We start from the raw sequence: 57671 nt of genomic DNA on the forward strand, positions 1-57671 counted from the left end.
GTTTTTTGTTTTGGCCCCCCCCCCGGATTGGCTGGTTGACCTTGCCCCCGGGGGGCCGCGGCCGGGGGGGGGGGGGGGGGGCCGGGGGGCGGGGGGGGGGGGGGGGGGGGGGGGGGGGGGGGGGGCGGGGGGGGGGCCCGGGGGCCCCCCCCCCCCCCGGGCGGGGCGCACCGGGCATGTGTCGCGTGCACCGGGCACGCGTCACCGGGCCACGCCGGCGCACGGGCGCCGGGGATTCACGCCGCCGGATCGCTGCCGGGTCCACAGCGGCGCACGCCTCCGGCCCGCCCCCTGCGGGCCCAAGGCCGGCGGGCACACGGCCGGCGGGCGCACGGCCGGCGGGCGCGTCGTACCTCCGCGCCTGCGGACCCTCACCGCCCGGGTGCCTCCGCGACCGTACGCCGCGGCCCCTGCGCCCGCGCCGCGGCACACGGCCGGCGCACCTCAGCTGACCGGCGTCGACCAGCCGTACGGCGCGTCCTCCTCGACCTCGCCGGACAGGCCCGCACCCGCCTCGCCGATGTCCTTGTAGGCCAGGCGCATCAACTGCCGGGACAGATCGCTCATCGCGCGGCTGGCGGCCAGTTCGTCACCGATCAGCGGAACGTCGGCGTCCTCGGGGTTGCGGCGGGCGGAGCCGCGGCCGGTGACGGTGGCCTTGCCGGTGTCCAGCACCGCGCGCGCCTCGGTGGTGTCCCCGTCCTCCACCAGCTCCATGTTGATCTTCCACTCGAGCGTCCGGGCCATGATGTCCTCCTCGACACGTCGATCGGGTGCGGGCCGGTGCGCTGCCGGCCCCGACCTCAGGATCCACCCGTATGCCCCGGATGGACGAGCCGGAACGTCGGCCGCCCCCGTCCAGGGGCGTTCGGGTGGCCCCCGGTTTGTCGCCCCGGGGCCGGGGAACCGGGGCCCTCCGACCCTTCGGGGGCGGCCCGCGGCCGCCCCCGCCCGTCAGGCGACGGGGCACCCGGACCGGACGTGACGTGACGAGGAGGAACCCATGGCGCAGGCCCCGGCGCACCGCGCGGTCGTGGTGGGAGTGGACGGCTCGCCCGAGAGCCTCGCGGCGGCCGAGTGGGCGGCCTGGGAGGCCGCGCTGCGCGGGCTGCCGCTGCGTCTGGTGCAGGCCTGGCTGCGGCAGCCCGTCGACGGCGCGCCGGAGCGGGACGGCGCCGCCGAGGAGCTGCGGGCGCGCCGCCTGCTGGACGAGGTGGCGGCGGAGGCCCGCACCCGGCACCCCGGGCTGGAGGTGACCTCCGCGCTCCTGCCCGCGCCCCCCGTGCCCGCGCTGCTGACCGCCGGGAACGCGGCCGAGATGCTGGTCATCGGGTCGCGCGGGCACGGAGCGCTGCTCGGCTTCCTGCTCGGCTCGTCCGGGCAGCAGGTCATCGCGGAGGCGGACCGCCCGGTCGTGGCCGTGCGCTCGCCGCGCGAGGACGCTCCGGGGCCCGGCGCGGACGGCGGCGAGGTCGTCGTGGGGCAGCAGGGCGACGCGCGGGAGAGCGCGGCGGTACTGGGCTTCGCCTTCGCGGCCGCGGCGGCCCGGGGCGTCGGGGTGCGCGCGGTACGGGCCTGGAGCCTGCCGTCGGTGTACGCCTACACCCCCGGGGCGCTGCGCCCGGTCGACGAGGCCGGGGGTCTGGTGCCGTACGAGGAGAAGGCGTTGGCGGAGGCGCTGGCCCCGTGGCGGGAGCGGTACCCGGGCGTGCCGGTGACGGAGCACGTCGAGCTGGGCAGCGCGGGCCAGGTCCTGCTGTCGGTGGTCACCGGCGCGAGCCTGGTCGTCGTGGGCCGCCGGGTGCGACGGGCGCCGGTGGGGACGAGGATCGGTTCGGTGGCGCACGCGGTGCTGCACCACGCGCCCGGCCCGGTCGCGGTCGTGCCGCACGCCTGACCGGCTCCCGCCGCACGGTGCCGCGATCGCTCCGGTCCGGGTGCGGGCGGTCCGGGCGCCCGCGGTGGCACGCTGGTCCTGGGAGGGAACCCGCCCGTTCGCACCGACCGACCCACTTCAGCCTGAGGACGTGCCGCGATGGTCCGTTACGTGTACGACGTCGCCGAGGAGCCGGGAGACGGCCGCGACGGGTCCGGTCCGCCGGGCGGTCCGGGCGTCGACCCCCTCGGCCTGCTGGGCGAGAAGGGCGCCGACCTGACCGGGCTGGTGCGCCTGGGTCTGCCGGTACCGGCCGGCTTCACCGTGACCAGCGAGGCGTGCCGGGTGTTCCTCGCGACCGGGGCGCCGCCCCCGGGGCTCGACGCGGAGCTGGCGGAGCACCTGGCCCGCTTGGAGCGTGCCGCCGGGCGGCGGCTGGGACGCGTGGACGACCCGCTGCTGCTCTCGGTGCGGCCCGGGGCGCGGGTCGCCGTGCCGGGGCTGATGCCGACGGTGCTCGACGTGGGGCTGAACGACCACGCCGTGCTGGGGCTGGCCGGGACCCCGGCGCGGGAGCGGTTCGCGTGGGACTCCTACCGGCGCCTGGTGCGGGCCTTCGGCACCGCGGTGATGGGGGTGGACCCGGCGCTCTTCGACGGCGTGCTGCACCGGATCGAGGACCAGCACCATGTCGCCGACGACTCGCGGCTGGACGCCTGTGACCTGATCCGGATCGTCGAGACGTACAAGGACGTGGTCCGCGAGCGGACCGGGGAGGACTTCCCGCAGGACCCGGTCGAGCAGCTGCACCGGGCGGTGCGGGCGGCGTTCGCTTCGTGGGCCGGCGAGCCCGCCCGGCTCCACCGGCGCCGGGCGGGGCTGCCGGACGAGCCGGGCGCGGCCGTGACCGTGCAGACGATGGTCTTCGGCAACCGGGACGCCGCGTCGGGCAGCGGCGTGGCCCTCACCCGCGACCCGGACACCGGCGGACCCGGGGTGTGCGGGGGCTACCTTCCCGGCGCGCAGGGCGAGGACGTCGCCTCCTCCACGCGCGCCCAGCTGCCGCTGGCGGAGTTCGCGCGGCTCGCCCCGGACGCGTACGCCGCGCTGTGCGGGCACCTGCGGCGGCTGGAGGAGCACCACCGGGACGTGTGCGGCGTGGCGTTCACCGTGGAAGGCGGCAGGCTGTGGACGTTGCGGAGCTTCGTCGGCGAGCCGGCCGTTCGGGCGGCGACGGGCGCGGCGGCACGGCCCGCCGCCCACGGCGCGGCACCCGGGCGGGCGGAGGACGAGCGGCCGGACTGAACCCGGGGCCGCCGGACCGAGCCCGGGGCGGTCGGGCTGTGGTGCCGGCCGGCCGCCCCGCGGGCGGGCTGTCATCCCTCGGCGGCGGGGCCCTCCTCGTCCAGCACGTGCCGGACCGCCTGGGCCGCCGTCGTCAGGCCCAGCCGGTCCAGCGTCTCGACGCACTCCAGCAGGATCAGGTCGGTCACCACGGCCATCTCCGTGCCGGAGCGGTCCCGCTCCGCCAGGTCCTCGGGCGTCACGGCGCGGCGCAGCTCCCCCACCCGCTCGGCCAGGGCCCCGCGCCGCTCCTCCAGTTCGGCGATCGCGCGCACCGCGCGGACGATCTCCTCGTCGCTCACACCACTCATCGGGCTCCGTCTCCTTCGCTCACACCAGGGAGGAGGAGGCGGCGCGCCACGGGGTCACGTCCGCGGGCGCGGGTGTGACGAGGTCCGCACCCGACAGCGCAGCGGCACCGTCGAGTGGAGCGTCAGTCCCGTGTCGACCGGCACGTCGTGCTCCTCGGCCTCCAGTTCGTACTCCTGGAGGACCACCGCCAGGGCGAGGGTCGACATCAGCATCGAGAAGTGCTGCCCGATGCAGGCCCGCGGGCCGCCGCCGAAGGGGTACCAGGCGTAGCGGTGACGTTTCTTCTCCTGTTCGGGCGTGAACCGTCCCGGGTCGAAGCGCTCCGGGTCGGGCCAGTAGCGGGTGTGGCGGTGGGTGACCCACGGGGCCACGAAGACATCGGCGCCGGCCGGGACGACGTGGTCCCCGACCGGGGTGGCGGTGACGGCGCGCCTGCTGACGATCGGACCGGCCGGGTAGAGGCGCAGGGCCTCCTTGACGACCTGGCCGAGGTACGGCAGCGCGGTCAGGTCCTCGGCGCGCGGCGCGCGGCCGCCGAGGACCCGGTGGACCTCCTCGCGGGCGAGGCGCTGCTCGCGGGGGTGGCGGGCCAGCAGGTGCAGGGCGAACGAGAGCGAGCTGGCGGTGGTCTCGTGGCCGGCGAGCAGGAAGATCAGCACCTGGTCGCGGACCTCGGACGGGTCGAGGCGGTCGCCGTCCTCGCTGCCGGCCCGGGTGAGGAGGGTGAGCAGGTCCTCCTGTTCGGGTGCCCCGTCGGCGCGCCGGCGGGCGATGATGCGGTCGCACTCGGCGTACAGTTCGGCCACCGCGGTGGCGGCCCGGCGGTTGCCGGGGGTGGGCCACTCGCGCGGGAGGGTGACGGGCGCGTAGGAGCGGCCGAGGACGTAGTCGTTGATGACGGGGAAGCAGCGCGCGATGACGTCGACGGCGGACTCGACGTCGGTGCCGAACAGGACGCGGGCGACCGAGCGCAGCGTCAGCTCGTTCGCCTCGTCGGCGACGTCGACGGTGGCGCCGGGGGCGTTTCGCCAGGCACGGGTGAGGGCGGTGGCCTCGGCGGTGAGGGCGTCGGCGTAGCGGTCGACGCGTCGGGGCGTGAACAACGGTTGCACCAGCCGCCGTTGGCGCAGGTACTCGTCGTCCTGGCTGGTGAGCAGGCCGTTGCCGAGCGACAGGCGCACCTCCTGGTAGAAGGCGTTGTCCTTGCGGAAGTTCGCGGACGAGGTGGCCAGCACCTGCTGGGCGCCCTCGGCGGAGAACACGGCGTACAACTCCGAACGCAGCCCCGGTGGTCCCGCCGTGATCCGTACGACGTCGCCGTGCGCGCGGTGGGCGGCCAGGAGGGTCCCGAGGAGGTCCCGCTTGAGGTCGAGGAGCGAGCCGACGAGGGGCAGGCCCGACGGGCCGGGGACGCGCGTGCCGGTGATGGTCGTCATCGATCTCTCCCTGCGCCGGTCGGACCTGGGGCACGACCCGGTGCGGGCGGCCGCGCACGGGGCGATTCTTCCGCAGAAGCCCCCACGGGGGAGTCATGATCGCGTCAGGGCAGGCGCCTTTCCGGCCGTTGTGACCTGCGCACCGGCGATCGCCGCACCGCCCCGGCGACCCGCCCGTCCGCCCCCGCGGGAGCGGCGGGGCGCGGTACCTTACCCCCTGGGGTATCCGGGTGGCCGGGGTGTCCGGGCGACCGGGTGTCCGGGTGTCGGTAAGGAGGGGTCGTGGAGCTCGAACTCGCGGGCGCGGAGCTGAAGTCGGTGCTGAACCGGCTGCGACGGGCGCAGGGGCAGATCTCCGGGGTGATCCGCATGCTGGAGGAGGGGCGCGACTACGAGGAGGTCGTGACCCAGCTGGCCGCGGCGGCGCGCGCCCTCGACCGGGCGGGTTTCGCGATCATCGCCACCGGCCTGCGGCAGTGCATGACGGGCGACGGCGACGGTGGCGGCACGGCCGGCGACCGCGAGGAGGCGCGCACCCGCCTGGAGAAGCTGTTCCTCTCCCTCGCCTGAGGTCCGCCCGGCGCCGCCGGGCGTCACAGGAGGCGGGCGGCCCCGTCGACGGCCATGAGCGCGGCCACCGCGAGCAGCGCGCTCCCGAAGATCCGGCGCAGGGCGGTGGCCGGGACCCGCGCGGCGAGACGCCGGCCGTCCCAGGCGGCGAGGACGGCGGCGCCCGTGAAGGGGGCCACGACGGCCCAGTCCACGGGGGCCGCCGTACCGGCGCGGGCGACGAGCGCGGTCAGCGCGTTCGCCGTGATGACGAGCAGGCTGGTGCCGACCGCCGCGCGCATGCGCAGGCCCACCATGCCGACGAGGGCCGGTACGGCGAGGAAGCCGCCCCCGACACCGAGGAAGCCGGTCAACGCGCCCACCCCGGCCCCGGCCCCGGCGGCCCGCAGCGGCCGCGGCCGCGGGGCACCGGGGGTGGGAGCGCCGCGCGCCGGGGGCTCGGCGCCCGAGGGCTCGCCGGCCGGGGGCTCGGCCGGGTCCCGGGCGTCGTCGTCCGGGTCGGTGGCGGGGCGCAGCATCCGGACGGCCGCGAGGGCGGCGACGGCGGCGAACGCCAGGGTGAGGACGGGCCGCGGCACCCCGTCCGCGAGCGACGCGGTGAGGACGGCCGGTACCGCGCCGGCGGCGGCGAACAGCGCGCCGGCCGTCCAGCGCACCCGGCCGTCGCGGGCGTGCCCGTAGAGCGCGGTCGCGGAGGTGACGGCGACGACGACGAGCCCGGCGGTCGTGGCCTCGACGGGGCCGAAGTCGAGCAGGTAGATCAACGCGGGTGCGGCGAGGACGCCGCCGCCCCCGCCGAGCGCCCCCAGCGCAAGTCCGACGACGGCGCCCGCGGTCAGGGCCAGGACGAGGACGGTCACGCTATCGAGCCGCGGTTCCCGCCCGCGTCGACCACGGGGAGGCCGGCGCCCGCCCAGGCGTGCATGCCGCCCTCGACGTCGACGGCCCGCCGCCCCCGCCGTGTGAGGAGTGCCGCCGCGTGCTGGGAGCGCTGTCCGGAGCGGCAGATCACCACGAGCGGCCGGTCGAGCGCGGCGGCGGGGACCGGGGCGCCGGCGCGGAGGGCGGAGAGCGGCGCGTGGACCGCCCCGGGCGCGTGGCCCGCCCGCCACTCCGGTTCCTCCCGTACGTCGAGGAGGACGGCCCCGCCGGCCGCGGCGGTCCGGTGGTGGGCCTGGCGGGCCGTCACGCGCTCGCAGAGTGGCCGCACCAGGGGCAGCCCCGCCTCGGCGGCGGCGTCGAAGGAGTCGTCGACGGCGACGACGTCGCGTCCCGCCGCGTGCAGCAACGACGCGGCCACGGCGGCCCGCATCCCGGCCGCGCAGTGCACCCACACCGTCCCTGCGGGGATCTCCCCCTGCCGCGTGCGGAGCAGGTGCAGGGGGATGTGCACGGAGCCGTCGACGTGGCCGGTGGCGGCGCGCTCGCGGTCGCGGCGCACGTCGAGGACGACGACGTCCCGCGGTGCGCGGGCGGTGGCCTCGGCGAGGTCGGCGAAGGTGCCGCGGGGGTAGGAGACGAGTGCCTCGCCGTCCCGTACCCAGCCGGCGGGATCGCCGGTGGCCGCCGCGGCGGGGCGGTCCACGCCGACGCGGACGAGTTCGCGCTGCGCCTCGGCGAGTTGCCGGGGGGTCGCGGCGAGCAGGGTGACGGGACGCCCCCAGGGGACCAGCCAGGCGAGGTAGGTGGCGAGCTGGCCCTCCGCCTCGAAGTTGAACGACCCGGCGACGTGCCCTTCGGCGAAGGCCACGCGGCTGCGCAGGTCCACGACCCACTCCCCCGCGGCGAGGCGCGCGGCGATCTCCTCGGCGTCGGCGACGGCGGGCGGTGTCAGGTCGACGGGGGCCGGGCCGGCGGCGTTCAGCGGGCCCATGTGCGCGTAGTAGGCGGGGACGTCGTCGAGGCCGGCGAGGAGGTCGGCGACGAAGGCGTCCACGTCCGCGGCGGCGAAGGCGGCGTTGCCGGCCCTCTCGGCGCCGATGGTCGACGTCTCGCCGCCTGCGCCGCTCCTCGCGGAGGCGCAGAAGCTGCCGAAGCCGTGCGTGGGCAGCACGGCGGTGTCGTCGGGGAGTTCGGCGGCGAGCCGGTGCGCGGAGGCGTACTGGGCACGGGCGAGCCGTTCGGTGAGTCCCGGTTCGACGAGGTCGGGGCGCCCGACCGTGCCGATCAGGAGGGAGCCGCCGGTGAAGGCGGCGACCGCGGTGCCCGAGTCCTCCAGGACGTACGCGGTGTGGTGCGGGGTGTGGCCGGGGGTGGCGAGGGCCCGCAGGACCAGTCCCGTGTCGATCGGGGTGCGGTCGCCGTCGGTCACCGGGACGTGGGCGCAGGAGACCCGCGCGTCGGCGGGGACGAGGTAGGCGGCGCCCGTGAGGCGGGCGAGGTCGGGGCCGCCGGTGACGTAGTCGTTGTGGACGTGCGTCTCGACGACGTGGGTGAGGCGCACGCCGCGCGCCGCGACGGCGGCGAGCACCCGGTCGACGTCGCGCGGCGGGTCGACGGCGATCGCGTGCTCCGCCCCTCCCGCCAGATAGCTGCGGTTGCCGAGCCCTTCGGTCCTGATGGTGTCGACGAAGAACACCAGCACACTCCTTTCGGCGCTTCCGGGTCGCGGAACGTACCTCCGGGGATGTCCGGGTGAGCGTGGCCCGGACACCCCCGGGGGTATCGTTCGCCGTGCGCCGGTGAGGCACAAGGAGAGATCGAGCCGACCCCACCGCCCGCTGGACGGCCGGGTCGGCCGGAAGGCGGCCGGAAGGCGGCGGGATCGGGCCGGTCGGCCGCGGATCCGGCGGGGCGACGGAACGGGTCGCCGCCTCCGCGCGCGACGCGTGCCCTCCTGAAGCCGAGGCCCCACCCCAGGCCCGCCCTCCCTCGCCGCGCCCCGGCCCACGGACCCCGGCCCCGGGCCCTCTGACCGCCGCGTCCGCCGTGGCGCGGCTCCACGATCACGAGCACCCGGTCGCGGAGCGCCACCGCCGAAGCGGCCTCCCGGGAGGCGCAGACCGGGGCGCGCCGGGCCCTAGGGGGTCCCGCGGGCGGCCGTGCGCGTCGACGGGCCGGCCGTGGCGTCCGCGTCCCCGCCGGGGGCCAGGAGGTTCCACCACCAGGAGACGGCGGGGATGTCGAGGGGCTCGCCGCCGCCGTCCACGGGGGTGTCCCGGAAGGTGGTGGGGGGTCCGGCCGGGTCGTTCGGGCGCGCGTACCGGCCGGAGCCGACGCCCCGGTCCTGGGCACCCCGGAGGAAGCTGCCGAGGGTGCGCAGGTACTGGCGCAGCTGTGGGCTGCCGTGTGCGGCCAGCTGCTCGGTGAGACGCAGGTACAGGCGGGTGACCCGGTCCCGGTGGGAGATCGCCACGCGCAGGGCCTGCTGTGGCGTCAGCCCCTCGTGGTGCTCCAGGACGCGGAGCACGGTGAGGGGGGAGCCGGTGGCGCCCCCGTCCTCCGTCTCCTCGTGGTACGAGCGGATGTCGTCGTCCCAGGTGATGACGAACGAGGCCATCTCCGCCGCCGCGCGCACCGCCGTGCGATCCCGCTCGTGCGGCTGGAGCTCGTAGCCGTGGCCGATCTCCAGGAGCGGCAGTACGGCCGAGGTCGCGCCGCCGTAGAGGCGTGTCAGGGTGTAGTCGTCGAGGTCCGGGACCGTGCCGGCCCGGCGGTGGGCCGCCTCCCACACCACGCAGAAGCAGTACTCGCGCAGGGCGTCCGCCCAGCGCGCCGCCTGGCCGGGGGTGCCGTACCGGTCGATGCGCAGCCGCAGGTCCCGCAGGCCGGCCGCCAGTGGGTCGTCGAGGAGCAGCGGCACCTCGGGGTTCTGGGCGACGCGCAGCAGGCGGTGCAGCTCCCCGGCGAGGTCGCCGGGGCGGCGGCCGTGCTCGCCCTCCTCGCCGTGTCCGAGGCCGGAGAGCCACAGGACGAAGTCCGCGAGGAGCGAGACGACCTCCTCGCGCCCCTCGGGGAGGACGCGGGCGGCGAAGGTGCCGAAGGACCGGGAGACGAGCCGACCGCGCAGTTCGTCGGAGCCGATGCGGAAGGTCTCGGCCCAGGCCGCCGTCCGGGCGTCGGCCCGGGCGTGGCACGGGTGGATGGCCGGCGGGATGGGAGAGAAGAGCGGCGGCACTGTCGGACCGGGCCCCACTGCGGCCTCCTCCTCGTCGCGGTGCGACGTGTCGTTCCGGGGCAACGAAGCGTCAGAACACGCCAGCTTGCGTACCGAAGTGATCAACTAGGGCGCATAGTAGCCATCCATCGCCGCCGTTCCCACCGGGACGATCCCTGCCGACCCGGACATACCCCCCGACGTCAGTCAGCGGAGCGGAAGAAAGCGCTCCGCCAGCTCCTACGGGCGGACGCCGGGGACCGCGGCCCCGCCTGGACGTCCGACCCCGGGCCGGGTACCTGTGCGGGCAGCGGTCCCGGCGCGGTCGACGCGAAGTCCTTCGGCGCGGCCCGACCGCTCGGCGCCACCGCGGAGGCGGGCGGCGTGAACTGCACGGGGAGGGCCTCCAGCCGCTTCGACAGCCACGCGGCGGACCAGCGCAGCTCGCCCTCCGGCACGGCGAGCCGCAGGTCCGGCAGGCGCGACAGCAGCGTGTCCACACCGGTGTCGGCGATGGCGCGGCCGATGTCCTGGCCGGGGCACTCGTGGGGCCCGCTGCTGAAGGCGAGGTGCGCCCGGTTGCCGAGCAGCGGCCGGTCGAGGTCGGGGCGGATCTCCGGGTCGACGTTGCCGGCGGCGAGCCCGAGCAGGAGCATGTCCCCGGCCTTGATCTGCCGGCCGCCGAGGACGGTGTCCCCGGTCGCCCAGCGCCCGGTGATCGCCGACAGCGGCGGGTCGTCCCACAGGACCTGCTCCAGCGCGTCCGGCAGCGTCATGTGGCCACCGGCCAGGTTCGCGCGGAAGCGGCGGTCGGTGAGGACCAGCCGCAGCGTGTTGGCGATGAGGTTGACGGTGGTCTCGTTGGCGGAGATCAGCACGAGCCGCAGGTGCTCCAGCACCTCGTCGTCCGTGAGGTCGGCCTCGTGGCCCAGGAGCCGGCTGGCGAAGTCGTGCCCGGGCTCGGCCTTCTTGCGCTCCATGAGCGTCCGCAGCGTCCGGACGACGAACTCGTTGCTCGCGACCGCAGTCTCGGTGCCCTTCATCAGGTCGAGGGTGGCCTCGACGAGTTGCGGCCCGTACTCCTCGGGCATGCCGAGCAGCTGGGTCATCACCAGCATCGGCAGCTTCTCCGCGAAGTCCCCGATGAGGTCGGCCCGGCCCTCCGCCGCGAACGCGTCGACGAGCTGGTCGGTGTAGCGGATGACGTAGCGGCGCACGCCCCGGCGGTCGAACTGCTCCACGCTGTCGCGGACGGCCGACCGCAGGCGCTCGTGCTCGGCCCCGTCGGCGAAGACGCACATCGGCTGCCACTCGACCATGGGGCGCAGCGGCGAGTCGGCGGGGACCCGCCCCTCCTGGAACATCCGCCACAGCCGGGAGTCGTTGGAGAACCGCGACGGCGACCGCATGACCTCCAGGTTCTCCCGGTGGCCCAGGATGATCCAGGCGGGCAGGTCGCCGTGGAGCAGGACCGGGGCGACCGGGCCGTGCCGGCGGCGCAGCTCCTCGTACAGGGCCCGCGGGTCCCGCTCGGCCTCGGGACCGTAGATGCGGCGCACGGCACCGGCCCCGAGGGCGTGGGCGGGGCAGCCGGGAGGCGGGGTGAGGTCGGTGGCCGGGTCGGTCCCGCGGGTGGTCATGACGCCTCCTGGGTCATGGCGAGGGTCTGGAGGTAGCGCATCAGCGTCATCAGGACGTCCCGGCTGGAGCCGCGCTCGCGGGCGTCGACGGGCACGATCGGCACGGACGCGGGCAGGTCGAGCGCGGCGCGCAGATCCTCGACCGGGTACGCCGGCGCGTCCGGGAAGGTGTTCACGGCGACCACGAACGGCACCCGGCGTTCCTCCAGCCGGCCGAGCACGTCGAAGCTCACCTCCAGGCGGCGGGTGTCGACGAGGACGACCGCGCCGAGCGCGCCCTCGAACAGGCCCCGCCACAGGAACCAGAAGCGCTCCTGGCCGGGCGTGCCGAACAGGTACAGGACCAGTTCCCGGTTGATGCTGATCCGGCCGAAGTCCATGGCGACGGTCGTCGAGGTCTTGCCGTCGACGCCGGAGGTGTCGTCGACGCCGACCCCGGCCTGCGTCATCGTCTCCTCGGTGGTGAGGGGACGGATCTCGCTGACGGAACCGACGAAGGTGGTCTTGCCGACGCCGAACCCGCCGACGATCACCACCTTGACGGCGGTGGTGGCCGTCTCCGGCAGCACGTCCTCGCTGCGCGGCCCCCGCACCGCGCCGTCGCCGTGCGGCTCGGAGCCGTGCTGCTCAGAGCTTCTGTAGTCCATCGATCACTGCCTCAATCAACGCGCGGTCGGGGAGTCGGGCGGGTGGGACGGGAGCGCGGGCGACGATGCGGTTGTCGGCGAGGAGGTCGCCGAGCAGCACCGTGACGACACTGACCGGGAGGCCCAGGTAGGCGGAGATCTCCGCCACCGACAGCGGCGACTGGCACAGTCGCACGATCGCCGCGTGTTCGGGCTGCATCCCGGGCTTCGCCCCGGACTTCGCCACGATGAGCGTGACGAGGTCCAGTTCGGCGGGCGCCGACCCGCCGCTGCGTCCCCCCGTGATCACGTAGAGCCGCTCGGGACTGGCTTCCTCCCAGTCACCGCCGCCCGCGTCGCTCACCTGGCGCCCTGCCCGTCCTGACGCGGCGGGCTGCTCAGGTGCTCCCCGATCCGCAGGACGAGGTCCCGCATGCGCTGGCCCATCAGCCCCGCGTCGACGCCCTCGCCGGCGAGCACGGCCAGGTACGCGCCGGCGCCCGCGGCCATCAGGTAGAAGAAGCCGCCGTCCATCTCGATCACGACGAGCCGCATGCGCCCGTCGCTGTGCGGCAGTTCCGAGGCGACGGCGCCGGCGAGCGACTGGAGCCCGGCGCACGCCGCGGCGAGCCGGTCGGCGGTGTCGTCGTCGGTGCCGTACTGGGCCATGCGCAGACCGTCGGCGGAGAGCACGACCACGTGTCGGGTTTGCGGCACGCCTTCCGCGAGGTCCTTGAGCATCCAGTCCATATTGGCCTGCTGCTTGATCATTGCTGCGAGTTCCCCTTGCTTGCGTCGTTGGGCTCCCCGGTCAGGCCGCTCTGGAAGGCGGCCAGCCACATCCCGGGCTGCACCTGAGGTGACGGCTCCTGGTCGGGAGCCGGGGTCGCGGGCGCCGGTGACGCCTGCTCCGAGGGTGCGGCCGGTGCGGCGGCCGCGGACTGCGGCGGCTCGGCGAGCGGTTGCCTGCGGCGCCGCTGCGGCAGGCCGTTCGGGGCCCGCTCGACCGCCGGGGGGACCACGCCGTCCACCATCGGGCCGGTCGCGGGACGCTCCGCGCGGGCCGGGAGGGAGGCGGGGACGGCCGGGGCGGCCGGGACGGCGGTGCGGGGCACGGAGGAGGCGCCGATGCCGTGGGCGAGGCCGGAGGCCGCGGCGACGGTGGTGATCAGTTCCTGCGGCACGACGACGACGGCGCGGACACCGCCGTAGGCGGACGAGCGCAGCGAGACCTGGAAGCCGTACGCCTGCGCCAGCCGGCCGACGACGGCGAGGCCGAGGCGGGGGGTCTCACCCAGGTCGTTGAGGTCGATGCCCTGCTGGGCCTGGCGGAGCATCCGCTCGGCGCGCTTGCGGGCCTCCTCGCTCATGGAGACGCCGCCGTCCTCGATCTCGACCGCGATGCCGGACTGCACGTCGACGGCGGTCAGGTGGACCTTCGTCTGCGGCGGCGAGTAGCGGGTGGCGTTGTCGAGGAGCTCGGCGAGCGCGTGGATGAGGGGCTCGACGGCGGGGCCGGTGACGGCCACCTCGGTGACGGAGTGCAGTTCGACGCGCTGGTAGTCGATGATCCGCGACATGGCACCGCGCAGCACGCTGTACAGCGGTACGGCACGGCTCCACTGGCGGCCCGGGCGGGCACCGCCGAGGACCGCGATCGAGTCGGCGAGGCGGCCGATCAGGGCGGTGCCGTGGTCGATGCGCAGCAGGTCGCCGAAGACCTCGGGGCGGTTGCCGTGCCGGTCCTCCATCTCCCGCAGTTCCTGGGCCTGCTGGTGCACGATCGCCTGGACGCGGCGGGCGATGTTGACGAAGGCGCGCTGCGCGGACTCGCGCAGGTCCTCCTCGGCGACGACGGCGTCGACGACGACACGGACGACGGCCTGGTGCTCCTCGGGGGCCGTGAGCGAACCGATGACGTCCTCGGGGAACTCCCCCTCGCGCAACCGCCGCACGGCGTCCGGGAGCAGCGTGCCCGCCAGGTGGGCGGTCTCGGCGTGCCGCCGGGCCAGGGCCGTGTCGCGGGCGGCGACCGTACGGCGCAGCTCCTCGATCACCCGCCCCCGGCGTGCGACCTCGGCGCCGAGCAGGGCCAGCGCGAGGGCGGACACCACCCCGCAGGCCGCGACCGGCCCCCGTGCGGCAGTCGGCACCAGGGCCACGGCGACCCCGGTGGCGACGGCGATCAGAGCGGCGGGCAGCAGCCACACGAAAGATGCCGCGGACCGCGGGCTTCCACTTCCGGGCGACGATTCCTCGCGGACCATCAGCACCCTCAAACCCATCGACGAGAAGATCAATGACGACGAGCGCCGAGCATAGCCCGTTCGGGTGACCGCTCTTGACGCAGGGTCACGTAATGGCCCGATGTTTGCCCAAGGTTCCGCTTCTTGTGAATCCGGTGCAGAGCGCGGGACTTGATCCCCTTGCGAGGTTCTCCCGCGCCCCCCTGCCGGACACCCCGTCGGCGCGGTGCCCTTCGCTCAGCGCAACGCCCACCAGCCGCCGCACGGACACGCCCCCGGTCCGCGGCGCGGCGGTGAACCCCCGCTCCGCACCCCGGCGCGACGGCCGCGCGGGCACGGTCCGCGGCGACGCGCTGGCCTTCCGGTTGCTCCCGTGAACGCCCCACCGCGTGGCAGGCTCTGCCCATGACCACGTCCGTACGGGACCCGGCGGGGGCCCCCGGGGCGGCGCGCTCGCCCCGGGCGCTCGTCGCCGCGTCGGTGGGCAACTTCATCGAGTGGTACGAGTTCGGCGTCTACGGGTACCTCGCGACGGTCGTCGCCCGGAACTTCTTCACCCCGGACGGCGGCGACGGGGCCGAGGCGCTCGTCCGCACCTACGCCGCCTTCGCGCTGGCCTTCTTCTTCCGGCCCGTCGGCGCCGTCGTCTTCGGCCGGCTGGGCGACCGGATCGGGCGGCGGCCGACCCTCGTGCTGGTGCTCTCGCTGATGACCGGCGCGACGACGCTGATGGGCCTGCTCCCCACGTACGCCGTGGCGGGGGCCGCCGCACCGTGGCTGCTGACGGCGTTGCGGGTCGTGCAGGGCCTGTCGGCGGGCGGCGAGTTCGGGGGCGCGGTCGCGGTGCTGACCGAGTCGGCACCCCCCGGGCGGCGGGGCCTGTACGGGGCCTGGCAGTCGTTCACGGTGGCGCTCGGGCTGCTCGCCGGGGCCGGCGCCGCCGCGCTCGTCGCGACGGCGCTGACCGGCGCGCAGGTCGAGGCGTGGGGGTGGCGGCTGCCGTTCCTCCTGGCGCTGCCGCTGGGGCTGGCCGCGCTGTGGCTGCGGCTGGCCCTGGAGGAGACGCCGGCGTTCCGGCGGGCCCGCGCCACCCCGCCGGCGGCCCGGCCGGCCGCGTCGGCACGGGACTCGGCGGTGGCGGTCGTCCTCGGCGCGGGGCGGTTGATGGCGTGGTCGGCGGCCGGCTACACCTTCCTCGTGGTGCTGCCCTCGTACCTCCAGGCGTCGCTCGGCGCGAGCCTGCGGGAGGCGCTGGCCGCGACCGTGGTCGCCAACCTCGGCTTCGCCGCCGCGATCCTGCCGGCCGGCGCGCTGAGCGACCGCGTCGGCCGGCGGGCCGTCATGGTGAGCGGCGCGCTCCTGGCGGCGGTGGCGGCGCTGCCCCTGCTGCGCCTGCTCCAGGACCCGGACGCACCGCCGTGGGCGAAGGGCGTCGCGGTCGCGGTCGCCGGGGCCGTGGTGGGCCTCCTGGCCGGGCCCGGCCCGGCCATGCTCGCGGAGATGTTCCCCACCCGCGTCCGCCACACCGGGCTCGGCGTGACGTACGCCCTGGCCAACGCGGTCTTCTCGGGCTGCGCCGGACTGCTCCTCACCGAGCTGGCCCGGCGGACCGGCAGCCCCGACGTCCCCGCGTACTACGTCATCGTCTGCTGCGCCGTCGGCACCCTCGCCCTCGCGACCCTGCGGGGCGACGACCACCGGCGCGCGCTGCGGGAGTGACCGCGCCCCGGCAGACCGGGCCCCGGCAGCCGCCGGTGAGGCCCGGCAGACGGGAGGAGGGAGGCGCACCGGCCGGGTGCGGCCGGGGTGGACGCGAGGGACGGACGGGAGAGATCCACGGAGAGGTGGAGGCGTGCGGGTCATCGGGATGATGTCGGGCACCTCGTACGACGCGGTCGACGCGGCCGCCGCGGAGCTGACGCTCACCGGGGACACCCTCGCGCTGCGGCCCCTCGGCATGGTCAGCGCCGACTACCCGCCCGCCCTGCGCGCGGCGCTGGCCGCCGCGCTGCCCCCGGCCGCGACGACGCTGCGCGAGGTCTGCCGACTGGACACCGGCATCGGCCGGGCCTTCGCCGACCTCGCCGTACGGGCAGACCGGGAGCTGTGCGGCGGGCGGGCCGACCTCGTCGTCTCCCACGGCCAGACCGTGTACCACTGGGTGGAGCGGGGCCGCGTCCACGGCACGCTGCAGCTCGGGGCGCCGGCCTGGATCGCCGAGGCGACCGGCCGTACGGTCGTCTCCGACCTGCGCACCCGGGACGTCGCGGCAGGCGGTCAGGGGGCGCCGCTGGTGAGCCTCGTGGACGTGCTGTGGCTGCGCGGCCGCCCGGGGCGGCCGGTCGCCCTGAACCTCGGCGGCATCGCCAACGTCACCGTCGCGACCGGACCCGCGGGGCCGGTGGCCTTCGACACCGGGCCGGGCAACGCCCTCGTCGACGCCGCCGTCCGGCTCGTCACGGGCGGCGCGCGCGACGTCGACGAGGACGGCGTGCTCGCCGCGCGGGGCCGCGTCGACCCCGCCCTGCTGCGGCGGCTGCTCGCCGAGCCGTACTACACGGCGCCGGCGCCGAAGACCACCGGCAAGGAGCTGTTCCACGGGGAGTACCTGCGGGCGGCGCTCGCGGCGCACGGTGCCCCGGTCGCCGCCGAGGACCTCGTCGCCACGGTCACCCGGCTCACCGCCGAGACGGTCGCGGGAGCGGTGCGCGGACTCGGCGGCACCGAGGTCGTCTCGTCCGGCGGCGGCGTCCGCAACCCGACGCTGACGGCGATGCTGCGGGCCGCGCTGGGGCGCATCCCCCTGCGCGTCTCGGACGAGCTGGGGCTGCCCGCGGCGGCCAAGGAGGCGTACGCCTTCGCCGTGCTCGGCTTCCTCACCGTCCTCGGCCTGCCCGGCACCCTCCCCGGGTGCACCGGCGCCCGCCACGCGCGCGTCCTCGGCTCGGTCACCCCCGGGGCGCACGGCCTGCGGCTGCCGCGGCCGGCCCCGGCGCCCCCGGTGCGGCTCGACGTCCTGCCGCCCCGCCGGTAGGCCGTCGCGGCCGCGCTCGCCCGCGCGCCGCGCCCCGCCGGCCCCACCCCGCGGCCGTACCCGCGCGTGCCACCGCCCGTGTGGTCGTGCCCCCTCGCGCCTCGCCGGTCCGCTGCCGTACCCGCGCGACGGACGCGTCGTACGCGCGCGTCACCGGCCGCTCGTGCCGGGCGGTGCGCGCGTCACCGGCCGCCCGTGCGGGTACGGCAGCGGACCTGCCCGCGCGCCGGCCGCCGGGTCCGCGACCGGACACGCGGACGGGCCGGCCGGGGAGGTCCGGATCGGCCCGTCGCGGGGCGCGCGTCAGCGGACGGAGGCGGCGCCGTTCTCCGACAGGACGTTCTCCAGGAGGTGCGACAGGGCGCTGTCGCCCTTGACCGCCGTCGAGTTCTCCGCGCACTGCTGGTTCTGGGTGTCGTTCAGCAGGTCCTGGACGCCGATGTTGACGAGCAGGATGTTCTGCACGTCGGCCGCGACGGGGACGCCGGCGCACAGCTTGTTCAGGGAGCCCTGGACGAGACCGAGCTGCGGGCTCGCCTTACCCCCGGTGACGGTGTTGCCGTACACCTGCTGGGAGTGGTTGCCGTTCTGCGTGTCGACGGCGTGGTCGCCGACGGCGAGTGCCGACGGCGAGCAGAACCCCAGGGCGGCTGCGGCGACGCCGGCGGTGGCGACAACCTTCTTGATCATGATCCATCCTTCTCGTCGAGGGCCCGGATCCCGGGCCGCCTTGCCAACCGGGGGACCCGGGGCGCGTCACGGCCCGGGGGCGGTGACGCGGCCGCATTCACCCGTTCGCCGCCGGCCCCGCCGCGACGCGGGCCCCGGCCCGGCGGGTCGGGGCCCGGGCGGTGGGACGGACCGTCCGGAGTAGTCCAGCGGGTGGTCCGCGCGCCCGGGGCCGAAGGTGAGGAACGGGGCGTCCGGAACGCCGTCGGGCAGCGCCGTCGGCCGGCGTCGCCGTCGGGCAGCCCCGTCGGGAGAGACCGTCAGGAAACGGAGACACGCGCGTGATCGAGGACACCGTCGCACCACCGCCCCTGGAGCCGCCGCCCGTGCGGTCCTGGCCGGCGCTCGACCTCAAGGCCACCGACTTCGACCCGGTGCTCGAAGAGCTGATGCGGGAGCGGCCGGTGAGCCGGATCCAGCTGCCGCACGGCGACGGCTGGGCGTGGCTGGTGACCCGGTACGAGGACGTGAAGGCGGTCGTGAACGACCCGCGCTTCAGCCGCGCCCCGGTGCCGGGCATGACGGTCACCCGGATCACCCCGCACTTCAAGCCCAGGCCCGGGTCGCTGGCGTTCGCCGAGGCGTCGGACCACCACCGGCTGCGCCGCGCCGTAGCGCCGGCGTTCTCCGCGCGCGCCGTGGAGCGGCTGCGGGAGGGGGCCCGGGAGATGCTCGACGAGCTGGTGTCCGGCATGCTGCGGGACGGGCCCCCGGCGGACCTGGTCGACCGGGTGCTGGAGCCGTTCCCGACCACGGTGATCTGCGAGCTGATGGGCGTACCGGACGCCGACCGGGAACGGATGAGCGGTTGGGTGGCGGACATCCTCTTCACCGCGAAGGGCGCCGCGGCGACGGGCCGGGCCAAGGACGAGATGTACGGGTGGTTCGCCCGGGAGATCGCCGCGCGCGCGGCGGACCCGGGGGCCGGCGAGGACATCCTGTCGCTCCTCGGCGCGGCCGTCGCCGCCGGTGACATCACCCAGGAGGAGGCGGTGGGGCTGGTCGGCCCCGTGCAGATCGGCGGGGAGGCCGTCACCAACAACTGCGGCAACATGCTGTACCTGCTGCTGACCCGGCCGCAGCTGCGGGAGCGGCTGCGCGAGGAGCCGCAGACGCGGCCCCGGGCCCTGGACGAGCTGCTGCGGTACATCCCGCACCGCTCGTCGGTGGGGCTGGCGCGGATCGCGCTGGAGGACGTGGAGCTGCGCGGCGTGCGAATCGCGGCGGGGGACGCGGTGTACGTCTCGTACCTGGCGGCCAACCGCGACCCGGAGGTCTTCCCCGACCCGGAGCGGATCGACGTGGACCGCTCGCCCAACCCGCACGTGTCGTTCGGGCACGGGCCGCACTTCTGCACCGGGGCACTGCTCGCGCGGATGGAGATCGAGCTGCTGGTCGAGACGTTCCTGGACCGGCTGCCGGACCTGCGCCTCGCCGTGCCCGCCGAGCGGGTGCCGTGGCGGCGCAGTGCGCTGATCCGGGGTCCGGAGGCGCTGCCCGTCACGTGGTGACGGCGTGTCCGCCCGATCGGTTCCGTTCGCCGGAGGGGGAGGGTCGGAATCCGGACACCCGCCGTCCCGGGCGAACGGGCGTGATTGACGCATAAGGGAGAGGCGCGTGGGACCGTTCCCACGGAGCCCGGACCGGCCCGGTGGCCGGCCCGCCGACCGGCGCGGCGGGGCGCGCGTGGCGGCGCGGGGGTCGCCGGACCCGTGGGGCGCGGGCGGGTTAACGGGGGGTGACGAGCCGTCCGTTCAACGCTGAACAGCTCGAACGGACGGCCCGACCCGTCGCCCGGTCCGCGTGCCGGCCGTCGCCGCGCGCCGCCGCGCCGCTCCCCTCACCGGGCCGCCCGCGGCGCGGGCGCGCGCCCGGGGCCGGCGCGGCGCGGCGGCGGCGTGTCGCGGCGAAACAGGTCATTCGACCGCCCCTTCGACAGGACGCGCGTAGAGCGACCGAAAGCCGGTCTTGTGGGGAGGGTGAACCGGACGCGACGATTCCCGGGTCACCACTTGTCAGGCACATGACCGCCCCCGGAACCGCCGGGCCGGCACTGACCTGACGGGCCCGTCCACCCAACGGGCCTCCCTCATCCCCCACCGGAGGACGTAGTGAACGTCAAGCGCTTCACCCCCCGCGGCGGTTTCGCGAGAGGCGCCCGGCTGACCGCCGTCGCCGCCGCCCTGGTCACCGCCACCGCGCTCGCCGCGCCGAGCGCCGGGGCGGAGACCGCCGAGGCCACCCGGGCGACCACCGCCGAGCTCGCCCGGGTCAGCGAGGCCGTCCTGGACGCCGACGTGCCGGGCACCGCCTGGTACACGGACGCCAAGTCCGGCAAGCTCGTCGTCACCGCCGACTCCACCGTGTCGGCCGCCGAGCTGGCCGAGCTGCGCAAGGCCGCGGGCGACCGCGCCGGCGCCCTGGAGATCAAGCGCACGCCCGGCAAGTTCAACAAGCTCATCGCCGGTGGCCAGGCCATCTACGCGGCGGGCGGCGGCCGGTGTTCGCTGGGCTTCAACGTCCGCAACAGCAGCGGCACCACCTTCGCCCTGACGGCCGGCCACTGCACCGAGATCGCCGGCACCTGGTACACCAACTCCGGGCAGACCGCCCTGCTCGGCTCGCGGACCGGCTCCAGCTTCCCGGTCAACGACTACGGCATCATCCGCCACTCCAACTCCTCCGCCGCCGACGGACGGGTGTACCTGTACAACGGCAGCTACCGGGACATCACCGGCGCCGCCAACGCGACCGTCGGCCAGTCGGTCCAGCGCAGCGGTTCCACCACCGGCCTGCACAGCGGCCGCGTCACCGGCCTCAACGCCACGGTCAACTACGGCGGCGGCGACGTCGTCTACGGCATGATCCAGACCAACGTCTGCGCCGAGCCCGGTGACAGCGGCGGCGCCCTGTTCTCCGGCTCCACCGCCCTCGGCCTGACGTCCGGCGGCAGCGGCAACTGCTCCTCGGGCGGCACCACGTTCTTCCAGCCCGTCACCGAGGCCCTGAGCGCCTACGGCGTGAGCATCATCTGATCTCCCGTCCCCACCACGGCCGGTGGCCCGCTTCCCGCGGGTCACCGGCCCGGCGCGTGGGGCCGTAGGGCGGCGGTGGCCGGCAGGCCCTCGACCCGACGGTTCGTCACCACCGCGAGCTCGTAGGGGTGACGGGTGCCCGGCTGCCACTGGCCGCCGGCGAGACGGATCGTGGCGACGTTGGGCACGGGCCCGGCCGTCCAGTCGAGGGGGCCCGCGACCGTCTCCAGCCGGGTCCGGCCGACGGCCGCCGCGACGGCCGCGGGGTCACCCGGGTCGTCGGCGGTGGCGAGCGCGTGGCGGGCCACCTCGAACAGCGCGTACGCCAGCCCCAGGGGCTGCAGCCACTGGCCCCCGGTCGCCTGCTCGTACGCCTCGGCCAGCTCCGCCGCCGTCATGCCGTCGAGCGACGAGCGGTACGGGTGGGCGGGCGTCCAGTACACCAGGGTCGCCACCCGGTCCTGGGCCGGCCGGTCGCCGCCGCCCGTGGTCGTGGGCGGGTAGGCCAGCCATCGCGAGCAGGTGATCATCCGCGGCTGCGGGCCACCCCGCGCGGCCACTGCGGCCCGGAAGACCGCCAGGTCGCGGGCGGTGGCGGCACTGGTCACGATGTCGGCGTCCGCCGCACGGAAGGCGTCGACCAACGCGTCGAGGCCGTCCGCCGGCTCACGGTAGCCGCCGGGGTCGACCAACCGGTGGCCGCGTGCCCGGGCCACCGGGGCGAAGCCCCGCTCGGCGTCGCGCGACCAGCTCCCCTGCGGGCCGTCGTTCCACAGGCACCCGACCGTGCGGCCCGGCCCCGCGGCGTGCTCCCACAGGTCGGCGAAGGTCTCGGCGATGTCGTCCAGGCCCCAGCAGAAGTGGTACGTCCACCGGAAGGGCCGTCGCCCGTGGGCGTCGCGCCCGTAGTAGTACACCTGCCAGGGGAAGGTCGAGGACAGGCACGGCACGCCGGCGCGTTCGCAGGCGTCGGCGACGGCCGGCAGGACCTCCGTGCCCGCGAGGGTCAGGACGATCCGCGCGTCCTCCTCGGCGAGCAGCTCCCGAACCGCCTGCCGTGCCCCCTCGGCCGTGGACCGGCTGTCCCGTGCGACCAGCCGCACCGGGTGCCGGCGGCCGCCGTTGCGCACCCCTTCCCGCTCCAGCAGCGGCCGCAGCAGGTCCAGGGCGAACGCGAGCGGGTCCCCCAGCTTCGCGAGGCGCCCCGAGCGCGCCACCACCACTCCCACCGTCAGTTCCCGACCCTGCTGCTCCGCCATGCCCGCTCCCGTTCCCTGGTGTCCGGCGCCCGGTCCGCCGGCCGTACGTCCGCGCGTCCGTGGTGTCCGTCATGTCCGTGGTGTCCGCCGGTCACAACGGTGGAGCGGGTGGGAGGTCACGCACCGCCCGCCCGCAGCTCGTGCCGGAGCGGTCGGACGGGACGGTGGGCGTGGGGCGGGGAGCGCGAGGGCCCGTGGGTCGGTGGGACGGTCGGGCGTGGGGAGCGCGGGTGGCGGGCGCCGGTGGGGCGGTCAGGTGGGGGGCGTGCCCCAGACCAGGGTGGTGCCGGTGTACGCGGGGACGGTGCGGGCGTCGGTGTGGGTGGCCGAGGGTGCGCGGCTGTGGTCGTCGCGCTCGTCGAAGGGGGACCAGTCGGTCTTGCTCATCCGCAGCTGGATGTCGCCGGTGTCCCGGCCGGCCGCCAGGGTGCCGCCCGTGAAGCCGACCTCCAGGTAGGCGTCGGCGCCGGCGACCGGCGCGGACAGCGGTACCACCCTGAGCCGGATCCGTTCGCAGCCCACGGCGGCGTGGTCGCACCAGGCGTTCACCCCGGGCGCTCCCCCGTCGCGGGTGAAGTAGTGGCGGAGGGTCAGGGCGGACAGGTCGAGCGGCGCCGTACCGGTGTTGGTGACGCGCAGCTCCGGCCGGACGGCGTTGTCGGTGGGGGCCTGGTCGGTGGTGCGGTGCAGGACCTTGACCGCGCCGGACGGGCCGTCGGCGGGCGGGGTGGCGGCGGTGGCGCCGGGCGACGGCGCGGAGACGTTGCCCGCGGCGTCCCGGGCGCGGACCGTGTAGCCGTACCGGGTGGAGGGGGCGAGTCCGGTGTCCGTGTACGTCGTCCCGGTCACGGGGGCGGCGTTGACCTTCACCCCGTCGCGGTGGACGTCGTAGCCGGTGACGCCCGTGTCGTCGTCCGCCGGGGCCCAGCCGAGGGTGACGGAGGTGGGGCCGGTCGCCGTAGCGGTGAGCCGGGAGGGAGCGGTGGGCGGCACGGTGTCGGCGGGCTCGCCCCCGCCGCCGTACACGTCGGTCAGGCTGAGGCCGGTGGCGCTGCCGGCACCGCCGAGGGGGACCTGGTGGTCCAGGCTGACGAACTTGCCGCGGTGCTGCCACAGGGCGGGCTTGAGCAGGGCGTACTTCTCCTCGTCCCAGGTCTTCCAGTCTCCCAGCAGGAGCCCGCCGGTGTCGCCGGAGTTGGGGTTGAGGCACCAGAAGGTCTGGTGGATGCGGTGCTCGACGATGAGGTCGCGCAGGGCCTTCATCCACTTCTCGTTGGGGCCGCCGTCCAGGAGGCCGCCCCACTCCCCGATGAGGAGGGGCGCGGTGTTCTCCTTGTGGAGGTAGAGCCAGTTGGGGTCCCAGACGTCCCGTTCGAGGGTGGTGCGGTTCCAGTCCCCGGTGAACCACGGCTGGGGGGCGACGAGCGGCCCGTAGTCGTGGGGTGAGTAGACGAGCCGGTCGTTGCCCGCGCCGAGGTCCACGGGGTGGGTACGGGCGCCGCGGAGGTTGCCGCCCCACCAGGTGGAGTGGTAGTCGGCGGCGTTCGTGGAGGACCAGTCGGAGCCGTTCCTCGGGTGGATCTGGACGCCTTCGCAGAGGATGAGCAGCTGGGGGTTGACGGCGAGGACGCGCCGTCCGGCCGTCTGGCAGGCGTGCTTGAAGTCGTCCTGGTCGGCGCTGCCGTCCCACTTGGCGCGCGGGTTCTCGCCGGCGCCGCCGTGGGGCTCGTTCTTGATGTCCATCGCGACGACGGTGTCGTCGCCCCGGTAGCGGGCCGTCACCCACTCCCAGGCCGTGTGGAAGTCCTCGACCGTGATGGCGCCCTTCCACCACACCGGGTGCACGTGGCCGGCGTTGTCGGCCTCCGCGCTGTGCACGTCGAGCATGACCTTGATGCCGAACCGCTTGCACAGGGAGAGCCAGTGGTCGAAGACCTCCAGGGTGGTCATCCCGGCGAGCTCGGGGTTGGCGTGCGCGTTGACGGCGCTGGACACGGCGGCCCGGCCCGCCTTCCACTCCAGGAGCAGCTGAGTCGATACCGGGACGCGGACGATGTTGATGCCGCGTTGCGCCATGGAGCGGGTGGTGTCCGTGATGTTGGCGGACCACAGGCCGTGGAAGACGCGCTCGGTGGTGTTGAAGCCGAACCAGTTCGTGCCGGTGAGCCAGACCTCGTGGCCCCGGGCGTCGACGATGCGGTTGCCGCGGGTGCGCAACCAGTCGTCGCCGGGGGCGGGCGCCGCCGCTTCCGTGCCGGACCGTGCGGCGGCCGCGGTCGGCGGGGCGAGCGTGTTCGGGCCGTCGGCGGTCAGGGTCCGGGCCGGCGAGCTCCGGGCGACCGGGGGGCGGGCGGTGGCGTCGGCGGCCGGTCCGGCGGCCCAGAGCAGCGCGCCGGCGAGGACCGCCGCGAGCGCCGCGCGCACCCGCACGCGCCGGTCATGGGGCGGGCGGATCGTGGGTGACTGTCCCACTGCGTCCTCCATATGTCGAGTACATGTCAACAGCACACATGGGAGCGCTCCCATTGCGCCATCAAGCCAGCCCGTCCGGGGACTGTCAACCGTCCTCGCGCGAACCGTTTCCCCGGGACCGCCGGCCCCGGCGGGTACGGGCGGGCCGGCGGGTACGGGCGGGGGCGTCGGCGGCGGCCGGGGCCGCCCGGCCCGGTCCGCCCTGGAGGCGTTCCAGGTCGCCGGGGCGCACCTGGACGACGAACAGCGCGATCAGGGCGCCGACCACGGCGAAGACCGCGGCCAGGACGAACGCCGCCGACACGCCCGCCGCCAGCACCTCCTGCGCCCACGGCGGCGGCAGTTCACCGGTGCGCTGGAACCGCAGCCGCTCCGGCGCGCTCGCCCGGGCGAGGAAGTCGGCGACCTGCCGCTCCCCCTCGCCGGCGCTCGCCGTGCCGAAGACCGTGACCAGGATGGACAGGCCCAGCGAACCGCCCACCTGCTGCGTGGCGTTGAGGAGCCCGGACGCCGCCCCCGTCTCGTCCTGCGCCACGTTGGAGAGCGCCATCAGCGTCAGTGACACGAACTGCATGCCCATGCCGAGGCTGAGGACCAGCATGGGTCCGAGGATGCTGCCCGCGTACGTCGATTCGACGTCGGTGAGCGTGAGCCAGCCCAGGCCGATCGCGGCCAGCAGCGCGCCGGTCACCATGAACGGCTTGGGCCCGTACCGCGGCAGCAGCTGCGAGGCGATGCCGGCGCCGACCGCGATGACCGCGCTGACCGGCAGGAACGCGAGGCCCGCCTTGAGCGGCCCGAAGCCCAGCACGTTCTGCACGAAGAGCGTCAGGAAGAAGAACATGCCGAAGATGGCCGCCGCCAGACTGAGCATCATCCCGTACGTCCCGGCCCGGTTGCGGTCCGTGAACATGTGCAGCGGGGTGATGGGCTGCCGGGACCGGCGCTCCAGCAGCACGAAGACGGTGAGGACCACCACGGCCACCCCGAACGACGCCAGGGTGAGCGCGTCGCTCCAGCCCTCCTGCGCGGCGCGGATGAATCCGTAGACCAGCACGACCATGCCGAACGTGGACGTGAGGGCACCGGCGACGTCGAAGTGGCCGGGGAGCTTGTCCGACTCCCTGATCCAGCGGGGCGCGGCCAGCAGGATGAGCAGGCCGATCGGCACGTTGACGAACAGCACCCAGCGCCAGTCGAGCCACTCGACGAGCATGCCGCCCGCGAGGAGGCCGATCGCGCCGCCCCCCGCCGAGACGGCGGCGAAGACGCCGAAGGCGCGGTTGCGCTCGGGCCCCTCCGGGAACGTCGTGCTGATGAGGGCGAGCGCGGTCGGTGAGGCGATGGCGCCGCCGACGCCCTGCAGGGCGCGCGCCGCCAGCAACTGCCAGGACTCCTGGGCGAGTCCACCGAGCAGGGACGCCAGGACGAACAGGGCGACGCCCACCATGAACACGCGTCGCCGTCCCAGGATGTCGCCCGCGCGCCCGCCGAGCAGCAGCAGGCCGCCGAAGGCGAGCGTGTAGGCGTTGACGACCCAGGACAGCCCCGTGGTGGAGAAGTCGAGGGACCGCTGTATCTGCGGCAGGGCGATGTTCACGATGGTGATGTCGAGCACCACCATGAGCTGGCAACTGGCGATGACCAGCAGGGCGATCCCGTTGCCGCGGCCCCGTTCCGGGGCGGCGGCCCGCGGGGTCGGGGCGGATTGGGGAGTCGTCATGGCGTTCATCGCCCTCGCTGAGGGGCCGTGGACGAGAGCCGTCCACCGTTCAACGCTAAGCCCGGGTCCGGGGGTCCACCACTCGGGTGACGTCAGGGTCAGCGGGCGGCGCCGCACGCGTAGGTGAAGGCCGTGCCGGCGATGTGCCTGCCCGGGGAGAGGACCTCCAGGTCGGCGCGGGCCGGGTAGGCGCCCTCACCGTCGAACGTCCACAGCAGGTGGAGCCGGACCTCGTGCCGGCCGTCGGGGACGTGCTCGGTGAGCACGCCGGACGTGGTGCCGTCGCCGCGCAGCCAGCGGTACGTGAGCGTGCCGGGGCGGCCGTCGGTGCGGACGACACCGACGACGTCGGCGGTGCCGCCGCACGCCGCGCCGCCCGCCGGGACGACCCCCTCGGTGCGGACGGCCACGCCGCGGACGGCGACGGTGGGCCCGTACCGCTGCCAGGCGAGCAGGGCGAGGACGCCCAGGAACACCAGCGCGGGCAGGGCGTACCGGCGACCGCGCACCCGGCGACCGGGCGCGCGGCCGGGCGCGGGCGGTACGTGCGGGAGCACCGCCGTCGGCGCGGAGCCCGCCGACCGCGCCGCCGCGGTGACGCCGGGTCCGAAGCGGAGCACGGTCCCCTCGACGCGGTCCGGCCGTGCCGGGGCCGGCGGGCGGGACGCGGCGACCCCCGCGGCGTCGCCGGCGGGCCACCCTGGGCGCTCCTCGGCGTCGCCGGCGGGTCCGGCGGGGTGGACGGCGGGCCCATCGGGGTGGACGGCGGGCCCGTCGGGGCGGTCGGGGTCGTCGACCCAGTGGGCGGCGAGGGCGGTGGCGCTGTACGCGGGGTCGTCCGCGGGACGCGCCGGGTCGGGGACGCGGGGAGCGGTCATCGGATCTCGCACCTCCGGGTCTGCAGCTGCCGGGACGAGGCGCCGCCGGCGGGCGCCGGGTCGGTGGTGACCGCGGCGGTCCAGTGGCAGCCGGCGGTCCGGAAGGTGTGGGTGAGCGTGAGGGTGTGGGTGTCGGCGCCGGCGCGGCGGTACGTCTCCGTCGGCCCGTCCTGCGCCCCGGGGCTGCCCCAGGAGTCCCCGGCGTACCAGGTGACGTGGAGCGTGACGGGCCCGGGGCCGTCGGCGGTGACGTCGAAGGCGGCGGTCGCGGTGGTGGGGCCGGTCTGCCGGAAGTCCCGGACCGTGACCGACCGGACGCCGGTGGCCGGTGGTGCCGTGCTCGGCGGTGGCGCGGACGTGCCCGGTCGCGGTCCGGCCGGGGCGGTCGGCGTGGCGGGGGCGGCGGTGGCGGACGCCTCCTTGGACGGCGTGGGCGCGGTGGCGGGCGGTGGCGTCGTGGACGGGGCGGGGGTCGCCGGTGCGTCCGGTGTGCCGGACGGGGTGTCCGTGGCTCCGGTCGCCGTCCCGGTCGGGGTCGGCGAGGGCGCCGGTCCGGTCGACGCCGGGACGGAAGGCGTCGGGGCGGGGGACGCGCCACCGGTGGGTGACGGGTCCGGCGTGCCACCCCGCACCCCGGTGGTGGCCACGGCCTCGACGCCCGGACCTCCGGGGCCGGAAGTGGCCTGCGACGCGCCGGCGAGGAGGGGGACGAGACCGAGGAGCAGCGCGCCCGCGACCGCGGCCCAGCCGAGCGGTCCGGGCAGCCACGCGCGCCACCAGCCGCCGCCGTCACCACCGCCGGCACCGTCGCCGAGGGAGGTGGTCGCGAGGTCGGTCGCGCTGCCCGTCCGGTCCCCGGCGGAGGGGAACAGCAACGGCAGCAGCGCCGCGAGGGAGGCAAGGCGGCCCCGGCCGCGTTCCTCCCAGCCCGGTCCGCAGGCCGCGGCGGCGGCCGCCTCCAGCTCCGCGACGAAGGCGGCGGCCTCGCCGGGCCGCTCCTGCGGCGTCTTCGCCAGACCGCGCCGCAGCAGCGCCCGCAGCGGCTCGGGCACGCCCTCGACGGGTACGGGTGCCTCGACGTGCATCAGGGCGAGTTCGGCGATGTTCTCGCCGGTGAAGGGCTTGCGGCCGGTGAGGCACTCGTGGAATACCGCCGTGGCGGCGTACACGTCGGAGGCGGGCGAGGCGGGCGCGCCGGTCCACTGTTCGGGCGCCATGTAGGCGGGTGTGCCGGCGACGGCGACGACGGCGCCGTCGCCCGTGGCGATGCCGAAGTCGACGAGCCGGGAGGCGCCGTCGGCGGTGACCAGGACGTTCTCCGGCTTGTAGTCGCGGTGGACGACACCGCGCGCGTGGGCGGCGGCGAGTCCGAGCAGCGAGCCCTTCAGGACGGTGAGCGCGGCCTCGGGACCGACCGCGCCGTACTCGCGCAGCAGGGCGCGCAGGGCGAGGCCGTCGACCAGCTCCATGACGATGGCGGCGCCCTCCGGGGCCTCCACGTACTCGTACAGGCCGACCACGTGCGGTGACGCGAGGGTGCCGAGCAGCCGGGCCTCGTCGCGGAAGCCGAGGACGAACGCCGGATCGCCGCGCAGGGCTTCGCCGAGGTACTTCACGGCCACCGGCAGCCCGGTGGCGTCGTGGACGGCGAGCACGACGCGCCCGCCGGCCCCCGATCCGAGCTCGCGGACGTCGGTGTAGCCGGGTACCGACCAGCCGTCCATGCGGCCTCCCCCAGGTCCTCGCGCGGTGGTCCTCACGCGGTCTTCACGACCGCTCCCCCACAGGGACACCTTTCGGCTACGGCTGGTTCCCGACCTTCCCGGACGCGCGCTCTCCCCTGGCCGACGGCCTCCGGGGCGGTGTGCGCGCGGTCGCGACGGCGATACGCGCGGTGCTAGAAATAGGGCATGAGGGGCAAGAGTGGACGTCTCGGACGGCCCGCGCGCCGGGAGAGGTTCCTCGGGGTGCGCAGCGCCGCCGGACAGGTGCTCTTCCTCCAGATCGTGGTGGCCGTGGTGCTCATCGCCGCCGCCGTCCTCGCGCTCGCCTTCCAGGCGCGCCACGACGGCGAGCGCGACGCGCGCCACCGCTCCCTCGCCTCCGCCGAGTCCTTCGCGGACGCCCCCGGGACCCTCACGGCGCTGCGCGCCCCCGATCCGGCCACCCTCCAGCGCCACGCCGAGGCCGCGCGGGAGGGGTCGGGCGTGGACTTCGTGGCGGTGATGGCGCCGGACGGCACCCGCCTGGCCGACAGCGACCCCTCACTCGTGGGGACCCGCGCCGAGGACGTGGAACGGGCGGCGTCCGGCACCCCGTTCACCGAGATCTTCCAGGGCGACCCCGACGAAGCGGCGCGGGCCGTCGTCCCCGTCGCGGACGCCGACGGGACGGTGGTGGGCCTGGTCTCCGCCGGCGTCAGCATCGACAGCGTGGGCGACGCCGTGGACCGGCAGCTGCCGGTGTTCCTGGGTGCGGGCGGGGCCGCCCTCGCGCTCGCGACGGTCAGCTCGGCGCTGGTCAGCAGGCGGTTGCGGCGGCAGACGCACGGCCTGGGCCCCGCGGAGATGACGCGGATGTACGAGCACCACGACGCCGTGCTCCACGCCGTCCGCGAGGGAGTGCTCATCGTCGGGGATGACGGGCGGCTGACCCTCGCCAACGACGAGGCGCGCCGGCTGCTCGCCCTGCCGCCGGACGCCGAGGGCCGCCGCGTCACCGACCTGGGCCTGACCGGCGACACCGCGGGGCTGCTCGCCTCCGGGCGGACGGTGACCGACGAGGTCCATCTGACCGGCGACCGGCTGCTCGCGGTCAACACCCGCCGCACCCGTCCGCACGGCGGACCGTCCGGCACCGTCGTGACGCTGCGGGACACGACGGAGCTGCGTGCCGTGACCGGCGTGGCGGAGGTCGCGCGGGAGCGGCTGACGCTGCTGTACGAGGCGGGTGTGCGGATCGGCACGACCCTGGACGTCGTCCGCACGGCCGAGGAGCTGACGGAGGTGGCGGTCCCGCGGTTCGCGGACTTCGTGACGGTGGAACTGCTGGACCCGGTGCTGCGCGGCGAGGAGCCGACCGGGGCACACTCGGTGATGCGCCGGGCCGCGGTCAGCGGCGTGCGGACGGACCACCCGCTCCAGCCGGCCGGTGACCTGATCCGCTTCGACGTGCCGACGACCCCGATGGCGGCGGCCCTGGACAGCGGCCGGGCCGTGCTGGAGGCGGATCTGACGGTGGCGCACGGCTGGCGCGCGCAGGACCCCGCCGGGGCCGACGTGGCGGTGGCGTACGGGATCCGCTCGCTGGTGACCGTGCCGCTCCAGGCCCGGGGCGTCGTCGTGGGCATGGCCAACTTCTGGCGCGTGACGCACTCGGGGCGGTTCGAGGAGGAGGACCTCGCCTTCGCGGAGGAGCTGGCGGCGCGGGCGGCGGTGGCGATCGACAACGCCCGCCGGTTCACCCGGGAGCACGCCATGGCGGTGACGCTCCAGCGCAGCCTGCTGCCGCGGGTGCTGCCGGAACAGGACGCGCTGGAGATCGCCTACCGGTACCTGCCGGCGCAGGCGGGGGTGGGCGGCGACTGGTTCGACGTGATCCCGCTGCCCGGCGCGCGGGTGGCGCTGGTCGTCGGCGACGTGGTCGGGCACGGGCTGCACGCCGCAGCGACGATGGGCCGGCTGCGCACGGCGGTGCACAACTTCTCCACGCTCGACCTGCCGCCGGACGAGCTGCTGGGCCACCTCGACGAACTGGTGTCGCGGATCGACGAGGAGGAGACGGGCGACGGCGCGGCCGGGATCTCCGGCGCGACCTGTCTGTACGCCATCTACGACCCGGTGGCGGGGCGCTGCTCGATGGCGTCCGCGGGGCACTTCGCGCCGGCGGTGGCGCTGCCCGACGGGTCGGTGGCGCTGCCCGACGTGCCGGTGTTCCCGCCGCTGGGGCTCGGGGGCGGGCCGTTCGAGACGTACGAGGTGCGGCTTCCGGAGGCGAGCAGTCTGGTGCTGTACACGGACGGGCTGATCGAGCACCGCGAACGGGACCTCGACACGGGGCTGCGGCTGCTGCGCGAGACGCTGGCCGACGGCCCGGGGCGGACGCCGGAGGAGACGTGCCGGGCGGTGTTCGGGGCGCTGCTGCCGCCCAGCCGCGACGACGACGTGGCCCTGCTGGTCGCCCGCACCCGGCTGCTGCCCGAGGACCGTGTGGCCGACTGGGACGTGCCGAGGGACCCGTCGGCCGTGGCGCCCGTGCGGGCCGCGTGCGTACGGCAGTTGGAGCGCTGGGGGCTGGAGGAGATCGGCTTCAGCACCGAGCTGATGCTGAGCGAGCTGATCACCAACGCCATCCGGTACGGCTCCGATCCGATCCACGTGCGCATGCTGCGCGACCGGAGCCTGATCTGCGAGGTGTCGGACGGCAGCAGCACCTCGCCGCACCTGCGGAGGGCCGCCACCACGGACGAGGGCGGGCGGGGCCTGTACCTGGTCTCGCGGTTCGCCGGCCGGTGGGGGACGCGGTACACGCCGAACGGCAAGGTCATGTGGACCGAGCAGTCCCTGACGGGCGGCGCGCCGCCGGCGGACGCGTCCGCCCTCTTCGACGACGCCGCGTGGTGAGGGCGGCCCGAGGCCGGCTGGGTCCCGGGGTCGGGATCCAGCCGCCTCGGGCCGCGCGGGGCGCGGCGGCGCGGTCACCGGACCGGGCCCCGCCCGGGCGGGGCGTCCCTTCCGGTCACAGGTGTCGGCGGACGCGGGACGCCTGCCGCTCGTACGCCGCGCGGGCCGTGACGGCCGCCTCCCGCGTGGCCACCTCGGCGACCGGCACGTCCCACCAGGCGGCCGCGCCCGGGGCGGCCGGCCCCGTCTCACCCGTCTCGACGTACACGCACGTGGGCCGGTCGGAGGCCCGGGCCGCGGTCAGCGCGGCCCTCAGCTCGCCGACGGTGGCCGCCCGAAGGACGTCCATGCCGAGGCTCGCGGCGTTGGCGGCGAGGTCGACGGGGAGCGGGTCGCCCGTGTACGAGCCGTCGGCGGTCCGGTAGCGGTAGGCGGTGGCGAAGCGCTCGCCGCCGGTCCGCTCGGAGAGGCCGCCGATGGAGGCGTAGCCGTGGTTCTGGACGAGGACGACGTTGATCGGCAGGCCCTCCTGCACGGCGGTCACCAGCTCGGTGGGCATCATCAGGTACGTGCCGTCGCCGACGAGCGCCCACACCGGCGTGCCGGGCGCGGCGAGCTGCACCCCGATGGCGCCCGGGATCTCGTAGCCCATGCAGGAGTAGCCGTACTCCAGGTGGTACTGGCGCGGGGAGCGGGCGCGCCACAGCTTGTGCAGGTCGCCGGGGAGGGAGCCGGCGGCGTTGACGACGACGTCCTCGTCGCCGACGACCGAGTCGAGGACGCCGAGCACCTGGCTCTGCGTCGGGACGGCCCCGTCGTCGTCCGCGCGGAACGCGGCGGTCACGGCGCCCTCCCAGCGCTCGCGGCCCGCGCGGTACTCGGCCTCGTACGCCGCGTCGACGCGGTACCCGGCCAGGGCCGCGGTGAGCGCCTCCAGCCCGGAGCGGGCGTCGGCGACGAGGGTGCGGGCCGCCATCTTGTGCGCGTCGGCGGGGTTGACGTCGAGGTTGACGAACCGGACGTCCGGGTGGGCGAAGAGGGTGCCGGAGGCGGTGGTGAAGTCGGTGTGGCGGGTGCCGACGCCGAGGACGAGGTCGGCGGTGCGGGCGATGTCGTCGGCCGCGGCCGTGCCGGTGTGGCCGACGCCGCCGAGGTCGGCGGGGTGGTCGTGGCGGAGGGACCCCTTGCCGGCCTGGGTGGAGGCGACGGGGATGCCGGTCGCGTCGACGAGCGCCCGGAGGGCGTCCTCCGCCTCGCTGTGGTGGACGCCGCCGCCCGCGACGACGAGCGGGCGCCGGGCGGCCCGCACCGCGCGGACCGCGGCGTCGAGCTCGGCCGGGTCGGGGGCGGGGCGGCGCACGGGCCAGACGCGTTCGGCGAAGAACTCCTCCGGCCAGTCGTACGCCTCGGCCTGCACGTCCTGCGGCAGGGCGAGCGTCACCGCGCCGGTCGCGGCGGGGTCGGCGAGGACGCGCATGGCGCGCAGCGCCGACGGCACCAGCGCCTCGGGCCGGGTGACGCGGTCGAAGGAGCGGGAGACGGGGCGGAGGGTGTCGTTGACGGAGACGTCGGCGTGCACCGGGTGCTCCAGCTGCTGGAGCAGCGGCTCGGCGGTGCGGGTGGCGAAGGCGTCGCCGGGCAGCAGCAGGACGGGGAGCCGGTTGATCGTGGCGAGGGCGGCGCCGGTGACGAGGTTGGTGGCGCCGGGGCCGATGGACGTGGTGACCGCCTGGGCGGAGAGCCGGTTGCACTGCCGGGCGTAGCCGACCGCCGCGTGCACCATGGCCTGCTCGTTGCGGCCCTGGTGGAACGGCATGGCCTGCCCGCCCGCCTCCAGCAGCGCCTGGCCGATCCCGGCGACGTTGCCGTGGCCGAGGATGCCCCAGGTGCCGGCGACCAACCGGCGCCGCACCCCGTCGCGTTCGGTGTACTGGACCGTCAGGAAGCGCACCAGCGCCTGGGCGACGGTCAGGCGGCGGGTCGGACGGCTCATCGGCACCTCACGGGCTCGGCGGGGCGTACAGGGGCAGGCGGGGGTCGACCGGCTGGTCCCGCCAGGTGGCGCGGACCCAGGCGTGGTCGGGGTGGTCGCTGATCAGCCAGGCCCGTTCGGCGCCCGGCCCGGCCATGACGTTGAGGTAGTACATGTCGTGCCCGGGGGCGGCGACGGACGGGCCGTGCCAGCCGTCGGGGACGAGGACGGTGTCGCCGTCGCGGACCTCCACGAGGAGGTCGGTGCCGCGCCCGTGCCCCGACGGGGAGACGCGGTGGTAGCCGAGGCCGGGGGCGCCGTGCCGGCCCGGGGCGACCTCGAAGTAGTAGATCTCCTCCAGGACGGACTCCTCGCCGGGGCGGTGCTCGTCGTGCTTGTGCGGCGGGTGCGAGGACCAGTTGCCGCCGGGGGTGAGCACCTCGACGGCGATCAGCCGGTCGCAGTCGAACACGTCGGCCGCGGCGAAGTTGTTGACCTGGCGGCTGCACGTGCCGGTGCCGCGCAGTTCGACGGGGACGCCGGACGCGGGGCCGTGACGGGCGGGCAGGCGCCGCTCGCACCGGGCGCCGGCGAGGGCGAACCGGCCGCCGCCGCGCGAGGTCAGCTCCACCCGCGCGTCCCGGGGGGCGTAGGCGAAGTCGGTGACGGCGGTGAAGACGTCGGCCCGGCCGGCGAGCGGGAGGGTGAGCCCGTCGACCTCGACGGTGCAGGCGCCGGCGAGCGGGAGCACGATCCACTCGCTGCCGCCGGTGTCGAAGGCGTGCCGCCCGCCGGGGGGCAGGGCGAGGACGCGCAGGGAGCAGTGGCCCCACCCGGCGGACTCGGGGGTGACGTCGACGGCGTACGGGCCGTGCGCCGTCGCCCCGGCGGGCAGGTGGTCGGATGCGGTCATGACTGCTCCCTGGGAGCCGGTGTCGGTGGCGGTGTCGATGGCGGCGCCGCCGGGGTGCCGGCGTGCCGGGGGTGTCGGCACGCGCCGGGCACGAGTGCGGCCGGGCGCACGGGGTGCCGGGGGGCGCGGGAGGGGCCCTTCGCGGGTGCGGGCCGCTCGGGCGGGGGTTCGGCGTACGGGCCCGGGGCGGGCGCGGTCGTACCGTCCGGTGGCGGGGCCGGGGGGCCGGTCGGTCAACACGGCGGTGCGGTCAGCCGTGGGCGGTACGCGCGGTGTGCGCCGGTCCGCCGGCGAGGAGGTCGTCCAGTTCGGCCGCCGTGGGCATCGCGTCGGAGCAGGCGAGCCGGGAGGCGACGAGGGCGCCGGCGGCGTTGGCGTACCGCAGCGTGCGCTCCAGCCCCCAGCCGGCCAGCAGTCCGTGGCACAGGGCGCCGCCGAACGCGTCGCCCGCGCCGAGGCCGTTGACCACGTCGACCGGTACGGGCGGGACCTCGGCGGCCGTGCCGTCGCGGTGCAGGGCGAGGACGCCCCCGGGGCCCCGTTTGACGACGGCGAGGTCGACCCCCGCGTCCAGCAGGGCGCGGGCGCACGCGAGGGGGTCGCGCAGACCCGTGGCGAGCTCGCACTCGTCGACGTTCCCGACGGCGACGGTCGCGTGGCGCAGGGCGCGGGCGTAGTGGCGGCGGGCCTCGGTCGCGTCGTCCCACAACACCGGGCGCCAGTCGAGGTCGAAGACGGTGGTGCCGGCCCGGTCGCGGGCCTCCAGCGCCGTGAACGTCGCGGTGCGGCTCGGTTCGGCGCTCAGTCCCGTGCCGGTCGTCCACAGGACCCGGGCGGCGCGGAGCGCGTCGAGGTCGAGCTCGTCGGGGCGGATCTCCAGGTCGGGGGCCTTGGGTCGGCGGTAGAAGTAGAGCGGGAAGTCGTCGGGCGGGAAGAGCTCGCAGAAGGTGATCGGGGTGGGGAGTCCGGCGACCGGGGCGACCCAGCGGTCGTCGACGCCGAAGTCCCGCAGCGCCCGGTGCGCGTAGGTGCCGAAGGGGTCGTCCCCGGTGCGGGTGACGACGGCGGCGGAGCGCCCCAGTCGGGCGGCGGCGACGGCGACGTTGGTGGGCGAACCGCCGAGGAACTTCCCGAACGTCTCGACCTCGGACAGCGGCACGCCGGTCCGGAGCGGATAGAGGTCGACGCCGATGCGGCCCATGGTGATCAGGTCGAAGGTCTCGGCGGAGTGGGGCATGCGCGTCGCTCCTGGTGCCGGCGGGCGGTGGGCAGGGGGCGGTGACCGCTGTCCCCAGGTCTACGGGGTGCCCGGGGCGGTGTCAACGCCGTGTACGGACATCCTGACCTCGTCCTGAGAGGATGTCCTGACAAGGTGTTGACAGGGCGCCGCCCACCCACTTGTATCCGAACCGTGCGACCGGGGCGGCCGGCCCGGGACCGGGGCGCGCCCGCGGGCGGCTCCCCTCACCCCCGTGGCCCCGTCGTCGTCCCTCGCCCGCCCCGCCGACCGCCCGCCGGGTGAAAGGACCGCCGTATGGACGCCGCCGGCCCCGTGTCGGGCCCCGCCGGTCCCCCGCTCCTGGACCGCATCAGGGTGGGCTCCGCCCCCGACTCGTGGGGGGTGTGGTTCGCGGACGACCCGCGGCAGGTGCCCTGGGAGCGGTTCCTCGACGAGGTCGCCGGGGCGGGGTACGAGTGGATCGAGCTGGGCCCGTACGGCTATCTGCCCACCGACCCGGCCCGGCTCGCCGACGAGACGGCCCGGCGCGGCCTGCGGGTCTCGGCCGGCACGGTCTTCACCTCGCTGCACCACGGGCCGGCCGTCTGGGACGCCACCTGGGCGCACGTCCGTCAGGTGGCGGCGCTCGCGCGAGAGGTGGGGGCCGGGCACCTGGTGGTCATCCCGTCGTTCTGGCGGGACGACCGCACGGCGGCGCTCGTCGAGCCGCCGGAGCTGACCGCCGAGCAGTGGACGCACCTCGCGCGCGGCACCGAGCGGCTCGCCCGCGAGGTGCGGGACCGGTACGGCCTGCGGATCGTCGTCCACCCGCACGCCGACACGCACCTCGACACCGAGGAGCACGTCGAGCGGTTCCTCGACGCCACGGACCCGGGGCTCGTGGACCTGTGCCTGGACACCGGGCACTACGCCTACTGCGGCGGTGACAGCGTCAAGCTGATCGAGACGTACGGCGAGCGCATCGGCTACCTGCACCTCAAGCAGGTCGATCCGGCCGTCCTCGCCGACGTCGTGGCGAACGGCGTCGCCTTCGGGCCTGCCGTGCGGCGCGGCGTGATGTGCGAACCGCCGTCCGGGGTGCCCGCCCTCCCCCCGGTCCTGGCGGCGGCGCAGCGCCTGGGCGTGGACCTGTTCGCCATCGTGGAGCAGGACATGTACCCGTGCCCGCCGGAAAAGCCGCTGCCCGTCGCCGTGCGGACACGGCGGTTCCTGCGCTCCTGCGGCGCCTGACGGCGTCCCCGCTCACCCGGAAGGGACCCTGGACCATGACCCAGCACGGGACGCTCGGCGTCGCCGTCGTCGGCACCGGCCGGATGGGCGCCGACCACGTCCGCCGCATCGACCGGGTGATCGCCGGGGCGCGGGTGGTCGCCGTCGCGGACGTGGACGCCGGGCGGGCCGCGGCGGTCACCGCGGCCGTGGACGGCTGCACGGTGCACACCGACCCGGCCGCCGCGATGGCGGCGCCGGGCGTCGACGCCGTCGTCGTCGCCTCCCCCGGCCCGGCGCACGAGGCGGCGCTGCTCACGGCGCTCGAGTACGGACTTCCCGTGCTCTGCGAGAAGCCCCTCACCCCGGACGCGGCGGCGGCACTGCGGGTGGTGCGCGCCGAGGAGCGGCTCGGGCGGCGGCTGGTCCAGGTGGGCTTCATGCGGCGGTACGACGCGGAGTACCTCGGGCTGAAGGCCCTGCTGGACGAGGGCGGGCTGGGACGTCCGCTGATGTTGCACCACCGGCACCGCAACGCCGCCTCGCCGCCCGGGTTCACCGACGCGATGCTCGTCGAGGACTCGGTGGTGCACGAGGTGGACGTGACCCGCTGGCTGCTGGGTCAGGAGGTCGCGGCGGTCACGGTGCTGCGCCCGAGGGCGTCGGGCAACGCCCCGGAGGGGCTCGCCGACCCGCAGTTCGTGGTGCTCGAGACGGACGGCGGCGCCCTGGCCGACGTGGAGGTCTACCTCAACTGCCGCTTCGGCTACCAGGTGCAGGCCGAGGCGGTGTGCGAGAGCGGCACGGCGCGGATCGGCGACGCGCACGGCATGCTCCTCACCACGGCGGGCCGCTGGGGCGGCCGGGTCGCGGCGGGGTTCGAGGAGCGGTTCGAGGACGCGTACGACCGCCAGGTGCGGGCCTGGGTGGACGCCACGCGGCGCGGTGAGGTCACCGGGCCGAGCTGCTGGGACGGGGGTACGCGGCGGCGGCCGTGTGCGAGGCGGGGGTGCGCGCGCAGGCCGGCGGGGGACGCGTGGAGGTGGCGCTCGCCGAACGCCCGGCCCTCTACGCCTGACGGGCAGCGGCGCCGGTGCGCTCCCGCCGGCGCGGCTGCCGGGGCGGGCACCGCGCCGCCGGACGGAGCAATGGGCGTGCGGCCGGGGCGGTGGCGCGCACAGTGGCCGGGACACCGTCTCCTCGAAGGGGGTCCCCATGCCTGGACGCATCCTGCTCGCCGCGCCGGCCCTGGCGTGCGCGCTCGCGGTGACCGCGGGTGCCGCCACGGCCGCCGTCGCGGCCGTCACCGACGCGGACGGCCGCGGCACGGGCGGGCGCGGCACGATCAGCGCCCACCCGGGCCCCCGCGGTACGGAGGTTCTCGGTACGAACCTCCCCGGTACGAACCTCCCCGGTACGGACGTCCCCGGTACGGACCTCCCGGGTACGGGTCTCCCCGGCCCGGACGGCACGGGTGCGGACGCCCCGGGCGCGGGCGGTCTCCTGTTCGGCGTGGGCAACGTCGTGCAGCGGCCGGAGCACCGGCCGGTGAACGACTGCGGCAACCAGGACGGCGGGGGCTGGTCCGCGGACGCTTCCGGCCTCACCGCGCCGCCGGATCCGGGGCAGGGCTCGGGGACCTGCCCCGGAGGGACGGTCAGTACGGCCCGTTGACGTTGTCGATGGAGCCGTACCGGTCGGCCGCGTAGTTGCACGCGGCGGTGATGTTGGCGACCGGGTGGTACGGGTCCAGCGGCGTGCCGGGCACGTGGTACGCGGTGAAGGTCGGGTCGATGACCTGGAGGAGGCCCTTGGAAGGCGTTCCGGCGGCCGCGTTGGAGTCCCAGTTGTTGATCGCGAGCGGATTTCCCGAGGATTCACGCATGATGTTCCGGTGAATTCCCTCGTAAGTGCCGGGAATTCCGTGCCGCGCCAGGACGTCCAGGGATTCCCTGATCCAGCCGTCGAGGTCGTCGGTGTACGTCTTCGCCTGCACGGGGGCCACGGCCGGGCGGGCCTGGGAGCGGTCGGCGCGGGCCGGCGCGGGGCGCTCGGCGGCCTTCGCGCCGAGCGTGAGCTTCATGCCGGGCCGGATGTGTGACGGGTCGTCACCGATGACCGGACGGTTGTCCTGGAACAGCTTCTTCCACCCGCCGGTGACCGCGTGGTCGGCGGCGATGCGGAAGAGGGTGTCGCCCGCGGCCACGGAGTACGTCGTGGGCTTGGCGGCGGTCACGGCGGCGGTCGGCGCGGCCGTGACCTGCGCCGGGGCGGCCAGCTGCGTCGTGGCGGGCGCCGCCGAAGCGGTCGTGGCGCCGACCAGGGGCAGGGCGAGAGCGGCTCCACCGGTGCTCGCGACGGCGAGGGTACGGGCGAGGCGGTTGTTCCTGGGACGGCGGTGCTTACCCTGTGCGGGCATGGGGGCGTTCCTCTCCGGCGCCTGCGAGGTGAGCTGTCGGGTTCGGACGGGAGATGTCCGGCGGTGGCCGCGGCCACCACTCCACCCCGAGCCGCTCCGGGAACCGGACCGGCGACTTACCTGGTTCCCCCGCTCCTGCCGTGCGTGAGTGGGTGCGGAGTCCGGAAGGCGGCAGGATTCGGCGTTCCCTCCGGAATGCGGTGACCGTAGACGACGGCGGTCGACGGGAACAAGGCCCGGAATTCCCACAGGTGATCAATTCCCAAGACCATTCCGCGTGAATTCCTTGACACCACAGGCCGTCCGGGAATGACGGGCGGTTCCCCGCGTGACCGACGTCACGGGACGCGCCGGCCGCGACCGGGCGACGCAATGCGCCCTCTACGGTGGCCAATTACCACTCACAACCCCAAAACACCCCAAGGGCCACTGACGGCGACGAACCGGACATGACCGCGCGTCGGAGCCGTTCGGGTGAGCGCGCCGCCCGGACGGGTCCGGGGACGCGCCGAGCGGTTGCGTCACCTCGACGAGCATTCAGGGTTAAATCGATCGGAAACGGCCAACAAAGGGATGGATAGTGCAAAAGACGGCATTTCTCATGGCTCACCGTCGGGTGTGGGCGACCTCGGCGGTGCTTCTGGGCCTCACCACGCTGGCGGCCACGACCACTCCCTCCGCGGCGGTGCCGGAATCCACCCGCGCCGCCGCGCCCGGATCGGCCCGCTCCGTCGTCGTCGACTGGGCGCGCACCACCGCGGAGACCGTCGACCAGAAGGGGAGCGCGTCCGAGGAGGTGCTCTGGCACGCCCTCGTCTCGGTCGCCGTCTACAACGCGGTCGTCGGCGTCGAGGGGCGCTACGAGCCCTACCGGTGGCGGGAGCGGGCACCCCGCCCCGCTTCGGCCGTCGCCGCGGCGGCGACCGCCGCCCACGACATCCTGCGTCACGCCTTCCCCCAGGCGGCGGGCAAGCTGGCGAAGGCCCACACCGCCTCCCTGGCGAAGGTGCCCGACGGGCCCGCGGAGGACGCGGGGGTGGCCTTCGGCCACCGGGCCGCCCGGCACGTCATCGACCTTCGCGCCGGTGACGGCTTCGGCACCAAGGTCGACTTCCCGCACGCGCCCGGCACCGGCGTCTGGCGCCCCACCCCGCCCGCGCACGAGCCCTTCGCCAGCGCGTGGCTGGGCCGGCTCCGCCCGCTGCTCATGGACCGGCCCGAGCAGTTCCGCCCGGGACCGCCTCCCGCGCTGACCTCCGCCCGCTACGCCGCCGAGCTCGAGGAGGTGAAGACCTTCGGCTCCAAGACCGGTTCACGGCGCACCCCGGCGCAGACCTCCACCGCGCTGTTCTTCACCAAGCTCGACCTCCAGGGGGCCCTGGCCGACCGGGCCGCCCGCCGGCGCCTCGACCTGGTGGACACCGCCCGCCTGTACGCCGCGGTCAACACCGTGCAGGCCGACACCGTCATCGCCGCCTGGGACGCGAAGCTCCGCTACGGCTCCTGGCGACCCGTCACCGCCCTCCACGAGGCGGCGAACGACGGCAACCCGCGCACCGAGCCCGCCCCCGGCTGGCAGCCGCTCCTCGAAACCCCCGCGCACCCCGACTACCTCAGCGGCCACGCCGCCACGGCCGGCGCTCTGACGCGGACGTTGACCCTGCTGTCCGGCAGCCCGCGGCTGGACCTGCGCATCACGTCGATCGTCGCGAAGGCCACCCGCACCTACACCCACGCCCGCGACTACGACCGGGACGCCATCGACGCCCGGGTGTGGGCGGGCATCCACACCCGCACGGCCGACGTGGTCGCCAACGCCACGGGCCGGCAGGTGGCGGCCTGGGCGCTGGGCCGGTACTTCCGGCCGGTGCGCGGCTGACGCGGCACGCCGACGCGCGGGTACGCCGGCGGAACGGGGTCCTCCCGTCCGCCGGCGTGCCCGCGCGCACAGTCGCACCGGGGACCGACCGGTACGCCGGCACGTCGAACGCGTCCCACGGGCGATCCGTGGCCCGAGGCGGGCGGAGCGGGGCGGCCTCGCTCCGGTCGTGGCACGTGGCCGCCCCGCTCCTGGCGCCCGCGATGACGCGGCCGCCGGCCCTCGTTCAGCTGCCGGTGGGGGTGACGCCGAACATCAGGGTGCGACGGGCGACGTCGTAGTGGACGGTTCCGGTGTTCGACAGCAGGTCCTGCAGGACGTCGGCGTCAGCGGCGTCCACGGTCAGCACCTCTTCCCAGGCACCCTCGTCCAGGACGAGCTGGAGGGTGAAGGTACCGGGGCCGGCGGGGTCGCCGGCGACCCAGCTGAACTGGTAGTGGCTGAGCTGGCGGACCTTGATGCTGTCGTCGGTGAGCGGTTGCTCGACCTTGGGCATGTGCTTCTCCTCGTGCGACGGGCGGTGCTCCCCGCGGGAGGGTTCGATGGGCGCCGGGGCGGCCGGTCTCGTCCTCTGCCTACGGGACGCTCGTGGTCAACGGTCGTCGCGCCGCCGGTCGGGCCCATCGGTCTCGATGTGCTCCTTGCGGACCTGGCCGCGGACTTCCTCTTCCTCGACGTGCTCTTCGGTCTCCAGGCGCACCCGCTCCACCGGGACGGCCTCGGTCTCGACGACGGGGCGCTCGGCGTGCAGCGTGACCTCGTGCTCGGCCTCGGTGATCTCCGGGCCGGACAGTGCGGCGTCGCGGTTGGCGTCGGTGATCGGCTCGCGTTCGACGCGGACCTCCTCGTGCCGCACGGGGACGGTCTTCTGGACCTCCTCCGTGACCACGTACTTGCGCAGGCGGGCACGGCCCACTTCCTGCCTCTCGGTGCCGACGTGCAGCCGCTCCTCGGAGCGGGTCATCGCGTCGTCAGCGCCGCGGTCCGTCGCGGCCGGCCTGGTCCGGCCTTCGGTGTCGGAGCGGGCCCAGCCTCCCTCACCGGACCGGTTGGCCTGCTCCCACGACTCGTCCCACGCGATGCCGTAGTGCTCGTACAGCCGGTGCTCCTCGTCCTCGGACAGGTGCCCGCCCGCGTCGACGTCCACGTTGGGCGCGTTCTTGACCTTGCTCTTGTCGTAGGGCACCTCCAGGTGGTCACCGACCACCGTGGCGTCCTTGACCGGCACGAAGGACTCACTGGTGCCGAACATTCCGGTCTTGACGCTGACCCACTCCGGGCGGCCGGTGGCGTCGTCGAGGAAGACGTGCCTGGCTTCGCCGATCTTGCTCCCGTCGGGGTCGTAGACGGGATGGTCGAGCACGCTCGGGATCTGCTCTCGGGTGATCATGTGAACCCTCCTGCTTCCTCATCGGGGCTTCCCCGTCCGGCTCACCGATCTCGACGGGACGAAACATCCCCTAGCGCACAAAAACGGCATTACCGCCGTCGGCACCGGCCTCCCTGCTCGTCGCGGCCCCGCTGGACGGCGACGGGCAGGGGGGTCGGTGCCGGCGAGGCAGGCAGGGGGCCGGTGCCGGTGGGGCCGGGGGCCGGCCCCTGGTCCCACCGGGCCGTATCCCGCTACCTGAGGTGCGCGGCGAGCGGGAGGTTCTGCCGGCGCACGTCACCGGCGACGAGCCTGGCCACCCGCTGGGCGCCGTGGGTGTCGAAGTGGGTGCGGTCGTCGCAGAAGAAGGCCCCTACGGGTCCCGATCCGTAGTCGCCGTCGTGGGGGCAGAAGCGCAGGCTGTTGTAGAGCGAGACGCTCAGCGTCTGCAGGTCGACGACCGGCGCCCGGGCGGCGGTCCCCGCGGCGTACGTCTGCTCGACGAAGCCGCGGTTCCTGGTCGCCGTGCTGCCGGAGCAGGTGAGGGCGGCGACGGGGGTGAGCAGCACCGGGTGAGCGCCCCGGGCGAGGGCGGCCTTCGCCATCATCGTCATCAGCTGCTGGTAGCGGACCGGGCCGACGTGCCGCGGGCAGGCGGAGGAGGAGTCGTTGATGCCGAACTGGATGAACAGGTAGTCACCGGCCTTCATCCCGGTGCTCGCGTTCAGCATCGCCTGCCATCGGGCGGAGTACGTCGGGGAGGTGATGACGCACTCGCCGTCGGAGCCCTTCGTGCCGCTCACGTTCGACTCGTACAGCCAGGTCTGGATGCTGCGGCCGCCCACCGCCTGGTTCCTGACGGTCACGCCGCTGTCGAACAGGGCGCCGAACTGGCTGCCCCAGCCGACGGGGCAACGGCCGTTGGGGTTGGCCATGGTGGAGTCACCGGCCAACCAGACGGTGACCGGCTGCGCCGCGGCCCGTGCGGCCGGGGCCGCCGCGCCGGAGGCGCCGGCGCAGTTCGCCGCGGTGCCGTCGGCCGCCGAGGCGGCGCGGACGCCGAGGCCGGACAGGGCGATGACCAGCACGGCGGTGAGGAGCGTCCGCACCGGTGACCTCCGCGGCGTCCACCGCTTCGGCGTTCTCCACGAGACCGGCGGGCTCGGGGGGTTCGGTTCGCTCGGCGCGTCCGGTGGGTTCCGTTCGCCGGTCGCGCTCGGTGCGGTCTCCACCGCGTTCCCTTCCCTCGGGTTGTTCTCCATCGGGGGTTCCCTTCCGGGTCGTCGGGATGTGTTCGGCGGCCGGTCAGCGCAGGTACGCGGCCAGGGGCAGGTTCTGCTCCCGGACGCCCTGGAGCACCAGCTCTCCGATGCGGGTCGCGCCGTGCTGCGAGAAGTGGGTGTTGTCGGTGACGCCGTCGGCGGAGGAGCGGAGGTAGAGCTGTGCGGAGGCGGTCGGGCCCAGGGATTCGACGAGCGCCTTGCTGCGGGCGGTCAGATCGATCACCGGCACGTTCCGCGCCGCGCCGAGCGCCCGCATCTCGCCGGGCAGGTTCACGCCGGCGCCGTTGACGTGGAGCGCCGTGGGGGTGAGCCGGTCGCCGTCGAACAGCCGCCGGACCGGTGGCGTGACCAGGACCGGAACGCCACCCTTGGCCCGGACCTGGGTGATCATGGTCGCGAGGTTGTTCCGGAAGGCGGACGCGCCGGTCTGCTTGTCGTTGTGGCCGAACTGGATGAGGACCGGGTCGTTCGCCCTGACCCTCGACAGCAGCGCCGGGAAGAGCGCCGCGTTACCCAGGAGGCTGCCCGAACTCTCGCCCGAATCCGCGTGGTTGGCGATGACGGCGCCGGGGCGCACCGCGGCCGTGACCATCTGGCCCCAACCGGTGTACGGAGCGGTCGGCTGGTCGCACACGGTGGAGTCGCCGGCCAGGTGGGCGACCAACGGCCGGGTCGCCGGTTTCACCGAGACGGCCGAGACCTGCGGGGCGGGCCCGGTGAAGCGGATGTCCAGACCGGGGTTCCCGGTACCGCCCTGACCGGTCGGCTGCCCCTCCGGCTGCCGCACGTCGACCGTGAACGCGTACGTGGCGACGGCACCGGCCGCCGTTCCCGTCGCCGGGAGCATCAGCCGTCGCGCCTCCACCCACGTCTCGGTCCGTCCGGCGGTGACGCCGCCGAGGGAGACCGTCACGTCGTAACTGCCCGGGGGGACGGCGTAGTGGCAGGTGATCGGGGCGGTGCCGGAGCAGCCGGCCGGGAGGGCCCGTGACGCGGCGGTACCGGCGTGCGCCGCTCCCGCCCCCGCGAGCGTCGCGAGGGTCAGGAGACCGGCTGCCGCCGACCGGGCCGGGTTCCCGCCCCGGCGACGTGGTGTCATGGCTATGACAAACATGGATCCTCTTTTCGGTCGGATGGATGTCAGAGGGGTGTGCGAGGGCGGGGCGGGGGGCCGACGATCCGGCGCTCAGGCCTGGGTGAAGCCGTTCATGATGACGGTGGGGCGCTTGGTGGCGGAGTCCCAGGCGCCCATGGCGTAGCCGGTGAAGGGGGACATGCACTCCGGCTCCCAGTAGAAGATGCCCTGCCCCCCGTTGGCCTTCAGTTCCTTGATGTAGGCGACGAGTGCCGCCTGCGTGGAGGAGGCCCTGTCCACCCGCCCGCCGAACTCGCTCTGCAGAAAAGGCTTGCCGTAGGCCGCGGAGATCCTCCGCATGTTCGCCACGATGCCGGGGGCGTACTCGGCACTGCCGTAGGAGGAGAACACCGACATGTCCCACTTCCCGCCGTTGGCGGCGAAACGGCTGAAGAACGTCGTCATCACGTCGTACTTCTGCGGCTGGGCCAGGTGGATGCAGACGGTCGTATGCGGAGAGACCGCCTTGACCTGGGCGTACGCCGCATTGAGCAGGCCCGTCATCTGCGCCGGCTGGGAGACGCTGCCGACGGGGCGGCAGATCCCGCTGTTGATCTCGTTGCCGATCTGCACCCAGGTCGGGAGGACGTCGTCGGCCTTCATGACGCCCATGGTCCGCTGCACGTAGCCGCTCATCGCGGCGACCATCTGCTGGTAGGTCATGTCCTTCCAGGCGGCGGGCGGGTTCTGCACCCCGACGGAGTTCCAGGTGTCGCCGAACATGTAGTCCAGCATGATCGCCATTCCGGCGGCCTTGACCCGCTTGGCGAAGGCGGCGACCTCGTCGATGCCGCAGTGCCCGTTGGCCGGGTCGCTCGACGGGTTCACGAACGTGCGCAACCGCACCGCCGTGATGCCGTACCCCTTGAGGATGGCCAGCAGGTCCTGCTGCTGCCCGCTCGCGTTGCGCCAGGAGTGACCGTGCGCCTCCATCTGCGGCGCCCAGCTGATGTCGACGCCCTTGACGAAGCCGGCGGCGGCGTGGGCAGGTGCTTCGAGTTCGGCGAGCGCGGCCGCCGTGGCGATGGCCCCGGCGGTCGCGGTGGTGGCCTTGAGCAGCGTGCGGCGGCTGATCCGCCCGTGTCCGGGTGCGGGGGTCGGGGACATGCTCGCTCCTTCTCGTCCGCCCGCCGCACGTGGGACGTCGCGGCGGGCGGCACGGTTCGTCGTGCAGGGGAAGCGCTGCCGGGGGCTGGTGCGGGTGAGCGAGGCGGTCGGTGACGGGCCCGGCGGCGGAGGAGTCAGGACGGGCGATGGTCGGTGGTCCACGCATGGGCACGGCGCGGTCCCGGCGCGCGGGAGAGGCGGGACGACCCTCCGTCGACCCGCGGTGCCGCCCGTGTTCCGCCCATCCGGTCGGCACCAGTGGTGCGCAGGGGGCGCCACCCCGCTGTGATCGTGCACAGAGGTGAGGGACCGGGAGGGACGAATGAGCTTCAGGTGCCTCAGGCAGCTTCCCGATCGGGCACCCGACTGTCAACCAGTAGTCAACATCCGCCGACGCGCCCGCAGTGCTCGTGCGACCGACGAGAGGACACCTCCGTCGGCGGCCGCCCACGGCGGATTCGATTCTCCACCCTGGTCAGGGGCACCGGAGAGCGGAGTTCGACCGGTGGACCCCTCGGACCGCCGACCCCCGGAGTTCCCGCGAGAACGAACAGGCTCGAACAGCGAAGGACGCCGGAAGGCTTGACGCCCCCTCGGCGCCTTCCTACGCTCCCGGCGCATGGGAGCGTTCCCACGGCCCGCCCAGTAGGTCGTCCTCCCCGGGCGCTCCCGTCCCCCACTCCCGGAGGTCATCGTGACCGACGCACCCTGGCGCCCCCGCGCCGCGATCCGACCGTGGCGGCTCCGCGGGCGTTCGGGCGGCCGGCTGATCGGCGGCATCGCGGCCGCCACCGCGCTGGCCGTCTCCGCCCTCACCGCCGTCCCCCCGGCCGCGCAGGCCGCGACCGCCCGTCAGGTCGAACGCCTCGACCGGGGGCTGACCAGCACCCACACCGGCAGCGGCAACCTGGTGTCGTGGCGGTGGCTGGCCACCGACCCGGACAACGTGACGTTCAACGTCTACCGCGGCACCACCCGGCTCAACTCCACGCCCCTCGGCACGTCGACCAACTACTTCGACGCCGGCGCCCCCGCGTCGGCCGACTACACGGTGCGCGCCGTGGTGAACGGGGCCGAGCAGGCGCCCTCCGAGCACGCGCTCCAGTTCCGGTCCGGGTACCTGAACGTGCCGATCTCCCCGCCGGCGGGCGGTACGACCCCCGACGGGGTGGCGTACACGTACGAGGCCAACGACGCCAGTACCGGCGACCTCGACGGCGACGGTCGGCTCGACCTGGTCCTGAAGTGGCAGCCGACCAACGCCAAGGACAACGCCCACTCGGGCCACACCGGCAACACCGTGATCGACGGCATCAGGCTCGACGGTACCCGCCTGTGGCGCATCGACCTGGGCCGCAACATCCGCTCGGGCGCCCACTACACGCAGTTCCAGGTCTACGACTACGACGGCGACGGCAGGGCCGAGGTCGCGATGAAGACCGCCGACGGCACCCGGGACGGCACCGGCGCGGTGATCGGCAGTTCCTCCGCCGACCACCGCAACTCCGGCGGCTACGTCCTGGCCGGGCCGGAGTACCTGACCATGTTCGAGGGCCGGACCGGCAGGGCCATGCAGACCGTGGGCTACGTCCCGGCCCGTGGCAACGTCGCGTCCTGGGGCGACGACTACGGCAACCGCGCCGACCGCTTCCTCGCCGGCACCGCCTACCTGGACGGCTCGCGCCCCTCCCTCGTCATGGCCCGCGGCTACTACACGCGGACCGTCATCGCCGCCTGGGACTGGCGGAACGGCCAGTTCACGCGCCGCTGGACCTTCGACACCAGCGCCGCCCCCCACAGCGGCAAGGGCTACGACGGCCAGGGCAACCACAGCCTGTCCGTCGCCGACGTCGACGCCGACGGCAGGGACGAGATCGTCTACGGGGCCATGACCGTCGACGACGACGGCAACGGCCTGTGGACCACCCGGCTCGGCCACGGCGACGCGGGACACGTCGGGGACCTCGACCCGGCGCGGCCGGGCCTGGAGTACTTCAAGGTGTCCGAGGACAAGAGCAAGCCCGGCTCCTGGATGGCCGACGCGCGCACCGGCCGGGTCCTGTGGCAGACGGCCTCCGGAGCCGACAACGGGCGGGGTGTCGCGGGTGACGTCCACGCCGGCAGCCCGGGTGCCGAGGCCTGGTCCGCCTCCGACGGCACCCTGCGCTCGGCGACCGGCGCCTCCGTCGGCCGCAAGCCGTCCAGCATGAACTTCCTGTCCTGGTGGGACGGCGACACGGTCCGCGAACTCCTGGACGGCACCCGCATCGACAAGTACGGCACGTCCGGCGACACCCGCCTGCTGACCGGTTCGGGCGTCTCCTCCAACAACGGCACCAAGTCGACGCCCGCGCTGTCCGGGGACATCCTCGGCGACTGGCGGGAGGAAGTCGTCTGGCGCACCGGCGACAACCGTGCCCTGCGGATCTACAGCACGCCCCACCAGACGCACACGCGCATCACCACACTGCTCCACGACACCCAGTACCGCACCGCGCTGGCCTGGCAGAACACCGCCTACAACCAGCCTCCGCACCCGAGCTTCTTCATCGGCGGCAACATGCCCGCGCCGCCCCGCCCCACCGTCCGCACACCCTGAGGGCCCGGCCGTCGGAAGTGAGGGGGGCGACGGCGGGCCGGGCCGGCCGCCGGGTCCTCCTCACCACCGGTCGACCGGGTACCGCGGTGGCGCGGGGCGGCTCTCCGTCGGCGGTGCGGGCCGGCCCGCCGCAGCGCGCGTCGGGGCGCTGGGACGAGTCGGCGGGGGGGGCGTCCGTCGCCCGGCCTCCGCAGGGGGCCGGCTCCCGGTCACACGTGGCTGAGGAGGCGTTCCAGGGGCCGGGGGACGCGCGCCGGGGGCAGATGGGTGACGAGCGCCCGGGCGTAGAGCGCCTTGCGGCCGCTGTGCGTACCCATGAACCGCCGCAGTTGGTGTTCCACGGGGCGTTCCCGCTGGGCCGGTTGGCCCTGGAAGGTGCGGAAGGAGCGCGTCTCGCCCTGGGCCTCGATCACCTGCTGTACGCCTTCGGGTCCGAGCGCGCGGATCAGCTCGTCCTCCAGGTCGGCCACGCACACGTGGAACCCGAGTGCCTCCAGGCCGGCGCGGGTGAGGCCGCTGCCGAGGCCGACCCGCTCCAGGTGGCGCCGGAAGTGCCGTTCCTCACCGATGTCGCAGAGCCCGGCGAGGGGGAGGCCGAGCCCCGGCGGGCCGCACACGTCGAGGAAGCGCCCGATGTTGGTCGCGCCGCCGAGCGGTACGACCGCGACGCCTTCCGCGCCGAGGTCACGGCCGTGGCGCGCGGCGAGCGCTTCGAGGGCGGCCTGGTCGCTGCCGCCCTCGACGAGCACGATCGTCCGTACGCCGTCGGTCAGCCGCCGCGCCCGGACGGCCGCCGCCTCCGCCGCCGCCCCGCCGGCCGCCCAGGCGACCAGTGCGGCGCGGAACCGCGTCACCTCGTCCACGAGACCTCGCCTCCCGCCGCCATCCTGGCACGGTCGTGATCCCGTAGGCACGCGCGTTTTCCCGGGCCGGCGGGCCGGAGAACCGGTGGGCCGCGGAGTCGGCAGTGCGCTCCCGGGCGGCGGCACGTCAGGCGGCCGGCTCCGGGCGGCGGGGCGCGGCGGGTGCCGAGCGGCGGGGCGCGCCGGACACACCGGGCGCCCGACGTCGGACAGCGGGCGCCGGACGTCAGGCAGCGGGCGCCAGGCGTCGGCCGGGTGCGGCGGGTGCCAGCTCGACGCGTCCGAAGAGGAGGGCGTAACCGCGGGGCAGCCCGGCGAGGATCCGCTGCGTGAGGTCCTCCCCGACGTGGCCGGCGACGACGGTGAGGACGGTGGACGTGGCCCACCGGGCTTCGGCGGGGGTGAGGGGGGCGAGGGCCGCGGCCACGCGCCCGACGAAGCCGGGCGCCGTGACGGGTTCGGTGACGGGGACCTGGGCGACGAGCAGCACTCCGGCCTCGGCGGGCAGGAGCCGCGCCAGTTCGCACCGCTCGTCGCCGACGACGTGGCCGCCGAGGACGGTCAGGACGGCCCCCAGGACGCGCTCCGCCTCCGTGTCGGAGTCGTAGCGGCCGGCGGTGCGGATCTGCTGCACGAGTGCGTGCCACGTCATGGTCGGAGTGCCTTCCTTCCCGGTCTTCCGGGTCTTCCCGGTCGCGCGGCGGCGACCGTCCGTCGTGTGGTGGGTCAGTCCGCCCGGGGACGGCCGAACAGGAGGTCGTACCCCGGTGGGAGTTGCAGGAGCGCGTCCCGCATGAGGTTCTCGCCGGCGGCGTCGGCGACGACGCTCAGTACGGCGCCGACGTCCCACAGGGCGGTCTCCTCGGTGGCCCCCTCGATCCACGCCGCGGTGGCGCGGACGAACCGCTGGGGGTCGAGGGGCTCCGCGGCCTGGAGGGGGTTGAGCAGGATCAGCTCGAAGGTCTCCGGCAGCCGGGCCGCGAGCTCGACGCGCACGTCCCCGACGAGGTGCGCGCCGAGCAGTGCCAGGACCACTCTGGCCGCGCGCTCCGCTTCCTGCCGCGTGGGGTACTCACCGCGTTCCCGGACGGCCTCCAGGAACGGTTCCCATCTCATCCGCATCGCGCACCCCTTCCGGCCGGCGGAGGGCGGAGGCGTCCGCCCTCCGGTCGCGCTGTGAGCGGGGCGGGTCAGCCCCTGATCTCCTTGCGCGTACCCTGGCCGGCGCTGATGGAGACCTTGCGCGGCTTGGCGCGCTCGGCGATCGGGATGCGCAGGGTCAGGACGCCCGCGTCGTAGTCGCCCCGGATGTTCTCCACGTCGAGCGTGTCGGCCAGCATGACCTGGCGGGAGAAGACACCGAGGGGCCGCTCGGACAGCTCCATCTGCACGGCCTCCGCCCTCGGCTGGGGCCTGCGCTCCGCCTTCACCGTCAGCATGTTCCGCTCGACGTCGACGTCGATCGCGTCGGGGTCCACACCGGGCAGGTCGAAGGCGATCACGTACTCGTCGCCGTCGCGGTACGCGTCCATGGCCATCGCGGCGGGCCGCGACCAGGTGCCGGACGCGCCGGCGAGGCGCTGGGCGATCCGGTCGAACTCCTGGAACGGGTCGGTGCGCATCAACATCCTGAACACCTCCATCGGCTCGGTCGACTCATGCCAATGCGTTCACCTGACTCCCGTTGTAGCATGTCGTCGTAACGATGACAAGCGCTGATGTCGTCTTCTCGACGACGCCGCGCGCCGTGGTCCATGACATCGACGGCACCGTCCGTCCGCACTCGGAGGAGGCCCCGTGAGCGAAGCCGAGCAGTCGACGCCCTGCTCCCCGACCCCCGGGTCCTTCCTGGCCGCCGCGGCGGCACTGAGCGCGATCGACGACGCGATCCGCACGGCACAGGACGCGCCGGCGGTCGACGGGAACCCCGTCCTGGAGGCCCCGTCCGCCGCCGAGGAGGCGCTGGCGGCGCTGCTGACGTTGCGCGAGGTGCGCAGGCGGCTCGCCGACTGGGAGCCCGGGTTGATCGAGGCGGCCCGCTCGGCCGGGGCCAGTTGGGCCGAGCTCGCCGGGCCGCTCGGGGTGGCCAGCCGCCAGGCGGCCGAGCGGCGGTACCTGCGCCTGCGGCCGGGTGACCACCACGGGACCACCGGGGACGAGCGGGTGAAGGCGACCCGGGACCGGCGCGCCGCCGACCGCACGGTCGGCGCGTGGGCCCGGCGCAACGCCGCGGACCTGCGGCAGCTGGCCGGGCAGATCACGGCCCTCGACGACCTCACCCGTCAGGCGCGCCCGCCGATCGACCGGCTCACCGAGGCGCTGGCGGGGGACGACGCGGCCGGGCTCGTCGGCCCCCTCGCCGACGCCGGACCGCACCTGCGGCGGCACCCGGAGCTCGCCGCGCGCGTGGCCGACGTGACGCGCCGGGCCGACGAGCTGCGCCGCGCGAGCGACCAGGACCGCCGCACCACCGACTGACGCCCGGCCGGGTGCGCGCCCCGCCGGGCCGAGGGGCCACGGCACACCGACGTCCTGACGCCCCGACACCTCCGCGCCTCTGCACCCGTCGCACCCAGGAGCCACAGCCAGGACCGCGCCGGGTGGGCCATCCGCCGTCTCGTCAGCCGGGTCGGAACCAGGGACGGCCCGTCGGGCTTCGGCCGCGACTTCTCCGGTCGGCGCGGCCGACCACAGCCTCCGCTCCGAAACGCTCCACACGCCCCCTCACCCTCACGGACGATCGGTCGGATCGTCCGACTAATGGCGTGCTCCTGACAAGAAGGCCTGTTGCGGGCCCGGGCGGCCGAGAACCCAGAGGACCCGGTGGCCCGCCCCGGCGGGCCACCGCGGCCGCCGCGGTCACGGACCCCGGCACCTCGTCCGCCCCGTACCGACCGAACGGAGACCCGCATGAGGCTGTCCGCGCGCCGCGCGTCCGCCGCGCTCCTCCTGCTCCTGCCCCTCGCCGCCGCGCCCGCGCCCGCCACCGCCGCCGCCGGTGGCGCCGAGCCCGCACCGACCGTCTCCCGGGCCGCACCCGCGCCGCTGCGCACGCACGCGTCGGGCGGCATCGACGGCCAGTACATCGTCACGCTGCGACCGGGCGCCGCCCCGGCGGCGCAGGTCGCCGGGGTGGCCGGGGTCACCCCGCTGTTCTCCTACGAGAAGGTGCTGCACGGCTTCGCCGCCCGCCTCACCCCCGACCAGCTGACAGCGGTACGGGCCATGCCGGAGGTCGAGGCGGTCGAACAGGACGCGGTTGCCACCGCCACCCCACTGCCGGCCGAGGGGCCCGTGCCGCGGGTGCGGGCGACGAGCTGGGGACTGGACCGGATCGACCAGCCGTACCTGCCGCTCGACAACCGGTTCGAGGTCACGGGCACCGGTTCCGGTGTGTGGGCCTTCATCCTCGACACCGGCATCGACTACGGCCACCCGGAGTTCGCCAACCGGGCCCACTTCGGCTTCGACGCGATCGGCGACGGCCGCAACGGGCAGGACTGCAACGGCCACGGCACCCATGTCGCGGGCACCGTCGCCGGCGCGACGTTCGGCGTCGCCCGGCAGGCGCGGGTCGTCAGCTTCCGCGTCCTCGACTGCCAGGGCAGGGGCTCCTACTCCGGCATGATCGCCGGGTTCGAGCGCGCCGCGGCGAGCACTGCCCGGCCGGCCGTCCTCAACGGTTCGCTCGGCGGCCCGCGCTCCGACGCGGTCAACGCGGCGGCGGACGGCCTGTACGCCAAGGGCGTCCTGCCCGTCATCGCCGCCGGCAACAGCGCCGAGGACGCCTGCAAGGTGTCGCCGGCGAGTGCGGCGGGCGCCTTCACGGTCGGCGCCACGGACCACCTGGACCAGGAGGCGTCGTTCTCCAACTTCGGCCCGTGCCTGGAGCTGTACGCGCCGGGCACCCAGATCCGGTCCGCCCGGCTCGGCGGCGGCAGCACCACCCTGGACGGCACCTCCATGGCCAGCCCCCACGTGGCCGGTGTCGCCGTCCTCCACATGGCGCAGAACCCCGGCGCCTCCCCCGCGGACGTCGGCGGCTGGCTCGTCCAGCAGTCGGTGACCGGCGTCCTCACGGTGTCGAAGGGGTCCCCCAACCGCCTCGTGCAGACCGGCGGGCTCTGACCGCCCCCGCCCGGCGCCCCGCGGACGGCCGTCCCACCACCGTCCGCGGGGCGCCCGCACGCCCTGCTCCTCTGCCTCTGTCTCTTCCCCGCCCCACCCCGCGCCGGGCCGGGACGACGGGACGGGCCGGGCCGGGCCTCCGAGAGGCCCGGGCACCGGCCGGGTCCCTCAGCGGCGCAGGGTCACGGGGACGTTGGCGGTGGCCACGAGCCGGCCGTCCTCCGCCGAGTCCCAGGTGGCGGTCAGCTCCCCCGGCCCCCCGCGCGCGGTCCGGAAGGGGACGGTCAGGTCGAACGTGCCGCGCGTGCCGCTGCCCGACGACGCCATGCCGTGCACCTGCGCCGCGGTGCGATCGGCGGCGTCGACGATCCGGAGGCCGAAGGCCGCTTCGAACGTGTTCGCGGTGCCCCACACCCTCACCGGGCTGCCGACCGTGTCGCCGATCATCGGCGACTCCACGAGCACGGCCGGTGTCAGGTCCTCGAAGTCGGCCCGGCCGACCGGCCGCGTCAGGTCGACGCCCTCTCCGCCGAAGTGGCGGACCGGCTTGCCGTCGAGGGCGAAGCGGACGGACGTCACCGAGGGGAAGCGCGTGGCCGTGTAGACGACCTGCGCGAGCCGGGCGCGCATCGACAGCGCGCCGCCCCCGTCGTCGTACCGGCCGGACAGGTCGACGGTGGCGACGCCGTCGCGCACGGCGAGGGACCTCAGTTCCGTCCCCGCGGGGATGGCCGTCGTCCGTTCGTGGCCGCGTTCGAAGCCGTTCGGCCCCGCCAGCAGGGCGCGCAGGGCGCCGGCCGCGGTGGCCGGGGCGGTCACGGAGCGGGGGGCGGGCGACACCCGCTCGCCGTGCAGGAAGTAGACGGCGACGCGTACGTGCTTGCCCCCCTCGGGCGGCGCGGTGGGCTGTGTCGTGGCGGGTGCCGTCGGCGGGGTCGTCGACGCGGGAGGGATGGTGCGGCCCGGGGACGACGCGCCGGAGGCCGACGGCGGGACGGTCGTGCCGACCGGGTCCGCCGGCACGGTCGACCCGGTCGCGGGGTCCGGCGCCTCCCCCGGCGCGGTCGCCCCGCCGGCGCCCGCCCCGCACGCGCTGAGCGTGAGCGCCAGGACCAGGGTGGAGACGAGCGGCGCCGTCCGGGTACGCCGGGCCGGTGTGGATGTCGTACGGGTGGGAAATGCCATGGCAGCCTCCTCGCGGCCCCTTCGGTCGAGGGAACACCGTCGCACCTCGCCGGGGAAGAGTCGGGTACCCCATCTTTCGGGCGTTGTAGCCCCGTTCGGCGGTGATCCTCCGGTAGCGTCCCGGATCGTGAGCGTGCGATTCCAGGAGATCGACTGGCGACCGACCCCGATCGGCGACATCAGCCTGCGGCGCCGACGTGACCCCGCGTCGGGCGCGGACGTGTACGAGGTGAAGCTCGACGACGCGTACCTGATGTCCAGTCTCTTCACCGAGGGGGAGGTGGCGCTGGCGCGGCTCGGGCTCGCCGCGCTGCCCGACGACTCCCCGCCGCTGGACGTCGCCGTCGGCGGTCTGGGGCTCGGTCACACCGCGCACGCCGCGCTGGCGGACCCGCGGGTCGGTTCCCTGCTGGTGGTGGAGGCGCTCGGCGAGGTCATCGGCTGGCACCAGCGGCACCTCGTACCGCTCGGCGCGGCCCTGACCGCCGACCCACGGTGCCGGTTCGCGCGCGGCGACTTCTTCGCGCTGGCCGCCGACCCGGCCGGCCTGGACCCCGACCGGCCGGGCCGGCGCTTCGACGCGGTGCTGCTGGACGTCGACCACTCCCCCGCCCACGTGCTGCACCCGCGGCACGCGGCGCTGTACCGGCCCGACGGGCTGCGCGCCCTCGCCCGCCACCTCCGGCCCGGCGGCGTCTTCGCGCTGTGGTCGAACGACCCGCCGGACGGGGCGTTCACCGCCGCGCTCGCCGAGGTCTTCGCCACGTACGCGTCGCACGTGGTGACGTTCCCCCGCCCGGCGGGAAGCCCCGACGGGGGCACCGCGGCCAACACCGTGTACGTGGCGCGGACCCGGTAGGCCAGGCCCTCCGGCCCCACCCCCGCACGGGTGGCGGCACCGCTGCCGGTACCGGCCGTCGGGGCCGCCGCTCCTGCGGTTGCCGCCGCAGCCGCGCGGACGGTCAGGCCGCGCGACCGCGTGGATCGTCAGGCGCGCAGGTGGCGCAGGACGGCCCTGGCCGCCCGCTCGACGGCCTGCCGGGCCTGCGGCGTGTGGTCGACCGTCTCGAACCCGTGGTGTGCGAGGGGCACGTCGATCACCTCGACGGTCGCGTCGCACTCCCCGGCGGCGGTGAGGAACTCCTCGACCGTCACGGCGATCTCGGGCCGCTCCCGCTCCACCCGGGTCAGGACGACCGGCGGGCACCCCGCCGCGCGCACCGCGGCGGCCGGGCGGAACCGCTGCCCGGACATGCCCCAGTTGGGGAGCGGGGCGAGGACCGGGTACGTCAACGCCACACACCGCAGCCAGGGCGGCGGGGCGGCCAGCCAGTCCGCCGACAGCAGGCCGCCCGCGGACGAGAACCACAGGGCGATCCGGTCGGCGTCGACGCGGGGGTCCGCCCGCACCAGCTCGACGGCCTCCGCGACGTCCTCGGCGGCCCGGCCGAAGTCGGTGATCTCGTGCAGCCGGTGGTCCAGGGTGACGCCGACCGCGCCGAGTCCGGCCAGGTACCGGCCGTACCCCACGAACGCCGGCCAGTCGCGCGGCGTGGGCGTCACCCCCGCCGGGACCGGCCCGCCGTGGACGAGGACGACGGCCGGGGCGGGCCGGCCCGCGGCCTCCCCCGCGGGCGGGTACAGGTCCACCCGGCCGATCCGCTCGCGGGGCCGCTCGGGGACGTCGAGGAGGAACGGTCGCAGGTGGGGCGGCGGTCCGTCCCCGGGCGGGGTCAGCCGGTGCCCCTCCCCCGCGGCGGCCCGCAGCAGGACGTCCGCCAGTTCGCCGGGCACGGCCAGCATCGGCCAGTGGCCGGTGGCCAGTTCGAAGAAGGTGACCCGGGGGTCGGCGAGCGCCCTCAGGCGTGGGTCGCCCAGTCCGACGAGGGCCTGGACCGTGGCGATGCCCGCGCCGTTGCCGGTGCACAGCACCCCGCTGGTCGGCACGTCCGCGGCGGCCCCGGTCAGTCGGAGCGGCGCGGTGAGCGTGCCGGGCGGCTGCGGTACGGCGAGCCGGGTGAGCCGCTCCAGCTCCTCGGCGGGGACACCGGCCGTGCTGCCCCAGCGGTCCCATGCGCCCGGGGTGGTCGGCGGCGCCACGGTGGCGACGCCACCGCTCCCGGCGACGCCACCGCTCCCGCCCGCGCCGGTGGTGCCGCCGCCGGTGGTGGCGGTCCCGGCCGCGTCGGCCGCGGCGCGGGTGAGGCGGTCGCGGACCTCCTCGTCGGGCAGGAGCTTCAGGGGCGGGTCACCGTCCTGGGGCAGGCCCGCGTCCAGATGGACGATCCGGGCGATCCGCCCCGCCCGCAGGTCGGCGGCGCCGAGCGCCGGGTGGATGCCGTAGCCGTGCCCGACCAGCACCACCTGCCCGGCGGCGGCCGTGTCGACGAGCCGCACCACGTCCCGGACGTGCGTGTCCAGATCCGCCCCGGGGTCCGTCGACAGCGTCGCCGCGTGCACCTCGGCCCCCGC

Annotated in this window: 47 protein-coding genes, 2 pseudogenes and 1 riboswitch (1 of these 50 cut by a window edge); of the genes and pseudogenes, 16 read left to right on the plus strand and 33 right to left on the minus strand. The window is 75.5% G+C overall.

Going from position 1 to position 57671, the window contains the following annotated elements; translation table 11 throughout:
* Positions 1–444: 444 nt before the first annotated feature.
* A complete protein-coding gene (locus tag ACF053_RS22535; protein WP_391955568.1) occupies positions 445–747 on the minus strand; it encodes a DUF1876 domain-containing protein in 303 nt (100 codons plus the stop codon).
* A gap of 256 nt (positions 748–1003) precedes the next feature.
* Between ACF053_RS22535 and ACF053_RS22540 the strand changes: the two genes are divergently transcribed.
* Together ACF053_RS22540 and ACF053_RS22545 are read left to right on the plus strand one after the other, a co-directional pair.
* Positions 1004–1897, plus strand: a complete 894-nt coding sequence (locus ACF053_RS22540) for a universal stress protein (protein WP_391955569.1) — start codon at positions 1004–1006, stop codon at positions 1895–1897.
* A 138-nt stretch (positions 1898–2035) separates the two neighbouring features.
* Positions 2036–3181 carry a PEP/pyruvate-binding domain-containing protein gene (locus tag ACF053_RS22545; RefSeq protein WP_391955570.1) on the plus strand — a complete coding sequence of 382 codons (1146 nt, stop codon included), beginning with the start codon at positions 2036–2038 and terminating at the stop codon, positions 3179–3181.
* Positions 3182–3252: 71 nt separating this feature from the next.
* Here ACF053_RS22545 and ACF053_RS22550 read toward each other — a convergent pair whose 3' ends face one another.
* Together ACF053_RS22550 and ACF053_RS22555 are read right to left on the minus strand one after the other, a co-directional pair.
* On the minus strand, positions 3253–3531 hold the full coding sequence (locus ACF053_RS22550; protein WP_391955571.1) for a hypothetical protein: 279 nt from the start codon (positions 3529–3531) through the stop codon (positions 3253–3255).
* A gap of 54 nt (positions 3532–3585) precedes the next feature.
* Complete coding sequence (locus ACF053_RS22555) at positions 3586–4968, minus strand: cytochrome P450 (RefSeq protein WP_391955572.1); 1383 nt, start codon at positions 4966–4968, stop codon at positions 3586–3588.
* 282 nt (positions 4969–5250) lie between these two features.
* Between ACF053_RS22555 and ACF053_RS22560 the strand changes: the two genes are divergently transcribed.
* The gene (locus ACF053_RS22560; protein WP_391955573.1) at positions 5251–5538 is read left to right on the plus strand and encodes a metal-sensing transcriptional repressor; all 288 of its coding nucleotides are present in this window, start codon (positions 5251–5253) and stop codon (positions 5536–5538) included.
* A gap of 23 nt (positions 5539–5561) precedes the next feature.
* Here the strand turns inward: ACF053_RS22560 and ACF053_RS22565 are convergent, their stop codons facing one another.
* The 9 genes and pseudogenes from ACF053_RS22565 to ACF053_RS22605 all read right to left on the minus strand — a co-directional run bounded on the left by ACF053_RS22565 (position 5562) and on the right by ACF053_RS22605 (position 14167).
* On the minus strand, positions 5562–6398 hold the full coding sequence (locus ACF053_RS22565; RefSeq protein WP_391955574.1) for a sulfite exporter TauE/SafE family protein: 837 nt from the start codon (positions 6396–6398) through the stop codon (positions 5562–5564).
* Positions 6395–6748: a rhodanese-like domain-containing protein gene (locus ACF053_RS22570; RefSeq protein ID WP_391955744.1), complete on the minus strand. Its 354-nt coding sequence runs from the start codon at positions 6746–6748 to the stop codon at positions 6395–6397. The genes ACF053_RS22565 and ACF053_RS22570 overlap by 4 nt, the downstream gene beginning before the upstream one ends.
* Positions 6749–8116, minus strand: a pseudogene (locus ACF053_RS22575) (MBL fold metallo-hydrolase); the annotation flags it as partial.
* 441 nt (positions 8117–8557) lie between these two features.
* The gene (locus ACF053_RS22580; protein ID WP_391955575.1) at positions 8558–9673 is read right to left on the minus strand and encodes a selina-4(15),7(11)-diene synthase; all 1116 of its coding nucleotides are present in this window, start codon (positions 9671–9673) and stop codon (positions 8558–8560) included.
* A 164-nt stretch (positions 9674–9837) separates the two neighbouring features.
* Positions 9838–11274: a cytochrome P450 gene (locus ACF053_RS22585; RefSeq protein ID WP_391955576.1), complete on the minus strand. Its 1437-nt coding sequence runs from the start codon at positions 11272–11274 to the stop codon at positions 9838–9840.
* Positions 11271–11921, minus strand: coding sequence for a GTP-binding protein (locus ACF053_RS22590; RefSeq protein ID WP_391955577.1), 651 nt, complete (start codon positions 11919–11921; stop codon positions 11271–11273). The genes ACF053_RS22585 and ACF053_RS22590 overlap by 4 nt, the downstream gene beginning before the upstream one ends.
* Positions 11902–12264: a DUF742 domain-containing protein gene (locus tag ACF053_RS22595; protein ID WP_391955578.1), complete on the minus strand. Its 363-nt coding sequence runs from the start codon at positions 12262–12264 to the stop codon at positions 11902–11904. Before ACF053_RS22595 ends, ACF053_RS22590 begins: the two co-directional genes overlap by 20 nt.
* The gene (locus ACF053_RS22600; RefSeq protein WP_391955579.1) at positions 12261–12671 is read right to left on the minus strand and encodes a roadblock/LC7 domain-containing protein; all 411 of its coding nucleotides are present in this window, start codon (positions 12669–12671) and stop codon (positions 12261–12263) included. Before ACF053_RS22600 ends, ACF053_RS22595 begins: the two co-directional genes overlap by 4 nt.
* Entirely contained in the window at positions 12668–14167 is a 1500-nt protein-coding gene (locus ACF053_RS22605) for a sensor histidine kinase (RefSeq protein WP_391955745.1), read from the minus strand. The genes ACF053_RS22600 and ACF053_RS22605 overlap by 4 nt, the downstream gene beginning before the upstream one ends.
* Positions 14168–14551: 384 nt before the next feature.
* Here ACF053_RS22605 and ACF053_RS22610 point away from each other — a divergent pair, with 384 nt between their 5' ends.
* Positions 14552–15865 (plus strand): MFS transporter, encoded by a 1314-nt coding sequence (locus ACF053_RS22610; RefSeq protein WP_391955580.1) that lies wholly within the window; start codon positions 14552–14554, stop codon positions 15863–15865.
* Between the two features lie 133 nt (positions 15866–15998).
* A complete protein-coding gene (locus ACF053_RS22615; RefSeq protein WP_391955581.1) occupies positions 15999–17180 on the plus strand; it encodes an anhydro-N-acetylmuramic acid kinase in 1182 nt (393 codons plus the stop codon).
* Between the two features lie 303 nt (positions 17181–17483).
* Here ACF053_RS22615 and ACF053_RS22620 read toward each other — a convergent pair whose 3' ends face one another.
* Positions 17484–17870, minus strand: a complete 387-nt coding sequence (locus tag ACF053_RS22620) for a rodlin (RefSeq protein ID WP_391955582.1) — start codon at positions 17868–17870, stop codon at positions 17484–17486.
* 320 nt (positions 17871–18190) lie between these two features.
* On the opposite strand from ACF053_RS22620, the gene ACF053_RS22625 reads away from it, so the two are divergent.
* Together ACF053_RS22625 and ACF053_RS22630 are read left to right on the plus strand one after the other, a co-directional pair.
* Positions 18191–19420: a cytochrome P450 gene (locus ACF053_RS22625; protein ID WP_391955583.1), complete on the plus strand. Its 1230-nt coding sequence runs from the start codon at positions 18191–18193 to the stop codon at positions 19418–19420.
* A 600-nt stretch (positions 19421–20020) separates the two neighbouring features.
* A complete protein-coding gene (locus ACF053_RS22630) occupies positions 20021–20944 on the plus strand; it encodes a S1 family peptidase (protein WP_391955584.1) in 924 nt (307 codons plus the stop codon).
* Between the two features lie 41 nt (positions 20945–20985).
* On the opposite strand, the gene ACF053_RS22635 is transcribed toward ACF053_RS22630, so the two are convergent.
* The 5 genes from ACF053_RS22635 to ACF053_RS22655 form a co-directional block, all read right to left on the minus strand.
* Entirely contained in the window at positions 20986–22203 is a 1218-nt protein-coding gene (locus tag ACF053_RS22635; protein WP_391955585.1) for an ABC transporter substrate-binding protein, read from the minus strand.
* A gap of 252 nt (positions 22204–22455) precedes the next feature.
* Entirely contained in the window at positions 22456–24675 is a 2220-nt protein-coding gene (locus ACF053_RS22640) for a cellulase family glycosylhydrolase (protein ID WP_391955586.1), read from the minus strand.
* An 85-nt stretch (positions 24676–24760) separates the two neighbouring features.
* The gene (locus tag ACF053_RS22645) at positions 24761–26398 is read right to left on the minus strand and encodes an MFS transporter (protein ID WP_391955587.1); all 1638 of its coding nucleotides are present in this window, start codon (positions 26396–26398) and stop codon (positions 24761–24763) included.
* A 98-nt stretch (positions 26399–26496) separates the two neighbouring features.
* Entirely contained in the window at positions 26497–27276 is a 780-nt protein-coding gene (locus ACF053_RS22650; RefSeq protein ID WP_391955588.1) for a hypothetical protein, read from the minus strand.
* Positions 27273–29000: a protein kinase domain-containing protein gene (locus tag ACF053_RS22655; RefSeq protein ID WP_391955589.1), complete on the minus strand. Its 1728-nt coding sequence runs from the start codon at positions 28998–29000 to the stop codon at positions 27273–27275. The genes ACF053_RS22650 and ACF053_RS22655 overlap by 4 nt, the downstream gene beginning before the upstream one ends.
* Positions 29001–29186: 186 nt before the next feature.
* On the opposite strand from ACF053_RS22655, the gene ACF053_RS22660 reads away from it, so the two are divergent.
* Positions 29187–31898, plus strand: coding sequence for a SpoIIE family protein phosphatase (locus ACF053_RS22660; protein WP_391955590.1), 2712 nt, complete (start codon positions 29187–29189; stop codon positions 31896–31898).
* Between the two features lie 115 nt (positions 31899–32013).
* Here the strand turns inward: ACF053_RS22660 and iolD are convergent, their stop codons facing one another.
* From iolD to iolC, 3 genes are all read right to left on the minus strand, one after another.
* Positions 32014–33891, minus strand: a complete 1878-nt coding sequence (gene iolD, locus ACF053_RS22665; protein ID WP_391955591.1) for a 3D-(3,5/4)-trihydroxycyclohexane-1,2-dione acylhydrolase (decyclizing) — start codon at positions 33889–33891, stop codon at positions 32014–32016.
* A gap of 7 nt (positions 33892–33898) precedes the next feature.
* A complete protein-coding gene (iolB, locus tag ACF053_RS22670) occupies positions 33899–34783 on the minus strand; it encodes a 5-deoxy-glucuronate isomerase (RefSeq protein ID WP_391955592.1) in 885 nt (294 codons plus the stop codon).
* Positions 34784–35033: 250 nt separating this feature from the next.
* Positions 35034–36020, minus strand: a complete 987-nt coding sequence (gene iolC, locus ACF053_RS22675; protein ID WP_391955593.1) for a 5-dehydro-2-deoxygluconokinase — start codon at positions 36018–36020, stop codon at positions 35034–35036.
* 297 nt (positions 36021–36317) lie between these two features.
* Between iolC and ACF053_RS22680 the strand changes: the two genes are divergently transcribed.
* From ACF053_RS22680 to ACF053_RS22690, 3 genes and pseudogenes are all read left to right on the plus strand, one after another.
* Positions 36318–37253, plus strand: coding sequence for a sugar phosphate isomerase/epimerase family protein (locus ACF053_RS22680; protein WP_391955594.1), 936 nt, complete (start codon positions 36318–36320; stop codon positions 37251–37253).
* 35 nt (positions 37254–37288) lie between these two features.
* Positions 37289–38310, plus strand: a pseudogene (locus ACF053_RS22685) (Gfo/Idh/MocA family protein).
* A gap of 137 nt (positions 38311–38447) precedes the next feature.
* Entirely contained in the window at positions 38448–38906 is a 459-nt protein-coding gene (locus ACF053_RS22690; RefSeq protein ID WP_391955595.1) for a hypothetical protein, read from the plus strand.
* Here ACF053_RS22690 and ACF053_RS22695 read toward each other — a convergent pair.
* Positions 38890–39651 carry a transglycosylase SLT domain-containing protein gene (locus tag ACF053_RS22695; RefSeq protein WP_391955596.1) on the minus strand — a complete coding sequence of 254 codons (762 nt, stop codon included), beginning with the start codon at positions 39649–39651 and terminating at the stop codon, positions 38890–38892. The two genes, ACF053_RS22690 and ACF053_RS22695, sit on opposite strands and share 17 nt — an antisense overlap.
* 5 nt (positions 39652–39656) lie before the next feature.
* Positions 39657–39812, minus strand: a riboswitch (cyclic di-AMP (ydaO/yuaA leader).
* Positions 39813–40252: 440 nt separating this feature from the next.
* Between ACF053_RS22695 and ACF053_RS22700 the strand changes: the two genes are divergently transcribed.
* The gene (locus ACF053_RS22700) at positions 40253–41530 is read left to right on the plus strand and encodes a vanadium-dependent haloperoxidase (protein ID WP_391955597.1); all 1278 of its coding nucleotides are present in this window, start codon (positions 40253–40255) and stop codon (positions 41528–41530) included.
* Positions 41531–41756: 226 nt separating this feature from the next.
* Here ACF053_RS22700 and ACF053_RS22705 read toward each other — a convergent pair whose 3' ends face one another.
* From ACF053_RS22705 to ACF053_RS22725, 5 genes are all read right to left on the minus strand, one after another.
* Positions 41757–42026, minus strand: a complete 270-nt coding sequence (locus tag ACF053_RS22705; protein ID WP_391955598.1) for a hypothetical protein — start codon at positions 42024–42026, stop codon at positions 41757–41759.
* Positions 42027–42122: 96 nt separating this feature from the next.
* The gene (locus tag ACF053_RS22710) at positions 42123–42920 is read right to left on the minus strand and encodes a DUF2382 domain-containing protein (protein ID WP_391955599.1); all 798 of its coding nucleotides are present in this window, start codon (positions 42918–42920) and stop codon (positions 42123–42125) included.
* 233 nt (positions 42921–43153) lie between these two features.
* Positions 43154–44008 (minus strand): SGNH/GDSL hydrolase family protein, encoded by an 855-nt coding sequence (locus ACF053_RS22715; RefSeq protein WP_391955600.1) that lies wholly within the window; start codon positions 44006–44008, stop codon positions 43154–43156.
* A 196-nt stretch (positions 44009–44204) separates the two neighbouring features.
* Positions 44205–45281, minus strand: coding sequence for a rhamnogalacturonan acetylesterase (locus tag ACF053_RS22720; protein WP_391955601.1), 1077 nt, complete (start codon positions 45279–45281; stop codon positions 44205–44207).
* 87 nt (positions 45282–45368) lie between these two features.
* A complete protein-coding gene (locus ACF053_RS22725; RefSeq protein ID WP_391955602.1) occupies positions 45369–46424 on the minus strand; it encodes a glycosyl hydrolase 53 family protein in 1056 nt (351 codons plus the stop codon).
* Positions 46425–47193: 769 nt separating this feature from the next.
* On the opposite strand from ACF053_RS22725, the gene ACF053_RS22730 reads away from it, so the two are divergent.
* Positions 47194–49023 carry a rhamnogalacturonan lyase gene (locus tag ACF053_RS22730; RefSeq protein ID WP_449336540.1) on the plus strand — a complete coding sequence of 610 codons (1830 nt, stop codon included), beginning with the start codon at positions 47194–47196 and terminating at the stop codon, positions 49021–49023.
* Positions 49024–49232: 209 nt separating this feature from the next.
* Here ACF053_RS22730 and ACF053_RS22735 read toward each other — a convergent pair whose 3' ends face one another.
* The 4 genes from ACF053_RS22735 to ACF053_RS22750 form a co-directional block, all read right to left on the minus strand.
* Positions 49233–49886 (minus strand): TOPRIM nucleotidyl transferase/hydrolase domain-containing protein, encoded by a 654-nt coding sequence (locus ACF053_RS22735; protein ID WP_391955603.1) that lies wholly within the window; start codon positions 49884–49886, stop codon positions 49233–49235.
* Between the two features lie 226 nt (positions 49887–50112).
* Positions 50113–50538, minus strand: a complete 426-nt coding sequence (locus ACF053_RS22740; RefSeq protein WP_391955604.1) for a DUF2267 domain-containing protein — start codon at positions 50536–50538, stop codon at positions 50113–50115.
* A 74-nt stretch (positions 50539–50612) separates the two neighbouring features.
* On the minus strand, positions 50613–51008 hold the full coding sequence (locus ACF053_RS22745) for a DUF2267 domain-containing protein (protein ID WP_391955605.1): 396 nt from the start codon (positions 51006–51008) through the stop codon (positions 50613–50615).
* 68 nt (positions 51009–51076) lie between these two features.
* On the minus strand, positions 51077–51514 hold the full coding sequence (locus ACF053_RS22750) for an Hsp20/alpha crystallin family protein (RefSeq protein ID WP_391955606.1): 438 nt from the start codon (positions 51512–51514) through the stop codon (positions 51077–51079).
* A gap of 169 nt (positions 51515–51683) precedes the next feature.
* Between ACF053_RS22750 and ACF053_RS22755 the strand changes: the two genes are divergently transcribed.
* Entirely contained in the window at positions 51684–52364 is a 681-nt protein-coding gene (locus ACF053_RS22755) for a type III effector protein (protein ID WP_391955607.1), read from the plus strand.
* Positions 52365–52796: 432 nt separating this feature from the next.
* Positions 52797–54014 carry a S8 family peptidase gene (locus ACF053_RS22760; protein WP_391955608.1) on the plus strand — a complete coding sequence of 406 codons (1218 nt, stop codon included), beginning with the start codon at positions 52797–52799 and terminating at the stop codon, positions 54012–54014.
* 168 nt (positions 54015–54182) lie between these two features.
* Here ACF053_RS22760 and ACF053_RS22765 read toward each other — a convergent pair whose 3' ends face one another.
* Complete coding sequence (locus ACF053_RS22765) at positions 54183–55199, minus strand: GerMN domain-containing protein (RefSeq protein WP_391955609.1); 1017 nt, start codon at positions 55197–55199, stop codon at positions 54183–54185.
* A 127-nt stretch (positions 55200–55326) separates the two neighbouring features.
* Between ACF053_RS22765 and ACF053_RS22770 the strand changes: the two genes are divergently transcribed.
* Positions 55327–56058, plus strand: a complete 732-nt coding sequence (locus ACF053_RS22770) for a spermidine synthase (RefSeq protein ID WP_391955610.1) — start codon at positions 55327–55329, stop codon at positions 56056–56058.
* 128 nt (positions 56059–56186) lie between these two features.
* Here the strand turns inward: ACF053_RS22770 and ACF053_RS22775 are convergent, their stop codons facing one another.
* Positions 56187–57671: the 3' portion of an alpha/beta hydrolase gene (locus ACF053_RS22775; protein ID WP_391955611.1), read on the minus strand. Its footprint extends 78 nt past the window's final position; the window shows 1485 of its 1563 coding nt (coding positions 79–1563); its start codon lies beyond the right edge, outside the window; it ends in the stop codon at positions 56187–56189.

Source organism: Streptomyces kanasensis (assembly GCF_043077165.1).
Classification (GTDB): Bacteria; Actinomycetota; Actinomycetes; order Streptomycetales; family Streptomycetaceae; genus Streptomyces; species Streptomyces changanensis.

Coding starts and splice junctions, on each gene's coding strand:
- ACF053_RS22535 (WP_391955568.1), bottom strand. CDS start 747: ATGGCCCGGACGCTCGAGTGGAAGATCAACATGGAGCTGGTGGAGGAC.
- ACF053_RS22540 (WP_391955569.1), top strand. CDS start 1,004: ATGGCGCAGGCCCCGGCGCACCGCGCGGTCGTGGTGGGAGTGGACGGC.
- ACF053_RS22545 (WP_391955570.1), top strand. CDS start 2,036: ATGGTCCGTTACGTGTACGACGTCGCCGAGGAGCCGGGAGACGGCCGC.
- ACF053_RS22550 (WP_391955571.1), bottom strand. CDS start 3,531: ATGAGTGGTGTGAGCGACGAGGAGATCGTCCGCGCGGTGCGCGCGATC.
- ACF053_RS22555 (WP_391955572.1), bottom strand. CDS start 4,968: ATGACGACCATCACCGGCACGCGCGTCCCCGGCCCGTCGGGCCTGCCC.
- ACF053_RS22585 (WP_391955576.1), bottom strand. CDS start 11,274: ATGACCACCCGCGGGACCGACCCGGCCACCGACCTCACCCCGCCTCCC.
- ACF053_RS22590 (WP_391955577.1), bottom strand. CDS start 11,921: ATGGACTACAGAAGCTCTGAGCAGCACGGCTCCGAGCCGCACGGCGAC.
- ACF053_RS22600 (WP_391955579.1), bottom strand. CDS start 12,671: ATGATCAAGCAGCAGGCCAATATGGACTGGATGCTCAAGGACCTCGCG.
- ACF053_RS22605 (WP_391955745.1), bottom strand. CDS start 14,167: ATGGTCCGCGAGGAATCGTCGCCCGGAAGTGGAAGCCCGCGGTCCGCG.
- ACF053_RS22610 (WP_391955580.1), top strand. CDS start 14,552: ATGACCACGTCCGTACGGGACCCGGCGGGGGCCCCCGGGGCGGCGCGC.
- ACF053_RS22620 (WP_391955582.1), bottom strand. CDS start 17,870: ATGATCAAGAAGGTTGTCGCCACCGCCGGCGTCGCCGCAGCCGCCCTG.
- ACF053_RS22635 (WP_391955585.1), bottom strand. CDS start 22,203: ATGGCGGAGCAGCAGGGTCGGGAACTGACGGTGGGAGTGGTGGTGGCG.
- ACF053_RS22645 (WP_391955587.1), bottom strand. CDS start 26,398: ATGACGACTCCCCAATCCGCCCCGACCCCGCGGGCCGCCGCCCCGGAA.
- ACF053_RS22650 (WP_391955588.1), bottom strand. CDS start 27,276: ATGACCGCTCCCCGCGTCCCCGACCCGGCGCGTCCCGCGGACGACCCC.
- ACF053_RS22655 (WP_391955589.1), bottom strand. CDS start 29,000: ATGGACGGCTGGTCGGTACCCGGCTACACCGACGTCCGCGAGCTCGGA.
- ACF053_RS22660 (WP_391955590.1), top strand. CDS start 29,187: ATGAGGGGCAAGAGTGGACGTCTCGGACGGCCCGCGCGCCGGGAGAGG.
- iolD (WP_391955591.1), bottom strand. CDS start 33,891: ATGAGCCGTCCGACCCGCCGCCTGACCGTCGCCCAGGCGCTGGTGCGC.
- iolB (WP_391955592.1), bottom strand. CDS start 34,783: ATGACCGCATCCGACCACCTGCCCGCCGGGGCGACGGCGCACGGCCCG.
- iolC (WP_391955593.1), bottom strand. CDS start 36,020: ATGCCCCACTCCGCCGAGACCTTCGACCTGATCACCATGGGCCGCATC.
- ACF053_RS22680 (WP_391955594.1), top strand. CDS start 36,318: ATGGACGCCGCCGGCCCCGTGTCGGGCCCCGCCGGTCCCCCGCTCCTG.
- ACF053_RS22690 (WP_391955595.1), top strand. CDS start 38,448: ATGCCTGGACGCATCCTGCTCGCCGCGCCGGCCCTGGCGTGCGCGCTC.
- ACF053_RS22695 (WP_391955596.1), bottom strand. CDS start 39,651: ATGCCCGCACAGGGTAAGCACCGCCGTCCCAGGAACAACCGCCTCGCC.
- ACF053_RS22700 (WP_391955597.1), top strand. CDS start 40,253: ATGGCTCACCGTCGGGTGTGGGCGACCTCGGCGGTGCTTCTGGGCCTC.
- ACF053_RS22705 (WP_391955598.1), bottom strand. CDS start 42,026: ATGCCCAAGGTCGAGCAACCGCTCACCGACGACAGCATCAAGGTCCGC.
- ACF053_RS22710 (WP_391955599.1), bottom strand. CDS start 42,920: ATGATCACCCGAGAGCAGATCCCGAGCGTGCTCGACCATCCCGTCTAC.
- ACF053_RS22720 (WP_391955601.1), bottom strand. CDS start 45,281: ATGACACCACGTCGCCGGGGCGGGAACCCGGCCCGGTCGGCGGCAGCC.
- ACF053_RS22725 (WP_391955602.1), bottom strand. CDS start 46,424: ATGTCCCCGACCCCCGCACCCGGACACGGGCGGATCAGCCGCCGCACG.
- ACF053_RS22740 (WP_391955604.1), bottom strand. CDS start 50,538: ATGACGTGGCACGCACTCGTGCAGCAGATCCGCACCGCCGGCCGCTAC.
- ACF053_RS22745 (WP_391955605.1), bottom strand. CDS start 51,008: ATGCGGATGAGATGGGAACCGTTCCTGGAGGCCGTCCGGGAACGCGGT.
- ACF053_RS22750 (WP_391955606.1), bottom strand. CDS start 51,514: ATGTTGATGCGCACCGACCCGTTCCAGGAGTTCGACCGGATCGCCCAG.
- ACF053_RS22760 (WP_391955608.1), top strand. CDS start 52,797: ATGAGGCTGTCCGCGCGCCGCGCGTCCGCCGCGCTCCTCCTGCTCCTG.
- ACF053_RS22765 (WP_391955609.1), bottom strand. CDS start 55,199: ATGGCATTTCCCACCCGTACGACATCCACACCGGCCCGGCGTACCCGG.